General features: G+C 72.2%; 52 protein-coding genes and 1 tRNA gene (2 of these 53 cut by a window edge). 27 read left to right on the forward strand and 26 right to left on the reverse strand.

The window, feature by feature from the left end:
* Positions 1 to 571, reverse strand: partial view of a homoserine dehydrogenase gene (locus tag C4T78_RS09835; RefSeq protein WP_235863676.1) — the beginning only. The gene continues 800 nt to the left of window position 1, outside the view; 571 of the gene's 1,371 nt are visible here — the first part of the coding sequence; it begins with the start codon at positions 569 to 571; its stop codon lies off the left edge, out of view.
* 177 nt (positions 572 to 748) lie between these two features.
* On the opposite strand from C4T78_RS09835, the gene otnK reads away from it, so the two are divergent.
* Genes otnK through C4T78_RS09850 form a run of 3 tightly spaced genes read left to right on the forward strand, consistent with a single transcriptional unit; the run spans position 749 to position 3,447 of the window.
* Positions 749 to 1,978, forward strand: coding sequence for a 3-oxo-tetronate kinase (gene otnK / locus C4T78_RS09840; RefSeq protein ID WP_218161645.1), 1,230 nt, complete (start codon positions 749 to 751; stop codon positions 1,976 to 1,978).
* Complete coding sequence (locus C4T78_RS09845) at positions 1,975 to 2,637, forward strand: class II aldolase/adducin family protein (protein WP_093355404.1); 663 nt, start codon at positions 1,975 to 1,977, stop codon at positions 2,635 to 2,637. The genes otnK and C4T78_RS09845 overlap by 4 nt, the downstream gene beginning before the upstream one ends.
* A gap of 3 nt (positions 2,638 to 2,640) precedes the next feature.
* Complete coding sequence (locus C4T78_RS09850) at positions 2,641 to 3,447, forward strand: DeoR/GlpR family DNA-binding transcription regulator (RefSeq protein ID WP_093355407.1); 807 nt, start codon at positions 2,641 to 2,643, stop codon at positions 3,445 to 3,447.
* A gap of 101 nt (positions 3,448 to 3,548) precedes the next feature.
* Here the strand turns inward: C4T78_RS09850 and C4T78_RS09855 are convergent, their stop codons facing one another.
* Positions 3,549 to 4,592, reverse strand: coding sequence for a polyprenyl synthetase family protein (locus C4T78_RS09855; protein WP_093355409.1), 1,044 nt, complete (start codon positions 4,590 to 4,592; stop codon positions 3,549 to 3,551).
* 184 nt (positions 4,593 to 4,776) lie between these two features.
* A complete protein-coding gene (locus tag C4T78_RS09860; RefSeq protein WP_093355412.1) occupies positions 4,777 to 6,174 on the reverse strand; it encodes an FAD-binding oxidoreductase in 1,398 nt (465 codons plus the stop codon).
* A gap of 122 nt (positions 6,175 to 6,296) precedes the next feature.
* Between C4T78_RS09860 and C4T78_RS09865 the strand changes: the two genes are divergently transcribed.
* Positions 6,297 to 6,641, forward strand: a complete 345-nt coding sequence (locus C4T78_RS09865; RefSeq protein ID WP_093355414.1) for a winged helix-turn-helix transcriptional regulator — start codon at positions 6,297 to 6,299, stop codon at positions 6,639 to 6,641.
* A gap of 109 nt (positions 6,642 to 6,750) precedes the next feature.
* Here the strand turns inward: C4T78_RS09865 and C4T78_RS09870 are convergent, their stop codons facing one another.
* From C4T78_RS09870 to C4T78_RS09885, 4 genes are all read right to left on the reverse strand, one after another.
* Entirely contained in the window at positions 6,751 to 7,242 is a 492-nt protein-coding gene (locus C4T78_RS09870; RefSeq protein ID WP_177247684.1) for a pyridoxamine 5'-phosphate oxidase family protein, read from the reverse strand.
* An 11-nt stretch (positions 7,243 to 7,253) separates the two neighbouring features.
* Positions 7,254 to 8,588, reverse strand: coding sequence for an MFS transporter (locus C4T78_RS09875; protein ID WP_093355416.1), 1,335 nt, complete (start codon positions 8,586 to 8,588; stop codon positions 7,254 to 7,256).
* A 104-nt stretch (positions 8,589 to 8,692) separates the two neighbouring features.
* The gene (locus C4T78_RS09880) at positions 8,693 to 10,159 is read right to left on the reverse strand and encodes an MFS transporter (RefSeq protein WP_093355419.1); all 1,467 of its coding nucleotides are present in this window, start codon (positions 10,157 to 10,159) and stop codon (positions 8,693 to 8,695) included.
* A gap of 6 nt (positions 10,160 to 10,165) precedes the next feature.
* Positions 10,166 to 11,800, reverse strand: coding sequence for an amidohydrolase (locus C4T78_RS09885; RefSeq protein WP_093355421.1), 1,635 nt, complete (start codon positions 11,798 to 11,800; stop codon positions 10,166 to 10,168).
* Between the two features lie 543 nt (positions 11,801 to 12,343).
* On the opposite strand from C4T78_RS09885, the gene C4T78_RS09890 reads away from it, so the two are divergent.
* The 4 genes from C4T78_RS09890 (at position 12,344) to C4T78_RS09905 (ending at position 16,487) form a co-directional block, all read left to right on the forward strand.
* Complete coding sequence (locus tag C4T78_RS09890; protein ID WP_491572078.1) at positions 12,344 to 13,996, forward strand: sigma-54-dependent Fis family transcriptional regulator; 1,653 nt, start codon at positions 12,344 to 12,346, stop codon at positions 13,994 to 13,996.
* 78 nt (positions 13,997 to 14,074) lie between these two features.
* Complete coding sequence (locus C4T78_RS09895; RefSeq protein WP_093355424.1) at positions 14,075 to 14,260, forward strand: hypothetical protein; 186 nt, start codon at positions 14,075 to 14,077, stop codon at positions 14,258 to 14,260.
* A gap of 15 nt (positions 14,261 to 14,275) precedes the next feature.
* Complete coding sequence (locus C4T78_RS09900) at positions 14,276 to 15,385, forward strand: NDMA-dependent alcohol dehydrogenase (RefSeq protein ID WP_093355426.1); 1,110 nt, start codon at positions 14,276 to 14,278, stop codon at positions 15,383 to 15,385.
* A 226-nt stretch (positions 15,386 to 15,611) separates the two neighbouring features.
* Positions 15,612 to 16,487, forward strand: coding sequence for a substrate-binding domain-containing protein (locus C4T78_RS09905; RefSeq protein ID WP_093355429.1), 876 nt, complete (start codon positions 15,612 to 15,614; stop codon positions 16,485 to 16,487).
* A 31-nt stretch (positions 16,488 to 16,518) separates the two neighbouring features.
* On the opposite strand, the gene C4T78_RS09910 is transcribed toward C4T78_RS09905, so the two are convergent.
* Positions 16,519 to 17,100, reverse strand: a complete 582-nt coding sequence (locus tag C4T78_RS09910) for a TetR/AcrR family transcriptional regulator (protein ID WP_093355431.1) — start codon at positions 17,098 to 17,100, stop codon at positions 16,519 to 16,521.
* A gap of 113 nt (positions 17,101 to 17,213) precedes the next feature.
* Here C4T78_RS09910 and C4T78_RS09915 point away from each other — a divergent pair, with 113 nt between their 5' ends.
* A complete protein-coding gene (locus tag C4T78_RS09915; RefSeq protein WP_235863678.1) occupies positions 17,214 to 18,449 on the forward strand; it encodes a cytochrome P450 in 1,236 nt (411 codons plus the stop codon).
* Between the two features lie 3 nt (positions 18,450 to 18,452).
* A complete protein-coding gene (locus C4T78_RS09920) occupies positions 18,453 to 18,644 on the forward strand; it encodes a ferredoxin (protein WP_093355436.1) in 192 nt (63 codons plus the stop codon).
* Positions 18,645 to 18,658: 14 nt separating this feature from the next.
* On the opposite strand, the gene C4T78_RS09925 is transcribed toward C4T78_RS09920, so the two are convergent.
* The 6 genes from C4T78_RS09925 to C4T78_RS09950 form a co-directional block, all read right to left on the reverse strand.
* On the reverse strand, positions 18,659 to 19,489 hold the full coding sequence (locus tag C4T78_RS09925) for a universal stress protein (protein WP_093355828.1): 831 nt from the start codon (positions 19,487 to 19,489) through the stop codon (positions 18,659 to 18,661).
* Between the two features lie 332 nt (positions 19,490 to 19,821).
* Positions 19,822 to 20,037, reverse strand: coding sequence for an MbtH family protein (locus tag C4T78_RS09930; RefSeq protein WP_309599268.1), 216 nt, complete (start codon positions 20,035 to 20,037; stop codon positions 19,822 to 19,824).
* Positions 20,038 to 20,069: 32 nt separating this feature from the next.
* Entirely contained in the window at positions 20,070 to 21,173 is a 1,104-nt protein-coding gene (locus tag C4T78_RS09935; RefSeq protein ID WP_093355833.1) for a 3-deoxy-7-phosphoheptulonate synthase, read from the reverse strand.
* Between the two features lie 303 nt (positions 21,174 to 21,476).
* Complete coding sequence (locus C4T78_RS09940) at positions 21,477 to 21,944, reverse strand: hypothetical protein (protein WP_093355439.1); 468 nt, start codon at positions 21,942 to 21,944, stop codon at positions 21,477 to 21,479.
* On the reverse strand, positions 21,941 to 23,368 hold the full coding sequence (locus C4T78_RS09945) for an ATP-binding protein (protein ID WP_093355835.1): 1,428 nt from the start codon (positions 23,366 to 23,368) through the stop codon (positions 21,941 to 21,943). The genes C4T78_RS09940 and C4T78_RS09945 overlap by 4 nt, the downstream gene beginning before the upstream one ends.
* On the reverse strand, positions 23,368 to 24,042 hold the full coding sequence (locus C4T78_RS09950) for a response regulator (protein WP_093355837.1): 675 nt from the start codon (positions 24,040 to 24,042) through the stop codon (positions 23,368 to 23,370). The genes C4T78_RS09945 and C4T78_RS09950 overlap by 1 nt, the downstream gene beginning before the upstream one ends.
* A 107-nt stretch (positions 24,043 to 24,149) precedes the next feature.
* Between C4T78_RS09950 and C4T78_RS09955 the strand changes: the two genes are divergently transcribed.
* Positions 24,150 to 24,815, forward strand: a complete 666-nt coding sequence (locus tag C4T78_RS09955) for a DUF6518 family protein (protein ID WP_218161646.1) — start codon at positions 24,150 to 24,152, stop codon at positions 24,813 to 24,815.
* On the opposite strand, the gene C4T78_RS09960 is transcribed toward C4T78_RS09955, so the two are convergent.
* Positions 24,799 to 25,455 (reverse strand): phosphatase PAP2 family protein, encoded by a 657-nt coding sequence (locus tag C4T78_RS09960; RefSeq protein WP_177247685.1) that lies wholly within the window; start codon positions 25,453 to 25,455, stop codon positions 24,799 to 24,801. The two genes, C4T78_RS09955 and C4T78_RS09960, sit on opposite strands and share 17 nt — an antisense overlap.
* An 89-nt stretch (positions 25,456 to 25,544) precedes the next feature.
* Between C4T78_RS09960 and C4T78_RS09965 the strand changes: the two genes are divergently transcribed.
* A tRNA-Sec gene (locus C4T78_RS09965) sits at positions 25,545 to 25,640 on the forward strand.
* An 87-nt stretch (positions 25,641 to 25,727) separates the two neighbouring features.
* On the forward strand, positions 25,728 to 28,490 hold the full coding sequence (locus tag C4T78_RS36345) for a DEAD/DEAH box helicase family protein (protein WP_093355443.1): 2,763 nt from the start codon (positions 25,728 to 25,730) through the stop codon (positions 28,488 to 28,490).
* Positions 28,491 to 28,498: 8 nt separating this feature from the next.
* Here C4T78_RS36345 and C4T78_RS09975 read toward each other — a convergent pair whose 3' ends face one another.
* The gene (locus C4T78_RS09975) at positions 28,499 to 29,725 is read right to left on the reverse strand and encodes a C39 family peptidase (RefSeq protein ID WP_235863680.1); all 1,227 of its coding nucleotides are present in this window, start codon (positions 29,723 to 29,725) and stop codon (positions 28,499 to 28,501) included.
* 206 nt (positions 29,726 to 29,931) lie between these two features.
* Here C4T78_RS09975 and C4T78_RS09980 point away from each other — a divergent pair, with 206 nt between their 5' ends.
* From C4T78_RS09980 to C4T78_RS10000, 5 genes are all read left to right on the forward strand, one after another.
* Positions 29,932 to 30,861: a glycoside hydrolase family 16 protein gene (locus C4T78_RS09980; protein WP_093355448.1), complete on the forward strand. Its 930-nt coding sequence runs from the start codon at positions 29,932 to 29,934 to the stop codon at positions 30,859 to 30,861.
* Positions 30,862 to 31,241: 380 nt separating this feature from the next.
* Entirely contained in the window at positions 31,242 to 32,279 is a 1,038-nt protein-coding gene (locus C4T78_RS09985; protein ID WP_235863681.1) for a DUF1214 domain-containing protein, read from the forward strand.
* Entirely contained in the window at positions 32,276 to 33,421 is a 1,146-nt protein-coding gene (locus C4T78_RS09990) for a sulfotransferase family protein (protein WP_177247686.1), read from the forward strand. Before C4T78_RS09985 ends, C4T78_RS09990 begins: the two co-directional genes overlap by 4 nt.
* Positions 33,418 to 34,200: an SDR family oxidoreductase gene (locus C4T78_RS09995; protein WP_093355456.1), complete on the forward strand. Its 783-nt coding sequence runs from the start codon at positions 33,418 to 33,420 to the stop codon at positions 34,198 to 34,200. The genes C4T78_RS09990 and C4T78_RS09995 overlap by 4 nt, the downstream gene beginning before the upstream one ends.
* The gene (locus tag C4T78_RS10000; RefSeq protein WP_093355459.1) at positions 34,197 to 34,676 is read left to right on the forward strand and encodes an SRPBCC domain-containing protein; all 480 of its coding nucleotides are present in this window, start codon (positions 34,197 to 34,199) and stop codon (positions 34,674 to 34,676) included. The genes C4T78_RS09995 and C4T78_RS10000 overlap by 4 nt, the downstream gene beginning before the upstream one ends.
* A 40-nt stretch (positions 34,677 to 34,716) precedes the next feature.
* Here C4T78_RS10000 and C4T78_RS10005 read toward each other — a convergent pair whose 3' ends face one another.
* Positions 34,717 to 35,808, reverse strand: coding sequence for a hypothetical protein (locus tag C4T78_RS10005; RefSeq protein WP_093355461.1), 1,092 nt, complete (start codon positions 35,806 to 35,808; stop codon positions 34,717 to 34,719).
* Positions 35,809 to 35,930: 122 nt separating this feature from the next.
* Between C4T78_RS10005 and C4T78_RS10010 the strand changes: the two genes are divergently transcribed.
* From C4T78_RS10010 to C4T78_RS10025, 4 genes are all read left to right on the forward strand, one after another.
* Positions 35,931 to 36,932, forward strand: coding sequence for a methyltransferase (locus tag C4T78_RS10010; RefSeq protein WP_218161647.1), 1,002 nt, complete (start codon positions 35,931 to 35,933; stop codon positions 36,930 to 36,932).
* Between the two features lie 184 nt (positions 36,933 to 37,116).
* The gene (locus tag C4T78_RS10015) at positions 37,117 to 37,818 is read left to right on the forward strand and encodes a DUF4097 family beta strand repeat-containing protein (RefSeq protein ID WP_093355465.1); all 702 of its coding nucleotides are present in this window, start codon (positions 37,117 to 37,119) and stop codon (positions 37,816 to 37,818) included.
* Between the two features lie 180 nt (positions 37,819 to 37,998).
* Entirely contained in the window at positions 37,999 to 38,964 is a 966-nt protein-coding gene (locus C4T78_RS10020) for an LLM class flavin-dependent oxidoreductase (protein WP_093355468.1), read from the forward strand.
* Between the two features lie 38 nt (positions 38,965 to 39,002).
* Positions 39,003 to 39,437 carry a VOC family protein gene (locus tag C4T78_RS10025; protein ID WP_093355471.1) on the forward strand — a complete coding sequence of 145 codons (435 nt, stop codon included), beginning with the start codon at positions 39,003 to 39,005 and terminating at the stop codon, positions 39,435 to 39,437.
* A 103-nt stretch (positions 39,438 to 39,540) separates the two neighbouring features.
* On the opposite strand, the gene C4T78_RS10030 is transcribed toward C4T78_RS10025, so the two are convergent.
* Together C4T78_RS10030 and C4T78_RS10035 are read right to left on the reverse strand one after the other, a co-directional pair.
* A complete protein-coding gene (locus C4T78_RS10030) occupies positions 39,541 to 40,692 on the reverse strand; it encodes a lactonase family protein (RefSeq protein ID WP_093355474.1) in 1,152 nt (383 codons plus the stop codon).
* A gap of 163 nt (positions 40,693 to 40,855) precedes the next feature.
* Positions 40,856 to 41,821, reverse strand: coding sequence for an alpha/beta fold hydrolase (locus tag C4T78_RS10035; RefSeq protein WP_093355476.1), 966 nt, complete (start codon positions 41,819 to 41,821; stop codon positions 40,856 to 40,858).
* Positions 41,822 to 41,910: 89 nt separating this feature from the next.
* Between C4T78_RS10035 and C4T78_RS10040 the strand changes: the two genes are divergently transcribed.
* A complete protein-coding gene (locus C4T78_RS10040; protein WP_093355479.1) occupies positions 41,911 to 42,501 on the forward strand; it encodes a TetR/AcrR family transcriptional regulator in 591 nt (196 codons plus the stop codon).
* A gap of 76 nt (positions 42,502 to 42,577) precedes the next feature.
* Here C4T78_RS10040 and C4T78_RS10045 read toward each other — a convergent pair whose 3' ends face one another.
* A complete protein-coding gene (locus C4T78_RS10045; protein ID WP_093355482.1) occupies positions 42,578 to 43,420 on the reverse strand; it encodes a methyltransferase domain-containing protein in 843 nt (280 codons plus the stop codon).
* Between the two features lie 68 nt (positions 43,421 to 43,488).
* Here C4T78_RS10045 and pdxR point away from each other — a divergent pair, with 68 nt between their 5' ends.
* Positions 43,489 to 44,967: a MocR-like pyridoxine biosynthesis transcription factor PdxR gene (gene pdxR, locus C4T78_RS10050; RefSeq protein WP_093355485.1), complete on the forward strand. Its 1,479-nt coding sequence runs from the start codon at positions 43,489 to 43,491 to the stop codon at positions 44,965 to 44,967.
* On the opposite strand, the gene uvrA is transcribed toward pdxR, so the two are convergent.
* The 5 genes from uvrA to C4T78_RS10075 all read right to left on the reverse strand — a co-directional run bounded on the left by uvrA (position 44,968) and on the right by C4T78_RS10075 (position 51,385).
* Entirely contained in the window at positions 44,968 to 47,391 is a 2,424-nt protein-coding gene (gene uvrA, locus C4T78_RS10055) for an excinuclease ABC subunit UvrA (protein ID WP_309599269.1), read from the reverse strand.
* Between the two features lie 275 nt (positions 47,392 to 47,666).
* Positions 47,667 to 48,413, reverse strand: a complete 747-nt coding sequence (locus C4T78_RS10060; protein ID WP_093355491.1) for a D-Ala-D-Ala carboxypeptidase family metallohydrolase — start codon at positions 48,411 to 48,413, stop codon at positions 47,667 to 47,669.
* Between the two features lie 238 nt (positions 48,414 to 48,651).
* On the reverse strand, positions 48,652 to 50,103 hold the full coding sequence (locus C4T78_RS10065; RefSeq protein WP_093355493.1) for a GGDEF domain-containing protein: 1,452 nt from the start codon (positions 50,101 to 50,103) through the stop codon (positions 48,652 to 48,654).
* Positions 50,104 to 50,182: 79 nt separating this feature from the next.
* Positions 50,183 to 50,665 carry an RICIN domain-containing protein gene (locus tag C4T78_RS10070; RefSeq protein ID WP_177247687.1) on the reverse strand — a complete coding sequence of 161 codons (483 nt, stop codon included), beginning with the start codon at positions 50,663 to 50,665 and terminating at the stop codon, positions 50,183 to 50,185.
* Positions 50,666 to 50,785: 120 nt separating this feature from the next.
* Positions 50,786 to 51,385: a TetR/AcrR family transcriptional regulator C-terminal domain-containing protein gene (locus C4T78_RS10075; RefSeq protein ID WP_093355498.1), complete on the reverse strand. Its 600-nt coding sequence runs from the start codon at positions 51,383 to 51,385 to the stop codon at positions 50,786 to 50,788.
* A 130-nt stretch (positions 51,386 to 51,515) separates the two neighbouring features.
* Here C4T78_RS10075 and C4T78_RS10080 point away from each other — a divergent pair, with 130 nt between their 5' ends.
* Positions 51,516 to 52,895 carry an FAD-dependent monooxygenase gene (locus tag C4T78_RS10080; RefSeq protein WP_093355500.1) on the forward strand — a complete coding sequence of 460 codons (1,380 nt, stop codon included), beginning with the start codon at positions 51,516 to 51,518 and terminating at the stop codon, positions 52,893 to 52,895.
* 30 nt (positions 52,896 to 52,925) lie between these two features.
* Here the strand turns inward: C4T78_RS10080 and C4T78_RS10085 are convergent, their stop codons facing one another.
* Complete coding sequence (locus C4T78_RS10085) at positions 52,926 to 53,693, reverse strand: IclR family transcriptional regulator (RefSeq protein WP_218161648.1); 768 nt, start codon at positions 53,691 to 53,693, stop codon at positions 52,926 to 52,928.
* 82 nt (positions 53,694 to 53,775) lie between these two features.
* Between C4T78_RS10085 and C4T78_RS10090 the strand changes: the two genes are divergently transcribed.
* Together C4T78_RS10090 and C4T78_RS10095 are read left to right on the forward strand one after the other, a co-directional pair.
* Positions 53,776 to 54,933 (forward strand): pyridoxal-phosphate-dependent aminotransferase family protein, encoded by a 1,158-nt coding sequence (locus C4T78_RS10090; protein WP_093355503.1) that lies wholly within the window; start codon positions 53,776 to 53,778, stop codon positions 54,931 to 54,933.
* 29 nt (positions 54,934 to 54,962) lie between these two features.
* Positions 54,963 to 57,038 carry the 5' portion of an FAD-binding and (Fe-S)-binding domain-containing protein gene (locus tag C4T78_RS10095; RefSeq protein WP_093355505.1) on the forward strand. Its footprint extends 828 nt past the window's final position, so 2,076 of the gene's 2,904 nt are visible here — the first part of the coding sequence; the start codon lies at positions 54,963 to 54,965; the stop codon falls past the right edge of the window.

The raw sequence follows: 57,038 nt of genomic DNA on the forward strand, positions 1-57,038 counted from the left end.
CGTGCTCCACGGTCCCGGTGGCCGGGTCGAAGACCAGGTCGTACTCCCCCGACTTGCCGATGGCGACGATGTCCAGGCCCACCGCGGAAATCCAGTCGACCATGCGGAGCAGGTTGGCGGGCTGGTCGCCGTCGCCCGGCAGGTAGCGGAGCCCCGCCGCCTCCGCCTTCGCCGCGAGCGCGACCCCGCTAACGGTGTCGACCTCCTTGCTGACCATGACGACGTGGGTGCCGTTGGCCAGTGCTTCCTCGGCGTAGGCAGTGCCGACGCGCACCTGCCCGGTGCCTTCCACGAGGACGTCGACTTCGCTCCAGTCGAGCGCGGCGGCATCGCGGAGCAGCGCGATCCCGCCGTCGGCGACCGCTTCGCGGAACTCATCGCCGGTGGTGGCCACCGCGAAGCGGGCGTCGCCACCGAGTTCGCCGAGCGTGCGGCGGATCCCTTCCACGTCCGGGTCGACGAGCGCCGTCGGGATCAGCTCGGGCGTGCGCTGCAGCTGCGCGAGCAGCGTGCGGCCGTACCCGCCGTTGGCACCGGTCAGGGCGACCCGGACGGGTCCCTGATCCCGCACTGGATGGGAATGGATCACCGTTGCTCCAATCTTGCGATGCCTCGCCCCTGCTTGTTGCGGGTCGGCGGCGGGCGCTACTGTGACACAGCTTCTAAATTTTTACAATCATCCACCAAATTTTCACAAACGGTGTCCCGCGGCCGGTCGGTCCGGCGGCGGGCGGAACGAGGTGCGGGAGTGCTGGGAGCAATCGCGGACGACTTCACCGGCGCGACGGATCTGGCGATCATGTTGCGGCGCAACGGATTCCGGGTGGCAGTCGCGATCGAGGGCAACGACCCCGGGGAGTCGGCCCGCAGCGGGCTGGACGCCGTGGTCATCGCGCTGAAGACGCGGACCGCGCCGGTGCCGGACGCGGTGGCCGCTTCCCGCTCGGCGCTCGGCAGGCTGCGCGACTGGGGAGCCCGGCAGATCTACGTCAAGTACTGCTCGACGTTCGACTCGACCGAGCGGGGAAACATCGGCCCGGTCCTGGATCTGGTGTCCGACGAGCTCGGTGCGCGGCGAGTCGTCGTCGCCCCGGCGATGCCCGCCAACGGGCGCACGGTCTACCTCGGCCACCTGTTCGTCGGCTCCGACCTGCTGGAGCACTCCTCGATGCGGCATCACCCGCTCACGCCGATGACCCGCTCGCGGGTCGCGGAGCTGCTCCGGCCGCAAACATCCCACGCCGTCGCGGAAATCCACCACGAGACCCTGCGCCGCGGCCCGGAGGCCGTTCGCGCGGTCATCGAAGCCGCACCCGCTCGCTACGTCGTGGTCGACGCGATCGACGACGAAGATCTGCGGGTTCTCGGTGCCGCGGTCGCCGACAGCCCGGTGGTGAGCGGTGGTTCCGGCCTGGCTCGCGGCCTGCCCGGCCCCGGTAGCGACCTGGATAGCTGGCAGCCCGGCCCGGACGGGCGCCGGGTCGTGCTGTGCGGCAGCGCCTCGGCGACCACCCGCCGCCAGATCGACACGGCCGCCCGCACCGAGCCGGTGCGGCGGATCGACCCCCGGTCCGCGGTGCGCGAACCGGAGCAGGAGGCCGAAGCGATCACGGCGTGGCTGCGGACCCAGCCGGTCAGCAGCACGCCCGTCGTCTACGCCGCCCGCGAGCCGGACGACGTCGTGCCCGAGGTCGACGGCCGAGCGGTCGCGCCCGCGATCGAGCGCGTGCTGGCCCGGACGGCCCAGCAGCTCGTCGAGGCCGCGGAGGTCACCCGGGTGCTCGTCGCGGGTGGCGAGACCAGCGGCGCCGTCGTGCGGGAGCTGGGAATCGGCGTGCTGCGCATCGGGCCGGAGATCGCGCCCGGCATCTGCTGGAGTTCGGCCACGACGAACGGCGGCGAGATCGCGCTGGCGCTCAAGAGCGGCAACTTCGGCCCCGACGACCTGTTCACCTCGGCCTGGGACCGGCTCGCGTGAGCGCGCTCGAAGAGCTGCTCGCCGCCGGCGCACGCGTCGTCGAGGAGGGCCTGAGCCCCGGCAGCAGCGGAAACCTCAGCGTCCGGGACGGCGACCGGATCCTGCTCAGCGGCACCGGGGTTCCGCTGGGGCGGCTGCGCCCGGAGGACGTGGCGGTGCTCGACCTGGAGGGGCAGCACCTCGACGGCGCCGAGCCGTCGAAGGAGTCACCGCTGCACGTCGCCTTCTACCAGCGCGATCCGGCGCACCGCGCCGTGGTGCACGTCCACTCCGCCTCCGCCGTCGCGGTGTCCTGCCTGGAACCGTGGTCGGAGCACAGCGCGATCCCGCCGCTCACCCCGTACTTCGTGATGCGCGTCGGCCAGACACCGCTGCTGCCCTACCGCGCACCCGGCGATCCGGCCCTCGGGGACGACCTGCTCTCGAGCCCGTGGGCCATGCGCGCGGCACTGCTCGCCAACCACGGCCCCGTCGTCGCGGGTTCGACAGCGGACGAGGCCATCGGCCGGACCGTCGAGCTCGAGGAGGCCTGCCGGATCGCCCTGCTGACCACCGGGCACCCCCGCCGGGAACTCGATGCCGCCGCGACCTCCGAGCTGGCTCGGCGCTGGTCGAGCCCGTGGGGCCAGCGGACTACACTGACCGCCGCGAGGAGGTAACCCATGGCAAGGCCGCCGCTCATCCCCGAGCAGCGACAGCAGGAGATTCTCCGCCATCTGCGGCACGAGCAGGTGCTGAGCTACCGCCAGCTCACCGAACTCCTCGGTGTCAGCCACATGACGATCCGGCGCGACATCGCGACTCTGGAGAAGCAGGGCAGCGTCGAGATCACGCCCGGTGGGGCGAAGATCGCCACCCGCCTCCTGCACGAGCCCGACCGCACCGAGAAAGCGGTCACCGACCGCACCGGGAAGACCGCCATGGCCCGCGAAGCGGCCACGATGGTGTCCGACTCGATGACCATCTACCTCGACGCCGGTACGACGTTGCAGGCCATCCGGCCCTTCCTGGACGGACTGAGCGACCTGACCGTGGTCAGCAACGACCTGGCGACCGTGGCCGACTTCTTCGACCACCCGGGGGTCGACCTCATCTGCCTCGGTGGTCGGGTGGAAACGGCCAACCGCTCGACCGCCGGACGTCTCGCGGCGCTCACGCTGCGCGAACTGTCACTGGACATCGCCTTCCTCTCCTCGAGTTCGTGGGACGTCTCGCACGGCGTGACCACCCCGGTCGAAGCCAAGATCGACGTCAAGCGCACGGCGCTCGCCGCGGCCACGACCTCGGTCCTCGTCGCCGGCAGCGCGAAGTTCGGCCGCTACGCGCGCTACCGCGCGCTGCACCTGGACGAACTCGACAGGATCATCACCGACGACGGCCTGGACGACGACGCGGCCGCTGAGATCACGGCCACGGGCACCCAGCTCACCCGAGCCCGCCGCACGGACTTGGACGGCGGCGCCGCGTGATCCGATCCCCGCAGCCCGGGCCGCGAACGTCCTCATAGGACATTCCTGGCCCGGGCCCGGTGGCGACGCCCGTGCGCGCCGCCCTCAGAAGATCGCTTCGGTCATCTGGCCCTCCCGATCAGCGACCGGGACAGGGCGTTGAAGCAGGCCCTGGTTTCGGTCGGCATCGACAGCGCGGTCAGGCAGTCGTCGACCTCGGCGAGGTGGCGGGCGGCCTCTCGCTCGGCGAACTCGCGGCCGCCCGCCTCCGCCACCAGCTCCGCCGCCAGCCGCAGCTCGAAGTCGGTGCTCACACCGCGTTCGACCAGCACCCCCAGTCGTTCGCTCGCCGATCCGCCCGCGGACAGCGCCGCGATGACCGGCAAGGTCCGCTTGCCCTCGCGCAGATCCCCGCACACCGGCTTGCCGGTGCTCTCCGGATCGCCCCAGATGCCGAGCACGTCATCGGTGCACTGGAACGCCAGGCCCAGGTGACGTCCGAGGCGGTCGAAGCAGTCCGCGACCGCCTCGGACGCCCCGCCCAGCAGCGCACCGGCCGCGGCGGAGAAGGCCAGCAGCGCACCGGTCTTGGCCTCCGCCATCGCCTGGTACTCGGCGACGCTCACCGCCTGCTCCCCCGTCCACGGCCGCCCGGTGAACCGGATGTCGTCGACCTGCCCGACGACGACCTCCCGCATCGCGGTGGACAGGCGCATCGCCGCGGCGGCCGAGCTGGGGCGACCGCCGCTCAGCAGCACGCCGAAGGCCTCCGAGTGCAGCGCATCCCCGATCAGGATCGCTTCCGGGACGCCGTACTCCTTCCACACCGCCGGCCGCCCCCGCCGCAGCTCGTCGTTGTCGATGATGTCGTCGTGGATCAGGCTGAAGTTGTGCACGAGTTCCACGGCCGCCGCCGCGGGCACGGCCGCCGACGCCTCGGCCCCGACCGCCTCCGCCGCGAGCACCGCCATGGTCGGCCGGATGACCTTGCCCGCCGAGCCGCAGCCCCCGCTGCGCCAGCCGAAGTGGTACCTGCCCACGTCCCCCAGCGATGGCCCCAGCCGGTCCACCAGCTCCCGCAGCACGGGCTCGGTGAGCTCGCGAGCGCGCCGGATCGCGTCGATCACCAGCTCGTGATCGGTGCCCGCGGTGGCCGGAAACGTCATCGTGATCCGCCTCAATCCTGGTCTGGTCCCCCGACCAGGACGACGGTATCCACGCGCCACACCCGGCGTATCGGCCGAAATGGCAGCCTTGATCAACCGATCGGCCGAGGCTGGTGACCGCGCCCTCGTACTTTCGGCCAGAAATTCACCGACCACGACCACTCGGCCACGCCGAATCCGCGCATCACCTAGAGTCGGAGAATTCACCGGCAGCGCTGTCAGCGCAACGTCCGATGTGCTCCGCGGGCGGGATGTTCTGGTTGCTGCGCAGCAGGTTTCCCGGGTCGTAGGCCGCCTTGACCGCGCGGAGGCGATCGTGGTTCCGCGCCCCGTAGGCGCTTCGGATCCGGGCCTGACCGGCGTCGCGGGGCAGGTAGTTCACGTAAGCCCCGCCCGCCGAGTGGGGTTCGAGGGCCGCCACCAGCTCCCTGGACCAGGCCCGGTTCTCGGCGTCGGCCGCCGGGTCGTCCCACTTGGCCTCCACGAAGACGTTGTAGCGGGCGTGGCGGAAGCCCACGGCGGTGCTGGCGGGATCGGCACGGGAGATCGCGCCGTGGTAGTGCTCGACGTTGATCGCGCTCGCCGGAGAAGGAGCGGACTCGGTGTAGTCGGCGAGCACCTGCACCACTTCCTCGTCGAGGTGGCGCAGCGTGGTGGTGTTCCAGTACACGCGCTGGCGCCACCGCGCGCCCTCGTCCAGGAAGCGCTGGCTGTCGGTGTAGCTGCGGGGCGCGACCGTGTCGGCGGTCGGTGCGGCGGCGCGGCGCAGGTCGTCGATCAACGGCACTTCCGCCGGGCCTCCCACCACTCTGGGAATGACCACGATGACGGGTTCACCGTCTTCTCCGCGCTTGAAGACCAGGTCGGCCACTGTGTTGTCGGGCAGCTCCTCGGCACGGGCGCGGAACGCCGCGGCGACCCGCTGCGCCTGGTCGAGCGGCCAGACCAGCAGACCGGTGGTGACCCCGGAGACCGGGTGGACGGCGAACTCCAGGCGGACGGCGACGCCGAAGTTCCCGCCACCGCCGCGCAGCGCCCAGAACAGCTCGGGTTCGTGCTCGTCATCGGCGCGCACGACGCTGCCGTCGGCCAGCACCACCTCGGCACCCCGGAGGTTGTCGACCGCCAGCCCGTGCAGGCCGCGCAGCGCGCCGACCCCGCCGCCGAGGGTCAGCCCGGCCACGCCCGTGCTCGAGACGATCCCGCCCGTGCTGGCCAGCCCGTACCGCTGGGTCGCGGCGTCGTAGTCGCCCCAGGTCGCGCCGGGGGCGGCCCAGGCGACCCGGCGCTGCGGGTCGACGCGCACCTCCCGCAGTCCGCTGAGGTCGAGCATCAGCCCGTCGGTCACCGCCGCGAACCCGGCGCCGCTGTGGCCGCCGCCGCGCATCGACAGCGCGATGTCGTGCTCGCCCGCGAAGCGGACCGCGGCCCGAACGTCGTCGACATCGCGCGCGGTGAGGATCGCCGCGGGCACTTGCCGCGGATGGGCGTACAGGTCCCAGGCCGGGGCCGTCGCCACTTCCGGCCCGGTCCTGGTCCGCCCCGGGAAAGTGCTGCGCAAGCGCTCCGCCCACGTCGTCATGGCTCTCCGCCACCTCGTTCCGCGTCGTTTCCGTGCTGCGCCCGGCCGGGCGCAGCACCAGCCTGACACAGAGTAAGTCACTTATCAATGTATAGTGGGTGGCGCCGTGGTAAGGTCCAGACATGGCGCACCCGTACGACCAGGGCGAGCAGTTCTGCCCCGCCTACCACCACGCCGTCGAGCTGATCGGCCGCCGGTGGACCGGGGTGATCCTGCGCCAGCTGCTGCAAGGCACCTCGCGGTTCGCCGAGATCCGCGACGCGATCCCCGCGCTCACCGACCGGATGCTCGCCAGCCGGCTGCGCGAGCTGGAGTCCGAGGGGATCGTCCGGCGGACCGTCCTCGACACGATCCCGGTCAAGGTCCAGTACGACCTCACCGACAAGGGCCGCGACCTGGAACGCACGATCACCGCGCTCAGCGAGTGGGCCGACCGCTGGGACGACAGCGCCCCGGCCGCGAACTGACCGCGGAAGCAGCAGCGGCGGGCCCGCCTCTCGACGAGCCCGCCGGAAACCCGGTGGCAACGGGAAGAAGATGCGCGCGGCGCCGGAACCGCCGCCGCCGCAGCGCGTTTCAGGAAGCTGTCGTACCGCCGAGGGGCATCGGGGGCAGACCGAGCTTGCGGTGGTCCCAGGACCTCGTGCGGTCGACGTGCAGCCGCACCGCGACGCGCTTGTGCAGCATCGTCTCCACCAGTGGCTTGACCTCCTCGCCGTAGGGCCCGTGGTAGCGCTCCCACATGTCGACGCCGACCTTCCAGAGCGCGTCGGCGTCGTCGACGAGCTCCGCCCGGCCTTCCATCGAGACGCCGCGCAGCACGTCGTAGGTCTCACCGTCCTCGATGAGCACCGTGGCCCGCGGGTCGCGGCCGATGTTGACCGCCTTCTGCGCCTTCGCCTTGGTCTCGAACCACAGGTCGCCGTCGATGACGGCGAACCACATCGCGACCGCGTGCGGGTGCCCGCCGGGCCCGAGCGTGATCAGCGTCGCGGTGCGTTGAGCCGAGATGAAGGCCGAGATCTCCTCCGGCGTCATCCGGACCTCGGCCCGCTGGTTGCGTCCCACTGCAGTCCTCCTCATCCCGCGGGTTCGCCGCGGAGGTCGCGGCCGCTGGTCTCGGCGATCAGCAGCACCGCGGTGATGCTGATCCCGACCGCCAGCACGATGATCCAGCTCAGCGGCAGGTTCGACCCGCCGGTGCCCGCCACCAGCGCGGCGGCGACCATCGGCGTGAAACCGGCGCCGAGCAGGCTCGCCATCTGGTAGCCGAGGGAGACGCCGGTGTAGCGGACGCGGGTGCCGAACATCTCCGACAGCATCGGGGCCAGCGGCGCGTACATCAAGTTCTGGAAGACCTGCGCGGTCATCAGCGCGGCGGTCATCGCCGGCACCGAGCCGGTGCCGACCAGCGCGTACATCGGGAAGGCGAAGACCACCGCGCCGATCGCCCCGAGCATCAGCACCCGCCGCCTGCCGATCCGGTCGGACAGCGCCGAGAACAGCGGGATGCCGACGAGCCCGGTGAGGCTGATCAGCAGGTGCGCCCGCATGATGTCCGGCAGCTCGTAGCCCAGCCCGGAGGCGTAGGCGACGCTGTGCGAGCCGATCAGGGCGGTCAGCGCGAACGGTCCGATGCCCGCCGCGCAGGCCAGCAGCACCGCGCGCGGCTTCCGGAGCACCCGCACCAGCGGCACCGGTTCCCGCTTGCGGGCCGCGCCCGCCGCGACGGCCTCGCGGAACAGCGGGCTCTCCACGACGCTGAGCCGGACGTAGAGGCCGATGAGCAGCAGCACCGCGCTGGCCAGGAACGGAATTCGCCAGCCCCACGCCAGGAACTGCTCCTTCGGCAGCAGGGTCACCAGCGCCACGGCCCCGTTGGACAGCAGCGATCCGAGCGGGGAGCCCATCTGCATGATCCCCACCCACGCGCCGCGCCGTCGCGGATCGGCGTGCTCGATGACCATCAGCGCGGCCCCGCCGTACTCGCCGCCGACCGCGATGCCCTGCACGACGCGCAGCAGCACCAGCAGGAGCGGCGCGGTCAGCCCGAGGGTCTCGTAGGTGGGCAGCACGCCGATGAGCACGCTGGCCACGCCCATCAGCAGCATGCTGGTGACCAGCGCGGACTTCCGGCCGAGCCGGTCGCCGAAGTGCCCGAACAGCAGCCCGCCGAGCGGTCGCGCGACGTATCCGGCGGCCAGCGTGCCGAAGGCGGCGATCGTGGAGGTGGCCGGGTTCGACGCCGGGAAGTACAGCGTGCCGAAGACCAGCGCGGCCATCGTGCTGTAGAGCAGGAAGTCGTAGTACTCGATGACGGTTCCGAGCAACCCGGAGAACGCCACCTTGCGCACCTGCCGCGCGTGATCGCGCCCCGATCCGACCCCGGCTGCGACCGGTTCCTGCCTCGTCATCGACCCCACCGCTCTCCAGGCACCAGGAGCTGACCAAGCGCTTGCTCGACGCAAGCTACGCACCCGGTCGATCGCGGTCAAGACCGTCGCGGTGCGGGGGCCGGTCAGTCCTCGGTCGGCGGCGACCCGAAGCTCTGCAGGTGCGGCTGCCGCGCCATGAGCAGGTGCACTCCGACGGCGCAGAGCACGATGAATCCCCCGATGAAGAGCATGACCTCGGTGAAGCCCGCGATGATCCCCTCGCGCCCGGTGGCCCCCGACGAGCGCAGCACGCCCACGACGATCGGCACCACGACGCCCAAGCCCAGGCCCATGCCGAACTGGCCGACCGCGGGCTTCACCGCGCCGACCGAGCCGACCATCTCCTTCGGAGCCGCCGACATCACCACCGCCGACTCGGAGTTCTGCGCCCACATGATCCCGAAGCCCACGATGAACGCGCAGCCGGCGAAGTACCACGAGCCGGTCGTCGTGCGCACCAGCCCCAGCAGCAGGATGCCGAGCGCGATCACGAGCAGACCGCTGGTGAACATCGTGCGGGCGCTCAGCCCCAGGCGCTTCTGCGCCTCACCGGCCGCGAGGGTGCCGAACAGCATTCCCACCGACATGACCGTCAGCGCGATCGAGACCACGAACGCGCTGCGGCCCAGCACGCTCTCGAGCACGGTCGGCAGTTGCATCGCGATCACGCCGTTGGCGAAGTTGAACACGATCCCCACCACGCAGGCGGCGGTGAAGGCGGGCACCGCGAACAGCCGGATCGGGAAACCCGGCTGGGGACTGCGCGCCTCCCAGACGGCGAACGCGGCCAGCAGCACCACCGCCACCAGCAGTCCGCCCAGCACCACCGGGCTGCCCCAGCCGAGCTCGCCCGCCAGCGTGAAGCCGCCCATCAGGCAGATCAGCGCCGCAGCGGCGAGGACGACACCGACCACGTCGAACCGCCGCGGGTGCGCCGCCCGGCTCTCCGGCACGGCCAGCGCGCCGCAGGCGGTGAACACCACCGCCAGCACCGGGATGATCAGGCAGGTGGCGCGCCAGCCCAGCGAGGCCTGCAGGGCCCCGCTGCCGATCGTGCCGAACACGCTGATCGCCGACTGCACGCCCAACCACGCGCCGAACACCCGCGGCAGCTCCTCCGGCCGGAACAGAGCGGGCAGGATCGCCAGGCTCATGCCGAAGCTCGCCGCCGTGCTCACCCCCATCACCACCCGGCCGAGCACGTAGACACCGGCCGCCGGAGCAGCGGCGCACACCACCCCGCCGACCGCCATGCCGAGGGTGCCGAGCAGCAGCACGCGGCGACGCCCGCGCAGGTCGCCGAGGATCCCGATGCCCAGCATGGCCGCCGCGAGCAGCAGCGTGCCGACGCTGGAGGCGAACGCGCGCACGCTCGGATCCATCCCGAGCTCCCCGGCGACCTCGGGCAGCGCCAGCGAGTTCAGCGTGGGGTCGAGCACCTGGAGGGCGGACAGCAGCGACAGGCCCACCAGCGCGTACGCCCGCCGGTGGCGGTTGTCGGCGACCATCGCGGGCCACTGCTGCGGGACGGGTGTTTCCGGCACGGACATCGGCGGTCATTCCCGGAAGGTGCAGCGACCGTCGAGGTAGGTCTCGCGGACCGGGATGTCGCCGATCTCCTCCGGTGGCACGGCGTGCGGATCGGCGTCCAGCACGACCAGGTCCGCTCGCTTGCCGACCGCCAGCGATCCCACCTCGTGCTCGGCGAACAGCTGCCAAGCCGCATCGATGGTCTCGGCGCGCAACGCCTGCTCGACCGTGACCCGGTACTGCGGCCCGATGACGCGCCCGCTGCGGCTGGTGCGGGTCACCGCCGCCTGGACGTTGCGCAGCGGTTCCGGCGGTGTGACGGGCGAGTCGTTGTGGAAGGAGATCGGCACGCCCGCCTCGATCGCGGCACCCGCGCACGTCCACGACTCGGCGCGGGCCCCGAACAACCCGTCCACCAGCACGTCGCCCCAGTAGTACAGGTGGTCGACGAAGAGGCTGCAGGTGACGCCGAGCTCGGCGGCGCGCCGGTACTGCTCGGGCGTCATGGCGCCGCAGTGCTCCAGCCGCAACCGCGCGTCGGTGCGCTCCGGGTGCGCGGCGAGCGCTTCGCCGAACACGTCCAGCACCATCTCGACCGCCACGTCGCCGTGCACGTGGCAGGCGATCTGCCAGCCCAGCGGGAAGTAGGCGCCGACGATCTCGGTGAGCTGCTCGCGGGTGTAGTTGGCGCCGCCGCGGTGGCCCGGTGGCAGGCCCATCGAGCGGGTCTGCGGGGTGTCGAGGTACGGGAAGCTGGTGGCGATGTTGCCGACCCACGGGGAACCGTCGGCCCAGATCTTGATCCCGATCTGCTGGAACATCGGGTCGTCGCGGTCCTGGCCCGGGCGGACGTCGGTGCGCTTCTCGGGGACGCTCACCTCGTAGACGCGCATCCGGACCTTCGCCGCTCCGGAGCGGTAGAACTCCTGAACGCGTTCGCGGGCGTCCCGGCGGAATCCCAGGTCGGCGACGGTGGTGATGCCCGCCCGCGCCAGCCGCTCCTGCTCGTGACCCATCAGGGTGGCGAAGTTGTCCGCATCGGGCGGGCGGATCGCGCCGCCGAGCAGCATCGCGGTCGCGGGTGCCTCGAAGGCCGCGCCGGTGGGGTTGCCCGCCGCGTCGCGCTCGAACCTGGAGCCGGGTGGATCCGGGGTGTCCCTGGTGATCCCGGTGCGCTCGAGCGCCGGGGTGTTGCACCAGGCGCTGTGCCCGCTGTTGTGCATCACCGAGAGCGGTTGGCCGGGGCTGAGCTCGTCGAGGAGCGCCCGGTCGATCGGCGGCAGGCCCTCCTGCAGCAGCGGGTCCCAGCCGAACGCGCCCAGCCAGGCACCGGGCTCGGCGGCGGCCACCGCCGTGCGCAGCCTGGACAGCACCTCCTCGGCGCTCGCGCAGGTCACCGGGCGGATGTCGAGGACGTCCGGACCGTTGATGACCATTTCCAGAGTCGGGTGCCCGTGCGCCTCGACGAAGCCCGGCAGCACGGTGCGACCGTCGAGCCTGACCACCCGGGTTCCCGGCCCGCACCACCGCTGGACCTCCTCGTCCCCGCCGACCGCGCTGATCCGGCCACCGGACACAGCGAGCGCGGTCGCCCGCTGGTGGTCGCTCGTCATGGTGAGCACGTTCCCGCCGATCAGGGCGAGTTCTGCTTCGGGTGCCATCGGCCGCCTCCCGGTTGGAACGGAACACCACCGATCCTCGTTGCCGACCTGGCGGATCGCACCCCGACACCACCGGCACCGCCCGAACGACCGGCGCGGGTGCGCGGACGCCTGATCCGTCCACACCGGACCCACCACCGTCCGAAGTAGACAAAACTGCGGCACCGCGACGTCCGCTGCACGCGCGCGAAAGCGGGCACCGCCTCGGCCGCGCGCACGATCGACCCGTTACGGCCGGGTCGCCGGATTCCACCGGCCCGGTCACCCATCAGGCACAAGCCCGCGAGGGCGGTCGGCCGCGCGCTCAATCACCCGGTCGGCCCATCGGTCAGCACTCGGGAACCGCCGCCTCCGGCGGTTTCCCCTGTTCGCAGCCCATGCCGCGAAGGCGCGCGCACCTGCCCCCGCCGCGCTCCGCCGGCGCTGCGGCCGCGCAAACGGACGCAGGGGCTTGATCCACGCGTCGGCGGTCGCACATAATCCGTCGTTAACTTCCGTTAACCGGGTGGGCCGGACCGCGGGTGGTCCACCTCCGCGCATCGCCTGGAGGACGCGGTGAACGCAAGCACTGCACAGGCCGGCCGTGCGACGCGCGCCGAGATCGAGTCGTCCTGGCGGCGTGCCAGCATGAGCGGCCTGCGCCCGGAAGCAGCGCTGGACCGGCTGAGCATCGGCGAGTTCGACCCCCGCAGCCGGCTCCTGGTCGCCACCGCTCCGGTGCTGGACGAGCTGACCGACCGGCTGGCCGGGACCACCTTCTGCATCGCGCTCGCCGACAGCACCGGCCGGATCGTGGACCGCCGGTTCACCGACCCGCGCACCGAACGGGCGCTCGACCGGATCAGCGCGGTCCCCGGCGCGCAGTACACCGAGGAGAACGCGGGCACCAACGCGCTGGGCACACCGCTGGAGACCATGCGCGGCGTCACCGTGCACGGGCGGGAGCACTTCGTCGAGGCGTTGAAGGTGTTCAGCTGCTACGGCCACCCGATCCGCAATCCGGTGACCCGGCGGATCGAAGGCGTCCTGGACATCACCGGTGTGGGCCCCGAGGCGAACCCGCTGTTCGCACCGCTGATGCAACGCGCCGTGGAGGACATCGAGCAACGCCTGTGGGAAGGCGCGCGGCAGGCGGAGAGAAGGCTGCTGCAGGCGTTCCAGCACGCCGCCCAGCGGCGGTGCCGGGCGCTGGTGGGCTTCGGCGACGAGCTCGTGCTGACCAACCGGGCCGCGCTCGACCTCCTCGACCCCTCGGATCACGCCGTCCTGCGCGACATCGCCTCGGCCGCGCCCGGTTCCGGTGAGCTCGCGCGCGAGCTGGTGCTGGGATCCGGCGCACCTGTCACCTTGCGCGCGCACAAGGTCGGCGGCACACCGGACGGCGTGCTCGTCGAGCTGACGCCCCGCGCGCGAACCCGGGTGCCGCGCCGCCGCACCGGGCCACGGTTGTCCACACTGGACAGCAGGCTCGCGGAGCTGCGCACGAGCGGCGAACCGGTGCTCATCGCCGGTGAACCGGGCTCGGGCCGAACCCGCGCGGCGCACCTGGTCGCCGGTGCCCGCGCGGACGTCCTCGACGCCACCGACCTCGTCGTGCTGGGCGAGCGGGAGTGGGCCGAGCGGCTCGACTCGGCGACCGCGGAGGCACTGGTCGTCGAGCGGATCGAGCTCCTGCCCGAGGCGTTGTGCGCGCGCCTGGCCCGCCGGCTCGCGGAGCGGCCGCGCGTGGTGCTCACCTCCGCGCCGCAACCCGATCTGCCCGCCGCGGTGCGCAGCGCCGCCGCGCTCTGCCCGGCCCGGGTCGACCTGCCGCCGCTGCGCAACCGGGACGACGAGTTCGCCCGGATCGCCCACGCGATGCTCGCCGAGGTCCGGCCGGCGGCGCGGATCGCGCCGAGCGCGCTCGAAGCGCTGATCGCGCAGCCGTGGCCGGGAAATCTGCGGGAGCTGCGGGGAGTTCTCCGCGCGACCGCCGAGAAGCGCACCGCCGGTGACATCACCATCCACGACCTGCCCGCCGCCTACCGCAACACCGGGCGCTCCGCCCGGCTCAGCGGCCGCGAGCGCGCCGAACGCGACGCCATCGCCGAAGCGCTGCGGATCACGGGCGGCAACAAGGTGCACGCCGCGCAGCGCCTGGGCATCAGCCGCACCACCCTGTACAGCCGGATGCGGGCCTTCGGCCTGCCGCGCTGAGGTGTTCAGAAGTTGAACAGTTGACCGCCCGCCCCGACCGGAATCCTGGGCCGGGTCACGACGACGTGAGGAGGCCAGGTGGCAGCGGTCGACGACCTCGCCCGGAACGCCCCGGCCGCCCACGAGCAGATCCCCCCGGAGCCCGGAGCCGAGGACCTGGCTCCCGCATCGCGCTGCCGTTCGGCGGTTTCGAGCCGAGCGGTCGAGGGCGTGCACTGGGAGCCGAAGCCATCGACCGCTGGATCAGTCACCGTCGCGCTGTAGATCGGAGGCCGGAAGTTGAAGACGAAGGCAGCAGTTCTGCGTGATGTCGGCAAGCCGTTCGAGATCGTCGAGCTGGACCTGGACGGGCCGCGGGAGGGCGAGGTGCTGATCAAGTACACCGCCGCCGGGCTGTGCCACTCCGACCTGCACCTCACCGACGGCGACCTGCCGCCGCGCTTCCCCATCATCGGCGGCCACGAGGGCGCCGGGATCATCGAGGAGGTCGGGCCGGGCGTCACCAAGGTCGCGCCGGGCGACCACGTGGTGTGCAGCTTCATCCCCAACTGCGGCACCTGCCGCTACTGCTCCACCGGCAGGCAGAACCTCTGCGACATGGGCGCGACGATCCTGCAGGGCTCGATGCCCGACGGGACCTTCCGGTTCCGCGACGGCGGCGAGGACATCGGCGCCATGTGCATGCTCGGCACGTTCTCCGAGCGGGCCACCATCTCGCAGCACTCGGTGGTCAAGGTCGACGACTGGCTGCCGCTGGAGACCGCGGTCGTGGTCGGCTGCGGCGTGCCCAGCGGCTGGGGCACGGCGGTCAACGCAGGCGACGTGCGCGCCGGTGACACCGTGGTCATCTACGGAATCGGCGGGCTGGGCATCAACGCCGTGCAGGGCGCGGTGCAGGCCGGTGCCAAGTACGTCGTGGTGGTCGACCCGCTGGAGTTCAAGCGGGAGAAGGCGCTGGAGTTCGGCGCCACGCACGCCTTCGCCGACGCCGACGAGGCGCAGGCGAAGATCACCGAGCTGACCTGGGGCCAGGGCGCGGACGCGGCGCTGATCCTGGTCGGCACCGTCGACGAGACCGTGGTGGCCAAGGCGACCGCCGCGATCGGCAAGGGCGGCACCGTGGTGATCACCGGCCTGGCCGACCCGGCCAAGCTCACGGTGCACGTCTCCGGCGCTGACCTGACGCTGAACGAGAAGACGATCAAGGGCACGCTGTTCGGCTCGGCCAACCCGCAGTACGACATCGTGCGGCTGCTGCGCCTCTACGACGCCGGGAAGCTCAAGCTGGACGAGCTGATCACCCGCCGCTACAGCCTGGAGCAGGTCAACGAGGGCTACCAGGACCTCCGGGACGGCAAGAACATCCGGGGCGTCATCGTGCACGACTGAGCCGTTCGGCAGGACGAGCCGGACGACGGCTCGCCCAGACGGTGCGCGGATCGGCCGGTCCGCGTGACGCACAAGGGGGGCCGGGCCCGCCGCGCGACTCCGAGCCGCGCGGCGGGCCCGCTGTGCTGGTTCAGGGACTGGTAAGGGAGTCGTCCGCCACCGAACACGATCTCGTCCGCGAGCACCGGGATACTGGTCGTCGACGCGATCTCGGGAGGACGACGAGATGACCGGTGGAACCAGGACCGCGCCCGGGCGCCGGACGCTGCGGGAGACCATCACCCTGGTCTGCGTGCTGGCCCTGGTCCCGCTGGCCCCGGCCGCCGTGCTCTCGGTGCGCGTCGTGGAGCGCCTCTGGTGCGCCGACGGGGAGCTCGTCGTGGTCGGCTCGGCGCTCTACGCTCCGATCCTGCGGCAGGCGGCCGACGACTACACCGCGGCCTGCCCGGACAGCCGCATCCTGATCGACACCGGCGAGTCGGCCGAAGGGCTGCAACGGCTGGCCGACGGCGCAGCGGCGCGCGACGGCTCGCCCGAACTGCTGGCCGTCTCGGACGGCCCGCGCGGGCACGGACTGCCGCACCTCCGCGAGAAGCTGTTCGCCTCGGCCGCTTTCAGCCTGGTGGTGAATCCGGAAGCCGGCGTGACCGACCTCTCCCGGCAGCAGATCAGCGACATCCACGCCGGGCGCATCACCTCGTGGGCGCAGGTCGGCGGCAACGACGTGCCGATCTCTCCTGTCCGCCACGACGACAGCACGGCACGGCGCATCCTCGATCACCGGATCCTCGGCAGGCCCGAATCAGCCGGTTCCCGCTGCGAGGACGCACCGGCCTGCGCGCCGCGCGCCGACGGCGAAGTGCTGCGCGGTATCGCCGCGGATCCCGGTGGTCTCGGCTGCGCCGAGGCCGAAGCGGCCGCCGAGCACCCCGGCGTCCGCCCGCTCCGGATCGACGGCGAGCTCGCACCGGAGGAATCCACCGACCTGGGCCGGTATCCGTTGCGGCAGGCCGGATTCGCCTACGTCCGCGAAGACGCCGCACTCACATCGCTGGCGACGAGCTTCCTGAACTACCTGGCGAACAACCCGAGCGACCGCTGATCGATCCCCGGGCCGGGCCCGGAATTGCCCGTCACAGGCGGAATTCCGCTCCGGCGACGGCCGCGTCGATCATGCCGAGGAGCGCCGATTCGAGGTCGCGGCGGACCTCCGGTTCCAGGTCCGGCGGAGTCCAGACCGGGCGGGCGGCGATTCCGTCGGCTGCCGCCAGGATCACCCGCTGGGCGGTGAGCGGGATGCCGTCGGCTTCCATGTCGCGCTGCCACCGCCGCTCGTCGGCCCTGGACATCTCGAGGATCTCCGGCACCGTGAGGAGCTGGGCGATGAGGCTGAAGCGCTCGATGACCTCATCGCCGTCGAACGGGGCGAGGTTCGCCCGGACGTAGGCGCGCGTGAGCCGTCCGGGGGTGCCCTCGGGATCGGCGATCTGCTCGTGCACGCAGTCGCGGAAGCCGTCGAGCTGCTCCTGGGCCAGCGCGATGAGCAGGGCCTGCTTGCTCGCGAAGTGGTACACCAGGCCGCCTTTGGAGATCCCGGCGTGGCGGGCGATGACGTCGAGCGTCGCGCCGACGCCCTGCGTGCTGATCACCTGCGCGGCGGCGTCGAGCAGCAGCCGACGAGTGTCCTCGGGAGTCCGTCCGGTTGTGCGACCCATGCGCCCATTCTTCCCGTCGCCCGCTGGAGGACGAGCACCAACCTGGAAACTGCACTGACTAGTCAGTACAGTTCATGGCGTAGCCATCACGCCCGGACGAAGGAGCGGATCGGATGCCCCACGACCACCCAGCACCGGCCCCGCAATGCCCGATGGGCGCAGCGCCGGACGTCCCGCTGTTCCTGCGCCGCGACGGCTTCGACCCGGCGCCGGAGATGGCCGCGCTGCGCGAGGAGGAGGGCGTTCGCCTCGTGCCCTCGATGTTCGGCACTCCCGTCTACGCGGTCACCCGGCACGAGGCGGTGAAGACCGTCATGGCCGACACCAGCCGGTTCAGCGTCGCACCGCGCGAGGAGGAGTTCGGCATGTCGGCGCTCACCGAGGAGGAGCGGGCGCGGGTGGTGGCGGGCAACCTGCTCGGTCTCGACGCGCCCGAGCACACCCGGCTGCGGCGGATGCTGACCTCGGAGTTCACCGTGCGCCGCATGCGCGGGCTCCAGCCGCGCATCACCGAGATCGTCGAGGAGCACCTCGACGCGATGGCGGCGGCGGGCCCGCCCGCGGACCTCGTCGCCGACTTCGCGCTGCCGATCCCCTCCCTGGTGATCTGCGAGCTGCTCGGCGTCCCCTACGCCGACCGCGCGGAGTTCCAGGAGCGCACCGGCAGGCAGCTCGACCTGTCGCTGCCGGAGGAGGAGCAGGCCGAGCTCCTCCGGGACAGCCGCGCGTACATGGCCGGTCTGGTCGCCCGCGCGCAGGCGCGGCCCGGCGAGGACATGCTCGGCATGCTGGTCCGCGAGCACGGCGACGAGCTGACCACCGACGAACTGGTCGGCATCGCCGAACTGCTGCTCGCCGCCGGTCACGAGACCACCTCCAACATGCTCGGGCTCGGCACGCTCGCGCTGCTGCGCCACCCCGACCAGCTCGCGCTGGTCCGCGACGATCCCACGGCCGTCGCCCCGGCCGTCGAGGAACTGCTGCGCTACCTCAGCATCGTGACCGCGGGCGTGACCCGCACCGCGCTGCGCGACGTCGAGATCGACGGCGTCCCGATCCCGGCGGGTTCCGCGGTGGCGGTGGTGCTGGCGACGGCCAACCGCGACCCGCGCTCGGTCGACGACGGCGAGCGGCTCGACGTCACCCGCACCGCTGCCGGGCACGTCGCCTTCGGGCACGGCCTGCACCACTGCCTCGGCGCGCCGCTGGCGCGCATGGAGATGCAGATCGCCTTTCCCGCGCTCCTGCGGCGGTTCCCGGGCCTCGCGCTCGCGGTGCCCTGCGAGGAGGTCGCGTTCCGGCCGCACCACTTCATCCACGGCCTGCGCTCGCTGCCGGTGAGGTGGTGAGGGATGCGGATCGAGGCGAACCGCGATGTCTGCGTCAGCGCGGGGATGTGCGTGCTGAACGCGCCCGAGGTGTTCGACCAGGACGATGACGGCGTCGTCGAGCCGCTCGTGGCCGAGGTGCCCGCGGAACATCTCGACGCCGTCACCCGCGCCGTGCAGGTGTGCCCGTCGGGCGCGCTGCGGATCAGCGGATGAGCCTGCCCCACCGGCTACTGCGCGTCGGCGCAGAGCACCGCCACCGGGCACCGGGCGCGGCGGAGGACGCCGGAGGCGACCGAGCCGAGCAGCAGGGCCGCGAGCGGGCCCCGGCGGTTCCGGTGGCCCACGACGAGGAGCTGGGCTTCGCCGGCCATCTCGCTCAAGGCCGCCACCGGATGGCCGCGCGGGGTGTGCCTGCGCACGAGGACTTCCGGGTACTTCTCGCGCCAGCCCGTCAGCTGGTCGCCGAGGCTGCGCTCGGCTTCACCGCGCGCCTCGGCCAGCTCCTCCGGTGGCGCCAGCACGACCGAGAACTCCGCGCCCGGTGCCTCCCACACCTGCATCACCGCGAGTTCGGCCCGGCGGGCGGCGGCCACGTCGAAGGCGAACCGGAGGACCTGCTGGCCGTGCGGGGAGCCGTCCACGCCGACCAGCACCGGCCCGGCGCTCTCCCAGTGCTCGTGCACGACCACGACCGGGCAGCGGGCGTGGGTCGCGACCTTGGTGCTGATCGAGCCCAGCAGCATCCCCGCGGCCGCGGTGCGGCCTCTCGCGCCCAGCACCACGAGCTGGGCTCGGGAGGAGCACCGGATCAGCTCGGCCGCCGGGCGACCGCGCGCGATCTTCACGCTGATCGCGGTATCGGGGTCCGCGTCGCGGAACCGGTCCGCGATGCCCTCCACCACGTCTTCGAGCACGCCGTCCCGGGACGGGTGGTCGTTGATGACGACGGCGTGCACCTCCGCTCCGCGCAGCGCGGCTTCGCCGACTGCCCACGCCAGCGCGTCGACCGACCGCTCGGAGCCGTCCACGCCGACGAGCACGGGTCCCCCGGCCAGCATGCGACCTCCTCCACGACCAGTCGAACCGGACAAATCATCCGGTTCAGGATCGCAGGACCGGGCCGACTCACGCGCGCTGTGCGGGCCTGAGCTGCGGTTCGGCCGTGCTGGGTGCAGGACCGCACCGATCACCGCGATGCCGAGGCCGCGCACCAGCAGCGCGTCCGCTTCGAGGGTCGCCAGTTCGGCGAGCGGTGCGATGAGCGCGATGCCCGCCAGCACAGCGGGCCGATCGGCGGGTTCGCCACGGCCAGTCGGCAACGCCGCCGATCAGCGGTCCCAGCACCGGCGAGAGAGGTGCTGCACCCGCCCCGCTTCGGCGTCCGCGCGCGTCATGCCGTTGCCTCCCCCGTCGCCACCCGCAGGCTCTTCGGCCGCAGGTCGGTCCAGTTCGCCCGCACGTGCTCCAGGCACGCTTCGCGGGACTCCGGCCCGAACACCCGCCGCCAACCCGCCGGGACCTCGGCGAACTCGGGCCAGAGCGAGTGCTGCTCCTCGTCGTTGACGAGCACCAGGAAGGCGCCCTCCGGATCGTCGAACGGGTTCATGCTCACCTCTTTCGACCAGTGCTCGCCGCGGCTCACCGGTTCCGCCTGCGGCGCACTGCTCCGGCGAGCACTCGCAGGCACTCCGCGGTCGTCGGCCAGTCCAGGCAGCCGTCGGTCACGCTGACGCCGTAGCGCAGCGGTTTCGCCGCGATGTCCTGGCTCCCGGCGCCCAGGAACGACTCGACCATCACGCCGCGCAGACCGCGGTTGCCCGCGGCGACCTGAGCCGCCAGGTCCTGGACCACGCCCGGCTGCCGCCGGTGGTCCTTCCCGCTGTTGCCGTGCGAGGCGTCCACCACCACGCCGGTTCCCAGTCCCGCGGCGCGCAGCTGGTCGAGCGTCGCGCCGACGGACCCGGCGTCGTAATTCGGCTGCGCACCACCGCGGAGCACGACGTGGCAAGCCGGGTTTCCCGCGCCGACCACGGCGGCGGGCGCGCCGTTGCCCGCCACGCCGGGGAAGGTGTGGGCGGCCCGCGCGGCGCGCACCGCGGCGATGGCGACCTCCACGTCCCCGGTCACGGCGTTCTTCATGCCGACCGGCATCGGCAGCGCCGAGGCGAGCTGGCGGTGCGGCTGGGAGGCCACCGTGCGCGCGCCGAGCGCGCCCCACGAGACCAGGTCGAGCACGTAGGGGGCGAGGAACGGGTCCACGAACTCGTAGGCCAGCGGGAGCCCGGAAGCCGCCGCGCGGACCAGGAATTCGCGCCCGATCGCCAAACCCGCGGCCAGATCGCTCCCGCCGTCCAGGTGCGGATCGTGCAGCAGCCCCTTCCAGCCGACCGAGGTCCGCGGCTTCTCCAGGTACGCGCGCATGACGACCAGCAGGTCCCGGTCGTGCGCGGCCGCGGCGCTCGCCAGCTCGTGGGCGTAGTGCAGCGCGGCGTCCGGGTCGTGCACCGAGCACGGCCCGACGATGACGAGCAGCCGGTCGTCCGCGCCCTCGACGATCTGCCGCACGGCGCGGCGGTGCGCCGCCACCTGGGCGCGCAGGTGCTCGTCGCGCGGGAACCGCTCGGCCAGCTCGGCAGGCGCGGGCAGCGGCCCGAGCACCCGCGCCGAGCCGTCCGGCCACGCCAGCGCGGGCGGTTCGGCCGCGACAGCGGGCAGTTCGAGGGGTAACGCGGATCCAGCCATGCCGGCGAGCTCCTCCTCCGTCGTGAGCGCTCCCGCGGTCGGCACCACGAGCCCGGCCGACCGCTTGGGTTAGCCTAACCTAAGCACGTCGAGGATCGAGCCCGAGTGATCGAACGAACAAAACGGGCCGGGCGGGGGTAGTCCAGTGTGGACGAAAGGGGCCCGCTTCGAGAACGGCAGCTCAGTGCCCGTGAGCGTTTTCGGGTGCTATGACACCCCAAAGCACTCACGGGCACTGGACGGCGGGAGGCGGAGGCCGTCGCGTGGGCCGAACCGTTCACCCAAGCGGCGCTCCCTGACTCGTCACCGCAGCGGGCACACCACCGGGCCGCTGCCAGCGCCGACGCCGATGATCATCACTTGCCCGCCGTCGGCGGCGGCCGTGCAGGCGATCTGGTCGACGGCCAGCGCGGACAGCTGCCTGGGAGGCGCTGACACGGTGACCACCGTGCGTCCGGAGACGTCAGCGGTCACCGTGAACGGCGCTGCCTCGGCCGGCACCTCGGTGGTGAGCCCGCGTTCGCGCTCCTCCTCCGTCGGGCCTCGAGCCAGCATCGCCAGCGCTTCGGCACGCGACATCGGTCCCGCCGAGCGGACGATCCGCGCGAGCCGTCCGTCCGACACCAGGTACAGGGAGGTGAAGGTCGCCGGTGCTGCCACGGCACCGCTCGGCGGGGAGGAACCGTAGATGATCCCGCTCGGCTGCACCCCGCAGCCGGCCAGCACCAGCAGCGCACCGGCGACGAGCACCGCCCGAAGCGCTCTCGTCATTGGCCGCCTCCGTTCCGGGCCCGGCGCGGCAGGCGCAGCGTGAACACCGCTCCACCAGCCGGATCGTTGGCCGCGAACAGGTCGCCCCGGTGCTCGCCGTCGCGGTGCAGGGCCGCGTTCTCCCGCGCGATCGCCAGGCCCAAGCCGCTGCCCTCCGAGCGCGCCCGGGCCACGTCGGCCTTGTAGAAGCGGGCGAACACGTGCGGCAGCACCTCCGGATCGAGCCCCGGACCGCTGTCGCGGACCTCGACGGTGGCCCAGTCCTCGTCCGCGCGCAGCCGCACCGACACCGGTGCGGCGCCGTGCCGCAGCGCATTTCCCACCAAGTTCGCCACGACGACGTCCACCCGCCGCGGGTCGACCACCGCGGTGACCTCGGGGAGATCGGCGTCCACCTGGTCGGTCCAGCCGCGCGTGCGCAACGTCGCGCGGACCAGCGCGGCGAGGTCCACCTCGTCCAGGGTCAGCGCGGCCGTGCCGGAGTCGAACCTGCTGATCTCGATCAGGTCGTTCACCAGCCGCCCCAGGTTGTGGATCTCCTGGCTGACCAGCCGGGCGGCGGCGCCGAGTTCGTCGGGCAGCCGGTCGGCGTCCTCGTCGAGCATGTCGGTCACCGGCGTCACCGCGGCCAACGGCGTGCGCAGCTCGTGCGAGACGTCGGCCACGAAGCGCTGGGCCTCGGCCTTCATCTCGCGCAGCTGCGTCACGTGCCGCTCCAGCTCCGCGGCCGTCTCGTTGAAGGTCCGCGCGACCTGGGCCAGCTCGTCGTTGCCGCGCACGGATATCCGGGTCTCCAGATCGCCGCTGCCCAGCCGCTGCGCCGCATCGCTGAGCTCGCGGACCGGGCGCAGCACTCCGCGCGCGGCGAACAGCGCCAGCACGACCGCCAGTCCCAGCGCGGCTCCGCCGATGCCCCAGGACTGGATGGCGAGCGATCCGATGTCCTCCTCCTCGGCCATCAGATCGCGCACGGTGTAGACCTGGATTCCGGACGGCTGGACCGAACCGTCGGCGTTCACGACCATGAGCGGCACGCCGGTGACCAGAATCGGCACCCCGCGCGGCCGAATCCGCTGCCAGACGATCTTGCCGCGGTCCACTTCCCGCCGCAGGTCCGCCGGGATCAGCTGCACCGGGAAATCGTCGCGCGAGCGCTCGTCGCCGCAGAAGGCGATCGCGGAGGTGTTCCGGTCGCGCACCACGTCGGCGATCTCGCCCAGCTCGACCGGGCCCGGCGCCGGGTTCCGCAGCGGGTACAGGGTTTCCAGCCGGGTCGTGGTGGCGCGCACCGAAGCGTCCTGGGACTGCTGGAGCACCAGGTTGCGCGCCTGCACGTAGCTCACCCCGGCCACCGCCGCCGCGGTCACCACGCTCAGCAGGCCGAACGCGATCAGCAACCGGGTGCGCAGCCCGAACAGCCGGATCACAACGGCCCGAACCGGTACCCGAATCCGCGCACCGTCTGCACGTACACCGGAGTCGCCGAATCGTCCTCGATCTTCGCGCGCAAGCGCTGCACGCACGCGTCCACCAGCCTGGAATCGCCGAGATAGCCGTGGTCCCACACCGATTCCAGCAGCTGCTGGCGGCTGTGCACCCGGCCCGGCGTCGCCGACAGCTCCAGCAGCAGGCGCAGCTCGGTCGGCGTCAGGCCGATCCCGGCGCCGCGCTTGGTCACCACCAAGCCCGCCCGGTCGATGGTCAGCTCGCCGTGCTGCTCGGCGGACTCCTGCTCCCGACCGGCGCGCCGCAGCACCGCGCGGATCCGCGCTTCGAGCACCCGGGCCTGCACCGGCTTCACCACGTAGTCGTCGGCGCCCGCTTCCAGGCCCGCGACCACGTCCACGTCGTCGCCGCGCGCGGTCAGCATGATGATCGGAACCAGGCTCTCGGCCTGGATGCGGCGGCACACCTCGAAACCGTCGATGCCGGGCAGCATCAGGTCCAGCACCACGACGTCCGGCCGGTCGGCGCGCAGCCGCTCCAGGCCCAGCTCGCCGGTGCCGACCGCGTCCACCCGGTGCCCCTGCCTGGTCAGCGCGAGTTCGAGGCCCTGCCGCACCGCCGGGTCGTCCTCGATCAGCAGCACTCTGGGCACGCCGTTCAGTATCACATCGGCCTCCGGGGCTCTCCCGCCGACCACGCACCTCCGCGGTCAGCACTGCTCGGACACCGTTGCGGGGACGGTGCGCAGGACACCTGACGATGCGTGGGAAGCTGCCGCACGTGCACGCAACCGAGATCCCCGGTCAAGCCGCCCAGCGGCATCTGAGCGCGCTCGCTGTCGCCGTGGCAGCGGGACTCGCCCTGGGTGCGCTGACCGCCTTCGGGCAGCAGTGGCTGCCGGAATCGCTCGCCCCGCTCGCCAATTCCGCGAGTTCCTGGGCGCTGACGGCGTTCCTGGTGGCGCTTCTCGCGACTCGCGACGGAGTGGCGGCCGCGTCCGGTTCCTTCGTGCTGGTGTGCATGCTGATCGGGTACGTCGTCGCCAACCAGCTCCGGGGATATCCGTCCTCGTCGGGTTTGCTGATCTTCTGGGGCGCGGCGGCGGTCGTGGTCGGCCCGTTGCTCGGCCTCGGCGCGCACTGGTTGCGGCATCGGCGAGGAGCGCGCGCGGCGCTGGGTGGCGGTGGAATCAGCGGAGTGCTGATCGGCGAGGGCGTCTACGGACTGCGCTACATCGCCGACACCACACCGCCGTCCTATTGGTGGGGCCAGATCGCAGTCGGGCTCCTCCTGCTCGCAGCGGTGTCCGCATGGCGCCTGCGCCCGTGGCGCACCACCGCGCTGGGCGCGCTCACCACCGCGAGCGTGGCGGTCGCGTTCGTCTTCCTGTACAGCCATGGTGGAACACTCATTTCCCTGCTGTGAAGGCGTGGTCAGCGGTTCGTCCGGGAGCGGGCGCGTGCCGCTCCGTCGCCCACGCGGCCGCGCAGCCGAAGGCCGCTGCCAGCAGCACGGCTCCCACCACATCACTGAGCCGGTGCCAGCCCGCGGTCATCGTCGCCGCACCGACGGCGGCCACCCCCGCCGCGCCGGGCACGGCGAACCACCACCGCACACGAGGCGGGAGCACGAGCAGGAAGGCGATCAGCAGCGCGGCCGCCGCGGTCACGTGGCCGCTCGGGAAGCTGTTGTGCGTCGTCGAACCGGCGATGTCGAGGTCGGGACGGGGCAGCACGAGCTTGAGCAGCCGGGAAGCGACGATCGACGCTGCGAACGCGATCGCACCGGCGAGCCCGGCCCGCCACCGGCCGCAGAGCGCGCCCACGACGAGCGCAGCGGTGAGCAGACCTGCCAGCACCAGCGGATCTCCGGTGATGGCGAGCAGCTCCACCGCCTGCGCGTAGGCGGGGCTCCCCCGGTCCGCCCGGTCCAGCAGCTGCTGGTCGAGCAGCTGGCCGGACGGGGTCCACACGAACAGCGCGCAGCTCGCTGCGAGACCGATGACGCAGGCCGCGGCCAGCAACGGCAGTGCCGCCCGGAGCGGGCGCGGTGAATCCAGTACCACCAGGTCAGCATCGTCCGGCGATGTCCGCGCCCGGTGCCCGCCATGTCATGGTTCTGTCACAACCGCGCCTTCCCCCTATCCTCGGCGCTGGAGGTGTGAGGGCGCCTGGTGGCCCCCGCGGTCTTCAAAACCGACGTGGCCGAGTACCTCGGTCAGGCGGGTTCGATTCCCGTCCACCTCCGCCAACAACCGTTGAACGGTGCCGTGGGAGGGCTGGACGACGAGCGCCGGCTGGAGAACTAGGCTGGCGCGGTGCGGATGCGGGTTTCGAGGTGACCGGTTGGTCCGGCCTGGCGCCGGCGTTCACCTGGCGGAAGTCGCAGCAGCACCTGCTCGGGCTGTGCTCGCACGTCACCGACCGGCGGTGGCACCTGTGCGCGCCGCCGGGTTCCGGCAAGACGCTCATCGGACTCGAACTGGCTCGTCGGCTCGGTGAACGCACCCTCGTGCTCTCGCCCACCACCGCCATCCGCGACCAGTGGCGCAGTTCCGTCGCGCTGTTCGGCGGTGATCCGGGCACCTTCGCCCGCACCGACCTCGACGGCCCGGCGCAGCTGCACTCGGTGACCTACCAGCTGCTGGGCAATCCCGGTGCGGCCGAACAGGAGCTGAGGGAGGCGGCCCGCCGGCTCTGGACCGCCGAGGTCGCCGCGGAAATCGGGGCGGAGGCTGCCGCCGAGCGGATCAGCACGGTCGAACGGGATGATCCGGCGCGCGCCAAGCGGGAGCTCAACCGGCACGTGCGCGCGCTGCGCCGGTCGTTGAGCACCGGCGAGCACGCCGGGCTGCGCCCGGAGCAACTGCTCGGCCCGGGGCCTGCCGCGCTCATCGACCGGATCGCCGGGATGGGCATCGGCTGCCTGGTGCTCGACGAGTGCCACCACCTGCTCGACTGGTGGGCACTGGTGGTGAACGCGCTGGTGGAGCGGCTGGAAGCGGTGGCGGTCATCGGCCTCACCGCGACGCTGCCCGATCCCGACACCGCCCGCGAGAAGCTGAACTACGCGGGCCTGCTCGGCCCGGTGGACGCCGAACTGCACCTGGCCGCGATGGTCGCGGAGGGCGGTGTCGCGCCGTGGCGCGACGGGGTGCGGGTCGCGGAGCTGGAGCCCTCGGAAGCCGCGTTCCTCGACACCTGGTCCGATTCCTTCGCCGCCGAGCTGGACGCGGTGCTCCTGGAGGACGCGTTCATCACCTGGGCCGTCGCGCACATCGAGTCCGCGGCGGCGGATTCGCGGGAACGCGTGACCGCCGCGTGGGACCACTTCTGGGATCGCGATCCGCTGCTCGCCGCTGCGGTGGCCAGGTGGTGGTCGGCCCGGGGCATGGCGTTGCCCGCCGGGTTCGACCCACCGGCGGAGGCCGACGCCGGAGCGCCGCTGTCGCTGGACGACCGGCTGCTGCTCGCCGATGCCTGGCTGCACGCACCCGACGGCGCCGTCCCGCCGCCCGCTCGCGAGGAGCTCACGCGGATCTTGCGCAGGCACGGCGTCGCCGTCACCGCCGCGGGCCTCCGCTGGACCCGGTCGACCGCGGACATCGTGTGCTCGCGCTCCTTAGCGAAGGGCCGCGCCGCCGGTGAGATCCTCGCCCGGGAAGCCGCGGTTCGCGGCGACCGGATGCGGGCGCTGGTCGCGGTGGAGCGCGATCGGGCCACGAGCCCGCCCGCCGCGCTCCGCGCTTACCTCGGCACCGACGCCGGAACCGCCGCACGAGTGCTCGCCGCGGTGTGCGAAGCCGGAGAAGTGGTGCAGCGCGGCGTCATCTGCGTGACCGGACGCGGCGCGTGGTGCGATGCGCTGGGCGCCGACCGGATCCAGCGCGCGATCAACCTGTCCACAACGGACGGTCGGTGGGTCGACTCCCGGGGCTGCGACATCCCCGCTGCCGTCGAGCTCGTCGGCCGCGGTGCGGCGTGGGAACCGGCGCACTGGCTTCGCGCCGCACGCGCAGCGCTCGAGGACGGCGCCGCGCACACGCTGGTCGCGACCCGCGGGCTGGTGGGCGAGGGCTGGAACTACCCGGGGCTCAACGTGCTGGTCGACCTCACCGAAGTCGCCAGTCCCACCGCGACGACGCAGCTGCGCGGCCGGGCGCTGCGCATCGATCCGGACGCTCCGCACGAGGTCGCATCGCTGTGGGACGTGGTGATCGCGCACCCGACGGCGCACGGCGACTGGAGCAGGTTCCGCCGCCGCCACGCCCGCTGGTGGGGCCCGGACGGGGACGGCGGCATCGTGACAGGTGCCCGCAAGGTCCACCCGCGCGCCGCTGACGCGACTCCGCCGCCAGCGCACCAGCACGCAGCCATCAACGCCGAGAGCGCGGCGCTGGTCGCCGATCGCGCCGGAACCCTGCGCGACTGGGCGAACGTGGCAGCCGACGGCGTCGCGACCAGCGAGCTGCGGTTCGCGCCGCGGCGCAGGCGACGGGCGGTGCGGATCCGGCGCCGAGGCTGGCGGCGCGCCGGTGCGGGCACGGCCGCGCTGGGCAGCGCGGCGACAGCGGCTGCTTCGGTGGCCGCGCAACTGCCGACCGCCGTCGCACTGGCCGGCGCCGTCGGCGCAGCAGCCGGGCTGCTCGCCGTCTTCGCACGCGGCAGAACCCGTTCCCAGCAGCAGACCGCCGGCCTGCTCGGCGAAGCGGTCGCCGCGGGGCTCGCAGCCTCCGGCCAGCCGGGACTGCGTCGCGCTGCGGTCACCACCACGTCCACCGATGACGGTGTGACCGCGCTGATCAGCGGCGTCGACGACGATGCCGCGCAGCTGTGGGCCGATGCCTTCGAGGAAGCGATGGGGCCGCTGGGCACTCCGAGGTGGCTGATCGCCACCGAGCACCGCGCGTGGCGGGTGCCGCGCCCGGCGAGCACGACGAAGGCGCAGGCCACCGCGTTCGCCACCGCCTTCAGCCGCTACGTGCCGGGAACCCGGCTGATCCGGGCGGGCACTCCAGAAGCCACCGAGCTCACCCTCCGCGCTGCGCGGGAACGGCCGCACCAGATCGTGCGCACCCTGCGCTGGCGCAACCCGCGCTGATCCGCGGCTCAGAAGGCGCGGCCCGGCGGGGTGATGACGTAGGCGATGCCGCCGGATCCGCTGGCCACCTCGCCGTCGGCATCGTGGCGCTTGGTGCGCAACCAGACGTTCTCGAACTGCCTGCGCGGGTAGACGTTGCGCACCGAAGGATCGTCCGAGGACGCCGGGTCGTTGACGACGACGTCGCCGTCCTCGGTGAATCCGACGACGACCAGGATGTGGCCTTCGGTGCCGTAGCCCGCGCCGTCGAGCTCGTCGGCGCGGAACGACTGCGAGGTGATCAGCGGGATCCCGCGGCGGATGTACTCCTCGGCCTCGGTCAGCGAGCGCAGGCGGGTGACGTGCGCCTTCAAGCCGTGGGTGGCGGCGTAGGCGACGTTGAACGACCAGTTGCCGGTTCCGTCGTAGGCGTGGTCGAAGGTCTGCCGGGCGGCGTGGTCCACGGTCCGGTCCGGGTGGTCCGCGCCGATCCAGGCGAGGTCCTGCTCGGACGGGTGCTCGCCCCAGTATTCCACCACCATCTCGGTGGAAGCCGGGCTGCACCAGGCCTCACCGCCGCCGCCGTACTCCGGGAAATGTCCTTTGTGGATGTTCTGCGAGTAGCGCGGCACCGCCAGCTCGACGCCGCGCGCACCCGGCTCCGAGGCCGGCACTTCGAACCGGTCGGGGATCGCCGAGGTCATCGCGCCCACCATCGACACCGAGGGCGATGCCGAGGTGCCTGCGGCGCGGTGCAAGGTGACGCGCAGCTGGTACCCGGCCAGTTCCTCGCCCGGGTTCGCGGTGAAGGTGTCCACGCTGACCGTCCCGTGCGCGTCGGACTGGCCGCCGACGCTGGTCCGGTGGATGTCGGCATCTCCCGATGCCCACCGGCCCATGACGTACCAGCCGGTGTCGGCGCCGCCGGTGGTGCGCCCCCGCATCTCCACCTGAACCCAGGTGCCCGGCGGCGTCGAGGCGTTCCACGAGGTCACCAGCTGGGTGGCGGGGAAACCGGTGCGGTGCGGCGGCGAGGTCCACCTGGCGTAGTCGTAGTCCCTGGCGCGGCCGTCCGGCGACGGGTGCTGGACGGTGCCGACCGGGACGCCGATCCGGATGCCGTCGCCGACGACGTCGATCCCCTCGGCGGTGCCCGACCGGAAGGCCTGGCCGGAACTCCACTCGTGGAAGCCGACCTGCTCCGCGGGCGGCCCGCAGCCGACCGCCGCCAGCGCCAACGCCCCCACGACAGCCATGAGCACGATCGTCCTGCGCATGCCGTTACCCCGTTCGCATCCCGAAGAACCCAGGTTCGCACGCCACGCCCGCGGCGGCGGGTCCAGCGTCCCATCGGCGCAGTCCCACTACGCCTCCCGGCGCATCCGGTGCGACCGGTGAACGGTGCCCGGCCGGACAGCCGTGTTCCACCGAAGCACCCGGACACAACACCGCGGAGGATCACGTGACAACACGGCAGACGCGGCGTCGCATCGCCGCCACCACCCTCGCCATCGGCGTGAGCATCGCCGCCATCACCATCCCGCCCGCAGCTGCGGACATCCCGCCGCCGGAGGACGGCTGGACGCTGACCTTCGGCGACGACTTCACCGGCGGCGCGGGCGCACCGCCCTCCCAGGACTGGATCGTCGACACCGGCACCTCCTACCCGGGCGGCCCGGCCAACTGGGGCACCGGCGAGATCCAGACCTACACCGACGACCCGGCCAACCTCGCCCAGGACGGCAACGGGAACCTGCGGATCACCCCGCTGCGCGACGGCGCGGGCGGCTGGACCTCGGCGCGGATCGAGACGCAACGCGCCGACTTCAAAGCCGCCGAAGGCGGTGCGGTCCGCATCGAGGCGCGCCTGCAGGTGCCCAACACCACCGGTGAGGCCGCGCTCGGGTACTGGCCGGCGTTCTGGGCGCTGGGCTCGCCGTACCGCGGGAACTACTGGAACTGGCCCGGGATCGGCGAGTTCGACGTGATGGAGAACGTCAACGGCAAGAACGAGACGCACGGCGTCCTGCACTGCGACGTCAGCCCCGGTGGCTCGTGCAACGAGACCGAGGGCATCGCGGGCAGCAGCCCGTGCCCCGGCGAGACCTGCCAGGGCGGTTTCCACACCTACCGCTTCGAGTGGGACCGCACCGGTGAGGTCGAGGAGCTGCGCTGGTACGTCGACGGCCAGCAGTTCCACTCGGTCAGCGAGTCGCAGATCAACCCGCAGGCGTGGGCGAACATGACCTCCCACGAGGGCTTCTTCCTGCTGCTCAACGTGGCGATGGGCGGCGCCTTCCCGGACAAGGACGCCGGTTTCGCCACGCCGACCGCCAGCACCGAGCCCGGCCACCCGATGCTGGTCGACTACGTCGCGGTCTACAACCGCTGACAAAGCCCCGCGGCCCGGGGGCACACCCCGACCGTCCCCGGGCCAGGGCTCCGCGTTCAGCGGTTCTGCCGACCGAACCGACCAAGCACTCCAGGCCGACGCGGTTCATGAGCCTCCGCGCGATGGGCGCCGCAGGGAGTCTTGACCAACGCTCTCCTTCGCGTAGCGTGAAGCTAGAACGCGTTCTACCTGGAGGCGTCATGAGCAACCCCGCATCAGCCCCGCCCCCGCCCAACCGCATCTCAGGGGACCGTGACGCGACCCAGCCACAAGAAACCCCGAGAACGCAAGCTCAACCCCAAAACGCAACCACCGCTGAAAATCCCGGAGAGGCGGAGCAGTGGCGGGAGTTCTGCCGGGCGCTGGAGAAGGCCGGTGAGGTGCTGCTTCGCGACAGCGCCCCGGACACCCCGCTGGACCGCGCGGAGGGCTTGCGCTACCTGGCCCGCCTCACCCGCGAGATGCTCTACACCTGCGTGGACAACGCCGACCCGGACTTCCCCCGGCTGCACGAGCCGGACCTGGTCAAGATCGGTGCCGACAACCCGGACAACGTGTACCTGTCGGCGAACATCCGCGGTGACCGCAGCTACCGGATCACCGGGCGGCGCGGCAGCATCGCGTACTTCAGCATCGGTTCCAAGGCCAACCGGTACGCCAAGGACGGCACCATGGCCTCCACCGGCGAGCTGACCGACGCCGACCTGGTCGTCGAACCGGACGGCACGGTCGAGATCATCGCCAGCGCGACCGAGCAGGGCCGCAACTGGCTCCCGCTCGCGCCCGACTCCACCGGCCTGGTGGTGCGGCAGACCTACCTGGACCGCGCCACCGAGACGCCGGGCCAGTGGCACATCGAGCGGATCGGCGCCCCGGCCGAGCCACCGCCGCTGACGCCGGAGTTCATGGCCGGTGCGCTGCGCCGGGCGGCGCTGGCGGCGCACGGCACCGCGGCGACCTTCGCGGGCTGGGCCGAGCTGTTCACGACCCGGCCCAACGAGCTGCCGGACTTCGGCCAGAACATGTTCCAGCGGGCCGGTGGCGACCCGGAGATCCACTACCTGCACGGCTACTGGACGCTGCGTCCGGACCAGGCCTGGCTGATCGAGGTGGCGGTGCCGGACTGCCCCTACTGGAACTTCCAGCTGAACAACTGGTGGATGGAATCGCTGGACCACCGCCGCCGGATCTCGGTCAACAAGCACACCGCGACCGTGCGCGACGGGCAGCTGACGATCGTCGTCGCGGCCCGCGATCCCGGTGTCGGCAACTGGATCGACACCTGCGACCACCGCAGCGGGACCGCCCTGCTGCGCTGGCTCGGGGCCGACGAGCACCCGGTCCCGCGATGCCGGGTGGTGGACCTGGAATCGCTGGCAGCCGGACGCATCACGCCGAGCACCGGGGAGGGCCGATGACCGCACAGCTGCACGTCGACGACCTGCTGGCCGCCGCGCGGGACAAGGCCGGGCTGTCCGAGTTCGGCGACGACTGGTTCCTCGAACCCCTCGGAGTGCTGGTGCGCTCGCTCAACGAGGAGGCGCGGCTGTCCGGGCTCGGCGCGGAGATGACCCGCCGCAGGCTCACCGCGCTGCTGGTGGACCGGTTGCGGCTGCGCGCTCTGCAACGCGAGCACCCGGAGGTCCTCGACGTCGAGCCGGTGGTGGCCGGGGTGATCTGCGGCCTGCCGCGCACCGGTTCGACGCTGCTGCACCGGCTGCTGGCCACCTCGCCGAAGCTGACCGCCACGCTGTCCTGGGAGACCTCCTACCCGATCCCGTTCCCCGGCGAAGGACCGGACGCGCCCGAGCGCAAGCACCGCGCGCAGCAGCGCATGCGGGCGTTCATGGAGCTCTCACCGGACTTCGGCGACATCCACACCGTGCAGTGGGACGGCCCGGAGGAGGAGGTGATCCTCGTCGACCGGTCGTTCACCTCGATGAGCTTCGACTCGTTCTACTGGGTGCCCGGTTACGGCGACTGGTTGCGCGCCGCCGACCAGCGCAACGCCTACGCGGAACTGCGCCAGTGGCTGCAGGTGCTGCAGTGGCAGGACCCGGCGCGGGCGGGCAAGCGGTGGGTGCTGAAGTCGCCGCACCACCTGACCGCCGTGGACACCGTGCTGGACACCTTCGACGGCTGCCGGATCCTCATGACGCACCGCTCGCCGCTGCGCGCGGTGCCGTCCTACGCCTCGATGGTGCGCACGATGTCCGCGCAGTACAGCGACGCGACCGATCCCGTCGCGATCGGCCGGTACTGGAGCGAGCGGTTCGCCACCTGCCTGCGGGAGTTCGGCGCGGTGCGGGCGAAGCGGCCGGACCGGTTCGTCGACGTCCGGTTCGACACCATGCTGACCGAGCCGGTCGCCGGCGCCCGCCGCGTGCTGGAGGCGCTGGGCCTGCCCGCCGACGAGGCCGACGACGCCGCGTTCGAGTCCTACGTGGAGCGCGATCGCCGGGAGCGGCACGCGGCCCACTCCTACACCGCGGCGGACTTCGGGCTCTCGCCCGAGCAGCTGAGCCGGGATTTCGCGTTCTACCAGGAAGGGTTCTCATGATGCTCGACGGCGAAGTGGTGGTCATCTCCGGCGTCGGCCCGGGACTGGGCGCCCGGCTGGCGGCAGGTGCCGCGGCCGAGGGCGCGAAGGTCGTGCTGGCGGCCCGGTCGACGGAAGTGGTCGACCAGGAGGTGCGGAAGATCACCGACCTCGGCGGCGAAGCGCTCGGCGTCTCCTGCGACGTCCGGAAACCCGACGAGGTCGACGCGCTGGTGGCCGCCGCCGTCGACCGGTTCGGCACGATCACCGGGCTGGTCAACTCCGCCTACGGCCACCCCGGTTTCGGCGACCTGCTCGACGCCCCGGAGAAGGCCCTCCGCCGCACCATGGACATCATCCTGTTCGGCGCCCTGAACATGACCCGCGCCGTGGTCCCGCAGATGAAGGCCGCCGGTCGCGGCTCGGTGGTCAACATCGGCACGATGACCACCCGCAAGCCGATGCGCGGCGACGGCGGCTACGCGGTGGCCAAAGCGGCGATGACCGCGGCGACCCGCTCGCTCGCGCTGGAGCTCGGCGAGCACGGCATCCGGGTCAACCAGGCGGCCATGGGCTGGCTGGACGGACCCGGTGTGCGCTTCCACCTGAAGATGACCGCCGAGCAGCGGGGAATCTCGGAGCAGGACGCCTACGACGAGATCGCCGCGCGCAACCCGCTGGGCCGGATCCCGACGGACGAGGACTGCACCGGCCCGGTGCTCTTCCTGCTGTCCCGCTACGCCTCCGAGGTCACGGGAGCGACGCTGGACGTCAACGGCGGCGAGTACATGCCGGCATGAGCAGCCCCGCGCCGATCCCGCCGGACGGCACCACGATCGAGTCGGTCACCGTCGAAATCAGCGCGCCCGCCCGGTTCGTGTGGGACGTGCTCGTCGACTTTCCCGGCTACGACCGGTGGAATCCCTTCACGGTGCACGTGGAGACCTCGCTGGAGATCGGGTCGCCGATCGCGCTCACCCTGCCGAACGCGGACGGCTCGGCGGGCACGTTCGTCAGCCGCGAGCACATCCGGGCCGTCGACCCGCCGCGCCACCTGCGCTACGACACCGGCGAGGAGATCCCCGGCATCTTCTCGGTCCGCGACCAGTGGATCGAGCCGCTCGGCGAGAACCGCTGCAGCTACCGCACCGTCAACACGTTCAGCGGCGAGCACGCGGCGGCGATGCTGGAGACGATGGGCCCGTGGCTCAAGGCCGGATTCGACTCCGTCGCCCGCGCGTTGCGGAAGCGGGCCGAAGAGCTCTGGACGGGGTGAGGCGAGGCCGAGGGCCGCTGCGGACCTCGGCGTCGACCGGTCAGCGGCTCTGCACGACGGCGAACGGCTGGGGCTCGTACGAGTCGCCCCCGCTGCCGGTGCCGACCAGGCGCCCGTCCGGGAGTTCGGCCCCGTTGCCGAGCGCGCCTTCCGGCGGCCCGTCGACCTGCTGCCACCCCGTCCCGTCGTAGCGCAGCAGCGCGTCCGGGGAGAGGTTCCACAGCGCTCCCCCGGCCTGCACGAGCTCGCCGAGCTCGCCGACCGGGGCCGGCAGTTCCTGCCGAGCCCACTCCGCGCCGTCCCAGTGCATGAGCACCGGTCGGCCGGCCTCCGGCGTGTCGTAGGGCGTCTGGGTGGCCGACAGCCAGACGTCGTCCGGCCGGAAGGCCGCGACGTCGTGCACCGTGAGGTAATCGGACTCCGCCGTGTCCAGCGGCGGCACCGGAACGTGGCTCCACCGAGCACCGTCCCAGTGCATCGACACGAGCTGCTGCGGCCGCCCGACGGTCGTGCCCGCCATCCAGAGGTCGTCCGCCGCCGCGCCGCCGATGCTGGTGAAGACCTGGTCGTCGGTCTCGGGCGGCAGCGCGACGCCCTGCCAGCCGCCGTCGACCCAGCGCGCGGCGAAGCTCCGCGACAGCGGGTCCTCGCCGTCGCGGTAGGCGCTGCCGATGGCCCACACGTCGGGCCCGACGGCTGCGACGTCGCGCGGCGAGATGCGCGGTGCGTCCGGCACCACCAGCGGCACCTCGGTCCACGCCCGCCCGTCCCAGTGCAGCGTCGCGCCTCGGCTGAACTTGCTGAACTGGCTGACGACCCAGACGTCGTCCGGACCGGTCACCGCGGAGGACGCGACCTGCCCGATGTTGGGCATCGGCACCTCCACCCAGCGCCCGTCGTCCTCCCGCCGGAAGCCCTGCGCGGTGGTGGAAACCGGCGAGCCCGGCGGGCTGTAGGTGCCGAACGCCCAGGTCGCCCCGCCCCCGCTGGACACGGTGCTCACGTAGGACGCCATGTCGGGCCGGCCCGGGAACTCCTCACCGGTCCAGCCGCCCTCCGCCATCGCGGTGCCGGCCACTGCGACGACCGCGACCACGGTGGCGACCACCGCAGCTGCGCTCCTTCTCGACATCACTGCCTCTCCGCCGACGATCCCCGTTGCCCCACAAGACGCGGACGGCACCGATCAGGTTGCCCCGCGCGATCGGCCGAAAACCGGCGGAAGTCCGGTGCCGGTTCCGCTAGCCTCGGCCGGTGGGCTCGTCGATCCTCGCCATGGCAGAACTGGCCACGCCGATGGCCATCCGGGTGGCCGCCACGCTCGGCCTGGTGGAACGCGCCGGCGGAGCGGGCGCCACCGCCGAGCAGCTCGCCGCCGGGACCGGGACCGCCGCACCGGCGCTGCGGCTGATGCTCGACCACCTGGTCTCCGCCGGAGTCTTCGAACTCGACGCGGGCCGCTACCGGCCGACCGAGCTCGGCCTGCAGATGCGCGAGGACGCCCCGGAGGGCATCAAGCCGCTGCTCGACATCAACTGCGCGGGCGGGCGCGCCGAGCTCGCCTTCGCCGATCTGCTCGGGACGATCACCACCGGCGCTCCCGCCTACGAGCACCGCTACGGCCGCGACTTCTGGGCCGACCTGGACGCCCACCCGCACCTGCGCCGCTCGTTCGACGCGCAGATGTCCTGGCGGTTCGCGACGCAGGCCGCGCAGATCGCCGCGCGCTTCGACTGGAGCCGCTTCGCCCGCGTCCTCGACGTCGGCGGCGGTGACGGGAACCTGCTCGCCGAGATCCTGCGCGCCCACCCCGCCGTCCGCGGCCAGGTGCTGGACCTGGCGCCGACGGCCGCCGCGGCTGCCGACCGGTTCGCGGCAGCCGGACTCGGCGACCGGGCCGACGCCGTTCCCGGCAGCTTCTTCGACCCGCTGCCCGCGGGCGCCGACGCCTACGTCCTGTCCGACGTCCTGCACGACTGGGACGACGACCAGGCCCGGGAGATCCTCGCCAGGTGCCGCCGGGCCGCGGCACCGGACGCGACCGTGGTGGTGATCGAACCGGTGCTCGGGCCGGGCACGAGCACGGCGATCAACCTGTTCATGCTGATGTGCTTCGGCGGCCGGGAGCGCACGGTCGACGAGCTGACCGCCCTGGCGGCCGAGACCGGCCTGGAACTGCGGAGCGCGACCGAGGTCTCCGAGGAGCGCACCGCCCTGGAGTTCCGCATCGCGCCGCAGTCCGCCGGAACTCGCTGACGCACCGGCTGCGTTCGGCCCCCGATCTCCACCGTTCCCCGCGGGCGGCGCCGTGTCAGCGGTCGTGTCAGCGCGATGGCCGTCCCGTGTCAGCGCAGCAGGCGATCGTGGTTTCAGTGACCGAGCAATAAATCACAGCCACCACGAGCGCCCCGCCAGCGGGTGCGACCGAACGGAGAGCACGATGCAGAACTTCGACACCCCCGCCCCGATCTCCGCCCAGCTGAACGTCCCCGCCGGGCGCGTCCGGTTCATCGCCGCCGACCGGGCCGACACCGTGGTCGAGGTCCGCCCCGCGAATGCCGAGAAGAGCCGCGACGTGAAGGCGGCGGAGCAGACCGCGGTCGAATACCGCGACGGCGTCCTGCGGATCGAGGCACCGGCGAAGCCCCAGATCCTCGGCCCGTCCGGGGCGATCGAGGTGACGGTCCAGCTGCCCGCCGGGTCGCGGGTCGAGGCGAAGGCCGCCGCCGCCGAGTTCCGCACCGCTGGACGGCTCGGCGACGTTTCCTTCGACGGCGCGCACGGCGCGGTCGCGCTCGACGAGGTCGCGAGCCTCCGCCTCACCGCTCACGCCGGTGACATCTCGATCGGCCGCCTGAGCGGCCCTGCCGAGATCAGCAACCAGCAGGGCGACATCCGCATCGCGGAGGCCGTGCGCGGCGCAGTCGTGCTGCGCACCGAGTCCGGCTCCATCTCCGTCGGTGCCGCCCACGGGGTCTCGGCGTGCCTGGACGCCGGCACCTCCCAGGGCCGGATCCGCAACGCGCTCATGAACGCCGAAGGCGCCGACGCCCAGCTCGACATCCGCGCGACCACCGCGCACGGCGACATCACCGCCCACAGCCTCCCGCGCCACGCCGAGCAGGCCCAGCCGGTGAACTGAGCGGCCGCGAGCACGCACTGCGCCCGGCCGGGTTCGGGCGCAACGAGCACGGCCGGGCAGGTGACCTGCCTGCCCGGCCGTGCTCGACTGCCGGGTGTCCGCGGTCGCGTCGCCCGGCTGTCGTCGGCAGGGCGGTCTGGGACGATTGCGGCGTTGCCGGATCGCCGGGAGGGGAACGCCGTGCGGTTGTCCGTTCTGGACACTTCGCCGATCGTGCAGGGATCGACGGCGCGGCAGGCCTTGCACAACACCGTCGACCTGGCCCGGTTCGCCGATTCGCTCGGCTACCACCGGTACTGGGTCCCCGAGCACCACGGCATGCGGGGCGTCGCCAGTTGTGCTCCCGCCGTGCTGGTGGCCCGGATCGCCGACGCCACCGACCGCATCCGGGTCGGCTCCGGCGGAGTCCTGCTGCCCAACCACGCACCGCTCATCGTCGCCGAGCAGTTCGGGACGCTGGAGGCGCTGCACCCGGGACGGATCGATCTCGGGCTCGGCCGCGCTCCGGGAGGTCCGCCGCGTGCCGCCGCCGCGGTCCGGGGCGCGCGGACTTCCGCGCCCTTCGCCGAGCTGCTGCACGAGCTGCTCGGCTACTTCGAACCGGCGGCGGAGGCCGTCACCGCGGTGCCCGCGGTCGGAAACCGGCCGCAGGTGTGGGTTCTCGGTTCGGGCACCGCCAGCGCCGAACTCGCGGGCGCGACCGGCCTGCCCTACGCCTTCGCCCACCACCTCAACCCCGGCGGGCTCGACGCCGTCCAGCTCTACCGGGACTCCTTCCGGCCCTCCCCGGTGGCGGCGGAACCGCAGGTGCTCGTCAGCGCATCGGTCATCGCGGCGGACACCGACGAGCACGCCGAATGGCTCGCCGGGTCGACGCGTTTGAAGGTGCTCAGCCGCACGCGGGGCAACCGGATCCTGCTGCCCAGCCCGCAGGACGCCGCGGCTCATCCCTACACCTGCGCCGACCGCGAGGAGATCGCGGCGCGGCGCCACGAGGTCGTGGTCGGCTCGCCCGCCACCGTGCGCGCGGAGCTCGAAACCGTGCTCACCACCACCGGCGCGGACGAGCTCATGGTGACCACGCCGGTGTACGACCACGCCGAGCGTCGCCGGTCCTACGAGCTGCTGAGCGCGCTGTTCGACTAGGCGGACCGACCGAACCGGACGGGCACTATGGTGGGCTGATGGCGTCGGTGAAGCAGGTCCAGATCACGTTCGACTGCGCGGAACCCGAGCGGGTCGCCCGGTTCTGGTGCGAGGTGCTGGGGTACGTGGCGCCTCCGCCGCCGGAGGGGTTCGCCACCTGGGACGAGTACAACCTCTCGCTCCCGCCCGAGGAACGGGATTCGTGGTTCGCCTGCTCGGATCCCACGGGCGCGGGCCCGCGGCTGTACTTCCAGCGGGTGCCCGAGGGCAAGGTCGTCAAGAACCGGGTGCACGTCGACGTGCGGGCGGGCATCGGGCTCGTGGGCGAGGAGCGCCTCGCCGTGCTCGAAGCCGAGTGCGCACGGCTGGTGGCGCTCGGCGCGACCCGCGTGCGGCTGCTGGCCGCCGATGAGGAGAACGAGTCGTGCATCGTGATGCAGGACGTCGAGGGCAACGAGTTCTGCCTGGACTGAAGTCCGCCGACTTCGCGCGAAATCGCCACGCCTGCCGAGGTGACCGCAGTCCCGCGCGCGCCTGGGCGGAGAGCCGGGGCGGTCGTGGTCGGCGCACCGGCCGCTAGCGGACTCCGCCGTGGAGGAGGCAGACCGGGCTCGGCGTCGGGAACGGTTCGCCCACCGGGGAGAGCGCGCCGCTCTCCGCGTCCACCCGGAACGCCGTGATCGTGTTCGAGTACTGGTTGCTCGCGTGCATCCACCGGCCGTCCGGCGTGATGGCGATGTGCCGGGGCCACCGACCACCGCAGGGCACGGTGTCCAGCAGGCGCAGCCGCTGCCCGCCCGCTTCCACGGCGAACCGGGCGATGCTGTCGTGCCCCCGGTTCGACACGTAGACGAACCGGCCGTCGGCCGAGATCAGGATCTCGGCGGGGAAGTTGACCGGCGCACCCGGCGGAACGGTGGAGATCACCTGGCCGGGCGTGATCGCCGCGCGGTCGGCGTCGTAGGCGCAGACCGTCACGGTGGAGTCGAGTTCGTCCGCCACGTAGAGGAACGGGGCGTCCGGGTGGAAGACGAGGTGCCGAGGCCCCGAGCCGGGCGCCAACCGCGTTGCACCGAGGGTTTCGAGCTTTCCGGTGCCGGTGTCCAGGCTGTGCACGTGGACGGTGTCGGTGCCGAGGTCGGGCACCAGCACGTAGCGCCCGTCCGGCGTGATGACGACCATGTGCGCGTGCGGGCCCTCCTGGCGGCCGGGCACCGGGCCGCTGCCCTCGTACTGCACCAGATCGGTCTGCGGGCCGAGCCGGCCGTCGGGCAGGATCGGGAAGACCGCGGTGCTGCCGCTGCCGTAGTTGGCCACGATCAGGTGCTCCCCGCCGGGATGGATCGCCAGGTGCGTGGGCATCACGGCGTGGGAGGGCTGGCTGCCCAGCACGGTCAGCCCGCCGTCCGGACCGACCGACAGCGCCGTCACCCTGCCCTCGTCGATGTCGTTGACCGCGTACACCCGGGTGCCGTCCGCGTTGCCGATCAGGAACGCCGGGCTGTCCACACCGGACACCGATCCGGTGCCGGTCAGCGTCCCGCTGGCGAGGTCCAGCTCGGCCAGCTCGATGGCCGGGCTGAAGTTCCCGCTGTAGACCGAGAGCGCGCGCGGAGCTGCAGCGGCGGCTTCCCGCGCCGGTAGGGCCGAGCCCGCGCCGACCGCGGCGATTCCGAGCCCTACCAGCCGGAGGAAGCCGGCCCGGCCGATCTCCCGGGCACCGTTCATCGTGATCACCGTTCCCGCGTCGCAGCAGCTGCCACCAACGATCACCTGCGCTGCGGTGGTGGGCAAGACGGCGCTCGGCGCGAACGCGTACGGCGATTCGGCGCACCGATCACCCCGTGGCGGGAAGCGATTGCTCCGCGTCGCGCAGCCGTGCGGACTGTGATCAGCCGCGCACCGCGGGTGGTCCGACCGCACTTTCGCGATCGATGAACGCGGTCAACGCGTCCACGACCGCGTCGGGCTGCTCGTCGGGGATGAAGTGTCCGGCACGTGGGATGACGACGCCTGTCGCGTTGTCCGCCCAGGGGCTGATGGAAGCGGCCATGTCGGGGATCGAGCCATGGGAGCTGGAGATGCCCAGGACCGGGACGGTCACGTGCTGTCGTCCCAGAGCGTCATGATTCTTGCGCGCCGATTCCGCAGCATCGCGGTAGTAGGCGAGGGACGCCCGGAGACCGCCTTCGACCGCGACAGCGGCAGCGTAGTGGTCGATCTCAGCGCTGCCGAACGTGTTCGGCGACAGTGCCTTGGCCTTCAAGAACCAGTCGACGTAGGCACGCTCGCGACCAGCGAGCAGCGCCTCGGGAAGATCGGGCACGAGGTGGAACGCGAAGTGCCAGGTCTTCCAGGCCTGGTCGGGATCCGTTGGGATGGCGTCCGGGAGGGTGATTCCGGGAATGCCTGCGTCGAGGAGAGCGACACCGTGCAGGCGATCTTCGTACTTCAGGGCCAGCGAGAAGGCGACCCAGGCCCCGACGTCGTGGGCGACGAGCCAGTACTTCGTCACGTTGAGCGCGGCCACCGCAGCCTGGACGCGCGAAGCGACGGTGTGCGTGTCGTAGCTGCCACGAGGGCGGTCGGAGTGGCCTTGTCCCGGCAGGTCGAGTGCGATCACGCGGAATCGCTCGGCAAGGCCCGGCATCGCTTTGCGCCAAGCCCACCAGGTCTGCGGGAATCCGGCGAGCAGGACGACGACCGGACCGGCCGGCCGCCCGCCTTCCACGGCATGAAGCCGGATGCCTTCCGCGTCGACCCAGCGGTGGGTGAATCCCGCGAGATCGTGCAGCGGCAACCCGGAGATCGAGTTCTGGTCGCAAGAGCGGTTCGCGGCGGTTGCAGCGTCGGTCATGTCTCAACCCTAGCGCATCTTGAACCGATCAGTTCAAGATATGATGAGCGCAGCACAACGGCTTGACTCCAGAACGAGGTGCGTGCTCGATGGCCGGAAAGAAGCAGTTCGACGTGGACACCGCGCTCGATGCGGCGATGGTCCAGTTCTGGCGAGCCGGGTACGCCGACACATCTCTCGACGACCTCTCCAGGGCGACCGGGTTGAACCGCAGTTCCATCTACTCCTCGCTCGGCGACAAGGATTCGCTCTACCTGCGCTGCCTGGACCGCTACGCCGCGCGCTACGGGGACAGGTACGACCGGGCCCTCTCAAGCGCATCCGAAGAGCCGCTGCGGGCGATGCGGGAGTTCTTCGAAGTCACGCTGGAGCGCATCGCCGACCCCGACCTGCCGGACGGATGCCTGATCGCCCAAACCGCGATGGCGATACCGGTGCTGAGCTCCAAGATCGCCGCGCGCGCGATCGAAGCTCTGGGCTTCCAGCGCGCGCGGCTGCGGGCCGCCTTGAACGCCGCGAAGCTGGCCGACGGCGACGCCGACGACCTGGCCGTCCACATCGCGGCGGTCAACCAGTCGCTGGCCGTGATGAGCAGGGCCGGGGCGAGTCAGGAACAGCTCCGCGCGGTAGTCGACATCAGCATGAACGCGCTCTCGCAGGCGTTGCACGCCCGGAGCTAGGTCCTGAGCTGCCGACCCGAGGCCTTGCCTACCGCCGACCAGATCCGCGGCGTCCTCGCCGCACACTGCCGACGAATCAACAACTCAGCGCACTGGAACCTCGGAACCCCGGCGGGTTCGCAGCCATCGCTTTGAAGAACGTGTAGTGGAAGGTCCCGCCCGGCTCGGTCGTCCGGTGCAGGTCGGCCATGCCCCGGCGCCAGTGGTCCGGGGTGGTGAGCCCGGCGGCCAGCGCGTCGTCCCCGATGGATTCGATCATGGCGATGAAGGTGTTGCGGGTGAAGTCCTCGACCAGCTCCGGCAGGCTCTGATCCGCGTAGACCGGTCGCGCCTGGACGGTGATGCCGCCGTATCCGGCATTTGCCAGCAGAGGCTGCAGCTTCCGGCCGATGAGTGCGTCGCCGCCGGCGGTGGACTGCAGTTGAACCTGGCAGTTGATCGCGGCGCGGGCGGCGGCGCTGTCGGGGTGGAACAGCGCCGACCCGTGGTCGCCCTCGATCGCGGTGATGGTGCCCCCGGGCCGCAGGAGGCGACGCAGTTCCACCAGTGCCCGCTGGGGATCGCGCAGGTGCTCCAGGACGAAGCAGACGAAGAGGTGGTCGAACGATGCCTCGGGAAAGGGCAGGTCGAACAGATCGGCGCGGCACCACTCCACCTGCGCATCGGGTGCGGTCGCAGCCACGCGGGCACGGGCTTGCGCCAGGGACGCGTCGTTGACGTCGACTGCGACGATTCGGGCGCCCGGACTGCTCGCCACCAGGTGCACGGTCTGCGCACCGATCCCGCAGCCGACCTCCAGCACCTTGCTACCGGCGGGGTACGAGGTGCCCTCGTGCAGCAGCGCTGCCAACGCGTTGGCCTGGTCGCCCAGCCGGCGGGCCTCCAACTCCGAGTAGCCGTGCACGTAGTCGATCGTCATCGCTCTTCCTTCGCCTTCCTCGCGGGACCGCTCCCGCCCGCACCCCACCTTCGCGCCACAATGGTCCGGTGCCCAGGTCCAATGACAGCTCGTTCGACAGGTCCAAAACGCCGGGCGCCGACTTCCTGCAGCTGCACGCCGAGGACGCACCGGCGGGCGGGCTGTCCGACTGGCTGGCCCACCGGCTCCGGCTCGCCATCGCCGACGGCCGGTTGCCGGTGGGCAGCAGGCTGCCCGCCACCCGGACGCTGGCCGCGGAACTGCGCGTCTCCCGCGGCGTCGTCACCGAGGCGTACCGGCGGCTGGGCGAAGACGGTCACGTCGACGGTCGCGGGCGCAACGGGACTGTCGTCGTCGCCGCTCCCGCGACGGCCTCCCGGCCACCGGCTCGCGGCGAAACCCCTTCGGCGACCGAGTTGTTCACCACCGCACCCGGTGCCGACGTCTTCGATTCCCTGCGGGCGGTACCGGCCCGGATCGACCTCTCCCCCGGCACGCCCGACCTGGCGGCCTTCCCCCGAGCGGCCTGGTTGCGCGCGGAACGCGCCGCGCTCGCCGAACTGGCGGCGTCCGGCTTCGGCTACGGAGATCCACGCGGCACACCGGCCCTGCGCGCGGCGGTGGCCACCTGGGTGGCTCGCGCCCGCGGAATCTCGGTGGATCCTGACGAGGTTCTCATCGTCTCCGGCACCGCCCAAGCGCTCACCCTGACCGCGCAGGTGCTCCACGACTCGGGAGTCCGCGAAGTGGCGGTCGAGGAACCCGGATCGCTCGGAGCTCGCCAGCACCTGCGCAGCCGGGGAGTGGGAACCCCGCCGATCACGGTCGACGGTGACGGTGTGCGCATCGATGACCTGCACGCCTCAGACGCTCCCGCGGTGCTGCTCACGCCCGCGCACCAGTTCCCCACCGGCGTGGTGCTGAGCGGCGAGAGGCGCCGCGAACTCATGCGGTGGGCCACCGGCGGCGGTCTGATCGTCGAAGACGACTACGACGCCGAGCACCGCTACGACCGGCCGCCGGTTCCCGCTCTCCGCTCGATGCTCTCCGAAGAGGTCATCTACGCGGGCAGCGTCTCCAAGCTCCTCGCTCCGGCGCTGCGGATCGGCTGGGTTCTCGCGCCCCGGCGCTACCGGGACGATCTCGTGGCCGCGAAGCGGTACGCGGATCTGGGCAACGCGGCGCTGCCGCAGTCGGCCCTGGCGCGGCTGATGGAATCGGGCGAGCTGGAACGCCATCTGCGCCACCTCCGCCCGCGCCACCGGCGCCGCCGGGACACCATGATCGGGGCGGTCGCAGCGCACCTTCCGGGCGCGGTCGTGCACGGCGCCGCCGCCGGGCTGCACCTGCTGATCACGTTCAACGCGGGTTTCTCCGACACCGACCTCGCCGGTGCCGCGCTCGAGGAGGGCGTCAAGGTCCAGCCGCTGTCGTGGCACCGCCAGCGCGCGCAGGAACCAGGGCTCGTCGTCGGCTACGCCGCCAGGACGGCGACCGAGATCAACGACGGGATCGCTGCCATCGGCCGGGCCGTGCGCCGCCTGTAGTCAGCCGAGCGCTTCGCGGAGGTACGGGGCGGTGCGGCCGGTTTCGGCGCGCGCCACCTCCGCAGGCGTTCCGGCGGCGACCACCGCGCCGCCCTCGTCGCCGCCACCGGGGCCGAGGTCGATCACGTGGTCGGCAGCCGCGGCGACGGACATGTCGTGCTCGATCACCACCACCGTGTTGCCCGCGTCGACCAGGGCGTGCAGCAGGCGCATCAGCACCTCCACGTCGGCCGGGTGCAGGCCGGTGGTGGGTTCGTCGAGGACGAAGAGGGTGCGGCCGCGGCGGGTTCGCTGCAGCTCCGATGCCAGCTTGATCCGCTGGGCCTCGCCGCCGGAGAGCTCGGTCGCCGGCTGGCCGAGGGTGAGGTAGGACAGCCCGACGTCGCGGAGGGTGTCCAGGCTGCGCGCCACGGCGGGCACGTCGGCGAAGAACTCGCGGGCCTCCTCGACGGTCATCGCGAGCACGTCGGCGATCGACCTGCCCCGGTAGTGGATCTCGAGGGTTTCCGGGTTGTACCGGGAGCCGCGGCAGACCGGGCAGGGCGCGTAGCTGTTGGGCAGGAACAGCAGTTTGGCGGCCACCGCGCCCTCGCCCTGGCAGGTCTCGCACCGCCCGCCGTCGACGTTGAACGAGAACCGGCCCGCCGAGTACTTCCGCGCGCGGGCCTCGTCGGTGGCGGCGAACAGCTTGCGGACGCCGTCGAACAGGCCGGTGTAGGTCGCCAGGTTCGACCGCGGGGTGCGCCCGATCGGCCGCTGGTCGACCTCCACCAGCCGCTTGACCGCCTCCAGCCCGGTGATCTCGCGAACGTGGCGCGCCGCCAGGTCTTCCGGCTCGTCCTCCTCGTCCGGGCGCCCGGCACCGAGGTGGTCCCGGACGGCCGCGGCCAGGACTCCGGTGACCAGCGTCGTCTTGCCCGATCCGGAAACGCCGGTGACAGCGGTGAAAACGCCGAGCGGGAAGTCCACATCGGTCTCGACCAGGTTGTGCAGGCTCACGCCGCGCAGCTCGATGCGCCCGGTCGGGGTGCGGTGGTGGGCGACCGGGGCCGGCGGGTCCAGCAGGTGCGCGCGGGTGACCGATTCCGCGGCGTCGGCCAGCCCGGCCAGCGGCCCGCTGTGCAGCACCCGCCCGCCGTGTTCGCCGGCGCCGGGGCCGACGTCGATCAGCCAGTCGGCGTGGCGGATCACCTCCGGCTCGTGCTCGACGACGACCAGCGAGTTCCCGGCCTCCCGGATCCGGTCGAGCACGCGCAGCAGCGCCCGGGTGTCGTCGGGGTGCAGCCCGGCCGACGGTTCGTCGAGCACGTAGACCACGCCGAAGAGCGTGGAGCGCAGCGTCGCCGCCAGGCGCAGCCGCTGCAGCTCACCGGCCGAGAGCGTCGGAGTGGTGCGGTCCATCGCGAGGTAGCCGAGGCCGAGTTCGGTCAGCGCCTCGATGCGGGCCAGCAGATCGGCGACGATCACGCGGGCGACCTCGTCGTCCTGCCCGGGGCGCAGCTCGGCCGCCAGCGCGCTGAGCGGCAGGGCGGCGAGCTCGGCGATGTTGGCGCCGGCGAAGGTCACCGCGAGCGCCTCCGGGCGCAGCTTCGAACCACCGCAGGTCGGGCACGGCAGCACCTCGGCGTGCTGCAGCGCGCGGTTGCGCAGCGCCGCGCTCTGGGTGGTCGCCAGCGTGTGCAGGACGTAGCGGCGCGCGCTCTGGTAGGTGCCCTGGTACGGGCGCTGGATGCGGCCCGCCTCGCGCTGGGGGTGCACGGTGACCACGGGCTGCTCGTCGGTGAACAGGATCCACTCGCGATCGGCCTGCGGCAGCTCGCGCCACGGCCGGTCCACGTCGTAGCCGAGCGTGGCCAGGATGTCGCGGTAGTTCTTGCCCTGCCAGGCGCCCGGCCAGGCGGCGATCGCCTTCTCCCGGATGGACAGGCCGGGATCGGGCACCAGCGAGTTCTCGCTGACCTCGTGGATCCGCCCGAGGCCGTGGCAGGCCGGGCAGGCGCCCGCCGGGGTGTTCGGCGAGAAGGAGTCCGAGTCGAGCCGCTCGGCGCCCTCCGGGTAGGTGCCTGCGCGGGAGAGCAGCAGCCGCAGCGAGTTCGACAGCGCGGTCACGGTGCCCACCGTGGAACGGGTCTGCGCCACGCCGCGGGTCTGCTGGAACGCCACGGCGGGCGGCAACCCCGTGATCTCGCGGGCATCCGGTGCGCCCGCCTGGTCGATCAGCCGCCGCGCGTAGGGCGCGACCGATTCGAGGTACCGGGCCTGGGCCTCGGCGTAGACGGTGCCGAACGCCAACGACGACTTGCCCGAGCCCGAGACACCGGTGACGGCGACCAGCGCGTCGCGCGGGAAGTCGACGTCGACGTCGCGCAGGTTGTGCACCCGCACCCCGCGCAACCGCACCATTGAGCTCTCGTGGTCAGGCACTACCGGGTCCTCACAAGTCGAACGGCATCGCGGCGCGACACACGCTACTGGAGCCGGACCCGATCTCCGCGGCAAGGGAACCCGCGACCAGACCGCGCACGGAGTGCTCGACCAGGCGCGTTCGGTGGTGCGCCGGGGGCTGGCCCTGCCGTTCGAGCTGTCGACAAGAGACGCTCGGCGGCGAAAGCGGCTGGCCCCCGGCGCGAACCACCGCGCTGGCGCGAGTGCGCGCACCCGGCCGAACCGCCCGTGCGCGTTCCGCGCCGATCTGCTGGTCACATACCGCAGTCGGGCGCGGACCAGGTGCTGCCACCGCCCGCGACGTGCACGTGGTCGTCGTGTCCGGGGTAGCCCGGGCCGAGGATCTCGCTGAAGCCGTGGGCGCGCGCCTGCAGGGCGAGCGCGCAGAAGCCCTGCGAGCCCGCGCCGAGGTCCGCGGCGTCGCCGTAGAGGTGCCGGCTGTTGGGCGCCCCGCCAACCGAGTCGTTGCAGGACTTGCTGCGGAAACCGCCGTTGACCACGATCGGCGCGTCGCCCATCGCGTGCCGCATGGCCTGCAGCTTCCACATGACCACCAGCGCATTGGCCTTCGCCTCGGCGGCCGAGACATTGCCCCCGGACCAGTCGGAGTTGCACCTGTTGAGCTCGGAGTAGTCGAAGTCGGCCGGCGAGCAGTCGTCGTCCTGCAGCTCGTAGATCTTGTTGAAGGTCTCCGCGCCCGCGATCCCGTCGGCGCTGAGCCCGTACGCCTGCTGGAACCGGGCGACGGCGTCCTTCGTGGCGGGCCCGTACTGGCCGTCGATCGCGAGCTTCCCGCCGCTTCCGGGGTAGCCGGCCACCCTGATCTGCAGGTTCCGCACGTCATCGCCGGAGGCCCCCGAGCTGAGCGTGCGGTTCCACGTGTAGCAGCCGTCGGCCGCCGAGACGGCCGGATCGGGGTTCGCGACCGCCACGGGCGCGACGAACGAAGCAACGGCACCGGCGACCAAAGCGGCGGTAACGCCGGCTAATCGGGTTTTCACAGCGGAACACCTCTCACTGCACGAGATCGTTTGAGGCACGAGATGCTCCCAGAAAACCCCCGCCGGACCGCCGACTTGTCCGGAATTCCCCAAACCAACCCGCACCCGAACACCGAGCGCAGTGAGGTCGGTACGGGCGCTCTGGAATGACTACCCGGTCGTGCTCCACCAGTTCCGGACCGAGCACCGGGCATCGCGGCTCCGCGATGCCGAGCCGGTGGCGGCAGCGTCCGCTGTCTCAGTTCACCCGGCCGCGCTTGTCCCGGTACATCGCCCGGTCTGCGTGGGCCAGCGCGTCGCTGGGGTGCTGACCAGGCGCGATGCGGTGGTAGCCGAGGCTCGCGGTGATCCGCACCGGCGTCTTCACCCCGCTCAGGACGACCGGTTGCGCCACCGCGTCGGCCAGGCGCTGCACGAGCGATTCGGGGTCCTTCGGCGGCGGGACGAGGAGGATGACGAACTCGTCGCCGCCGATGCGCGCCACCGTGTCGTCCTCGCGCACGCAGCGGCGCAACCGGTGCGCGGTGATGCGCAGGAGCTCGTCGCCCGCGCGGTGCCCGAGCTCGTCGTTGACCGCCTTGAAGTCGTTCAGATCGACGTAGATCAGTCCGCGCTCCTCGTACCGGGGGCTCGACAGCGCTTCGTCGAACAGGTCGGCGAGCTGCACCCGGTTGGCGACGCCGGTGAGCGGGTCGCGCAGGATCGCCCGGGCCAGCCGCTGGTGGGACCGGTGGAGCTCCAGCAGGTTGGCGATGTGGCGGAGCACGACCAGCGCGATGATCACGCTGAGCACGTAGATCACGTCGGGGTACGGGCTGCCGCCGGCCACGTTGATCACCACCATGGCCAGCACCACGGCCAGCGGGACGTAGGGCACGGCCAGCAGCGCCAGCGAGATGCTGCGGCGCCGGATCACGGGTTGCTGGGCCGGTGCGAGCGCCGCCGGGATCAGCAGGAGCATGCCGGCCAGGTAGCCGAGTTCGGCTGCGCCGGGCGTTGCCGCATCGGTGATCGTGTTGCAGGCGTAGGTGAAGTCGCCGGCTCCGATGGCGCACAGGCCGAGCACCAGCCAGACCTGCCGGGCGCGCGACATGCAGCGCAGGCCGATGGCCATCAGCAGCGCGAGCACGATTAGCACGACATCGCCGACCGTGTAGGAGATCCGCACCAGCACGGCCGGGGCGAAACCCTCGGGAGCGCCGCCCAGCGCGAGGACCTCGCGGGCGAGAGCGGTGATCGAGGCGGCCACGATGAGGCCGTCGAGCAGCAGCACGCGCGGCGGCTCGGTGGTCTCGTAGCTGCGGAGCGTGGCGTGGTCGGCACGGGCGATCACCATAAGCGCGGCGAACACGCCGACGGGGAGCACCAGGTACAGGGCGCTGGCGACGCCGGGCACGGCGACCGGCTCGCCGTTCGCGGCGCGGTGCCAGGTCCACACCGCGTGCGCCGCGGCCCAGCCGCCGAGTCCTGCGGCCATCAGCAGCCGCCAGCGCCGCTCCGGCCCGGTGCGCGACCAGCCGGTCCAGGCGTAGGTGGCGGTCGCGACGATCGCGCTGACCACGGCCGCCAGGTCGTCGGCGAACCTGGCGGCCGGGTTCGACCAGATCAGGAACACGGCCGTGGCGGCCACCGCGAGGACCGCGAGCCCCAGCACCACCAGCCACCGCGACGGCCGCGCGGGCGCGCGCACTTCGCCACTGTGGCACACCGGCCGCGCCCACGCCGTCCGGAACAAGCCGATTGCGGGTCCATGACCTGCACGAACACCGTCAGACGATGCGGAAGAGCTGGTTGTCCTGGCCGTTGCAGGAGAACTGCACGATCGGCGTCAGATCGGCCGGGGCCGCACCTCGCACGTCGAGGCACTTGCCGGAGACGGTGCGGATCTCCACCAGTCCGGAGCCGACGCCGGCGATCCTGAACGCCTGGTTGTCCTGCCCGTTGCAGGAGAACTGCACGATCGGCGCGAGATCGGCGCTCGATGCGCCGCGGACGTCCAGGCACTTGCCCGCGAAGGTCCGGATCTCCACCAGGTCGGGCCCCACCTGGACGATGTCGAACCGCTGGTTGGGCTGGTCGTTGCAGCTGTACTGGATGAGCGCCACGTCGTCGGCCGTGCTGCTGGCGCTCACGTCCGCGCACTTGCCGGCGAACGTGCGGATCTCGACCTCGCCCTGCTGCGCGGCCGCAACACCCGCGGTCGCCGCGAGGAGCATGGGAACCACCGGGAGCGCGCGGAGCCATGTCGTCAACGGAGCCATGATCGACCTTCCCTTCCAGCCGAGGCTGAACCTCGTTCGGCCCGAACGCACTGAGCTTCCGCTGGCCGCGAGCAGCGCACCCGCCGATCTTCACGCGACGGTGCGGTGCAATCACCGGATCCGGGCGCGCAGCCCGGCGAGGATCAGGTCCAGGCCGAAGTGGTGCCGCTCGACGAAGTTGGCGCCGCCGATGTGCGCGACGGTGCGCGCGAGCGCCGGGAAGGCGCCCGCGGTGACCGCGGCGGCGAGCCCGCCATCGCTGTCCGGGGCGCTCTGCTCCTCGGCGACCAGGCCGAGCGTGAAGTACACGAGCGTCCACGCCGTCCACGCCGCGTCGGCGTCGCCGCAGCCCGAGTCGAGCAGCGCCGCGACCAGCGCGTCGGACAGCCCGAGGGTGTTCTGCTTGGCCACGAACGTGCCCGCGACGACGGCGGCTCCGTCCCGGTGCCGCAGCAGCGCCGCGCGGTAGCGGCGGACCAGTTCGCGCACGCGCGGCTCCCACTCCTTGGGCAGCCGCTTCAGCGACACCTCGCCGACGATCTCGTCGGCCATCAAATCCTGCAGCCCGGCCTTCGAGCCGACGTGCCACGACACCGTGTTGAGCCGCACGCCGAGGCGATCGGCGACCGCGCGCAGGCTCACCGCCTCCGCGCCCCTGTCCTCCAGCAGTTCCAGCGCCGCCCGGGCGATCTCGCGCTGCCGCTCGCTCATCCCGCGATCCTAACCGGACGGTCGCCCGGAGCGGTCGGACGACCACCGACCTCTTGTTCAGCACGCAACCCTCTCTTGTTCACTGACCAACTCTGGCGGTAGTGTTGGTCACTGACCAAGAGGAGGACTCATGGACGAGGTCGTCATCGCCGGAGCCGGGCCGGTCGGGCTCCGGCTCGCCGCGGAACTGCGGCTGGCCGGAGTCGCCGTCACCGTGCTCGAACCGCGACCGGCACCCGATCAGCGCTCCCGGGCGCTCACCATCCACCCGCGCACCATCGAGCTGCTCGCCTCGCGCGGACTGCACGAGCAGTTCCTGGCCGAAGGCGTCCGCATTCCCAGCGGGCACTTCGGGATGCTCGACAACCGGCTCGACTTCCGTTTGCTCGACACGGATTTCCAGTACACCCTCGCCATCCCGCAGGCCCGCACCGAGGAGCTGCTCGAGCAGCACGCGCGGGCCGCGGGCGCCGCGGTCCTGCGCGGGCACCGGGTCACGGAGGTCATCGACAACGGCGACTCCGTCACGGTGGAGGCCGAGGGCCCGGACGGCCCTTACGCGCTCGAAGCCGGGTACGTGGTCGGCTGCGACGGCACCCGCAGCACCGTGCGGCGGTCGGCGGGCATCGACTTCCCCGGCACCGCCCACACCATGCTCGGCTGGCTGGCGGACGTGGTGCTCGACGCGCCACCGGCGGGCAGCGTCACCAGCGTGGCCACCGAGCGCGGCGGGTTGATGATCGTGCCGCTGCCCGGCGGACTGCACCGGGTCGTCGGGCAAACCCCGGACGATCTGCGGACCGACTGGCCCGGCGAGCCGACCCTCGACGAAGTGCGGGCCAAGGTCACCGCGATCACCGGCACCGACCACGGGATGCACTCGCCCGCCTGGCTGTCCCGGTTCGGCAACGCCAGCAGGCAGGCGGAGCGCTACCGCTTGGGCCGGGTGCTGCTGGCCGGGGATGCCGCGCACCAGCACATGCCCGCCGGTGGCGTCGGCCTCAACGTCGGGGTGCAGGACGCGATGAACCTCGGCTGGAAGCTCGCCGCCGTGGCCTCGGGCGCGGAACCCGACGACCTGCTGGACAGCTACCACGACGAGCGGCACCCGGTCGGCGTCGAGCTGCTGGAGAGCACGCAGGCGCAGAACGCGCTGTTCGCCGCGTTCTCCCCGGACGGCCAGCAGTTGCGCACGCTGCTGTCGAAGCTGATCGCCGAGCGACCGGACTTCTCCCGCGCCCTGGCCGAACGGCTCTCCGGCCTGGCGGTGCGCTACCCGCCCGCGGATCCGGCCGCGCATCCGCTGACCGGGGTGCGCGCCCCGAACCTGCGGTTCGGCGACGGCACGTGCCTGTTCGACCGGCTGCGGCCCGGCCGCCACGTGCGGCTCGACTTCACCGACCGGCGGGACGAGCTCGCCGAACCCCGTGCCGACTGGGCGCCGGTCCGCGCGGCGCTGATCCGACCGGACGGTCACGTGGCCTGGGCGACCGACCAGCAGTCGTCCTGAGCGGCCCGCGATCCGGATCGCGCCCGGCGACTACTTCGGTTCGTAGCCGAGGCGGGCGGCGAGGAGGTTCGCGGCTTCTGCGACCGCTCGGCCGAAACCCGCTTCCGCTTCCTCGGTCAGCCGACTCATCGGGATGTTGACGCTGAGGCCGGCGACCGGGCGTCCGGGTTCGGCGACCACCGCGGCCGCGACCGAGCCGACGTCGGTGCGCCACTCGCCGTGGTTGACCGCGAAACCGCGTCGGCGGATCCGGTCCAGCTCGGCGAGCATCTGGTCCGGGTCGGTGATCGTCTGCTCGGTGTAGCGCGGGAGTTCGTCGGCGGCAAGGCGTTTGAGCACCTCGGCGCCGCTGTGCGCGAGGACCGCCTTGCCGTTGGCCGAGGCGTGCAGCGGCAGCGCGTGCCCCAGCGACATACTGATGCGCAGCGGCTTGGCCGTCTCCAGCCGCTCGATCAGGACCACCTTGTCCTCCTCCGGGACGGTCAGGTGGATCGTCTCCTCGGTGCGCCGCCGCAGATCCTCCATGATCGGGCGGGCCGCGTCGCGCAGTCCGAGGTCACCGCTGGCCCGGCCGCCGATCGAGAGCGCCTTGGTGGTCAGCGCCCACCGCTTGACCTCGCCCTCCGCCGGGCGGATCCAGCCCGCTTCGCCGAGCGCGAGCAGGGCGCGCTGCGCCGTGCTCTTCGGCATGTCCAGCGCTCGGGCCAGTTCGCCGACGCCGATCGGCTGCCGCGCGGCGACCTCTTCCAGCACCCGCAGCGTGTTCAGGACGTTGCGCACTGCCTTGACTCCGTTCATCCGGCTGCCTAGCCTCGCGGCGCTCCAAATCGGCACAGCGTACCACCACACGGCACAGCAGCACTGGACAGAAGGGTGTGCGATGACCGCCGGACGGCACTTTCTGCAGATCCCCGGACCGACCAACGTTCCCGACCGGATCCTGCGCGCCATCGCGCAACCCACCATCGACCACCGAGGGCCGGACTTCGCCGAACTCGCGCTCGACGTCCTGCGCCGGGTCAAGCCGGTGTTCGGCACCAGCGGCCCCGTCGTGATCTACCCGTCCTCGGGCACCGGGGCCTGGGAAGCGGCGCTGGTCAACACCCTCTCCCCCGGCGATCACGTGCTCGCCTTCGAGACCGGCCACTTCGCCACGCTGTGGCGCGACATGGCCGAGGGCCTCGGGCTGGTCGTGGACTTCGTGCCCGGCGACTGGCGGCACGGCGTCGACCCGGCGGTGGTCGCCGAGCGGCTGGCCGCCGACACCCACCACCGCATCGCCGCCGTGATGGTGGTGCACAACGAGACCTCCACCGGCGTCACCAGCCGGGTGCCGGAGATCCGGGCGGCCATCGACCGGGCGGAGCATCCCGCGCTGCTGCTGGTGGACACCATCTCCTCGCTGGGCTCCATCGACTACCGGCACGACGAGTGGGGCGTGGACGTCACGGTCAGCTGCTCGCAGAAGGGCCTGATGCTGCCGCCGGGCCTGGGTTTCAACGCGATCAGCGAGAAGGCGCTCACCGCCGCCGAAGGAGCGCGGCTGCCGAAGTCGTACTGGAACTGGGCGCCGTTCCTCGAAGCCAACGAGCGCGGGTACTACCCCTACACGCCGCCCACCAACCTGCTCTACGGCCTGCGAGAAGCGTTGGTGCTGCTCGAATCCGAGGGGCTGCCCGCCGTCTTCGCCCGGCACGACCGGCACGCGGCGGCGACCAGGGCTGCCGTGCGGGGCTGGGGCTTGGAGGTGCTGTGCGCCGACGAGCGCGAGCACTCCAGCGCGCTGACCGCCGTGCTGCTGGGCGAGGAGCACGACGCGAACGAGGTCCGCCGGATCATCCTGGATCGCTTCGACATGTCGCTGGGGGCCGGGCTGGGCAAGGTCAGCGAGCGGGTGTTCCGCATCGGCCACCTCGGCGACTTCAACGACCTCACGCTGGCCGGAACCCTCTCCGGCGTCCAAATGGGACTCCAACTCGCCGGGATTCCCATCGATCCCGACGGGATCCGAGCCGCGCTAGAGGTGCTGCGCGCCTGACCGCTGAAACCGGACGGAAGGGTTCCGAGATGACCGCCTCCACCACCCAGCAGACCCTCGGCGCACGACTGGAGCGCGAGCTCCGCGAGGCGCTCGACGGCGAGGTCGCCTTCGACGACTACACCCGCCACCTCTTCTCCCGCGACGCCAGCATGTACTCGATCACGCCGCTGGGCGTCGCCTTCCCGCGCCACGAAGGCGATGTCGCCGCGGCGGTGCGGATCGCCGCCGGGCTGGGCGTGCCGATCGTGCCGCGCGGCGCAGGCACCAGCCTGGTCGGCCAGACCGTCGGGCCCGGGCTGGTGCTCGACACCTCCCGCCACCTCAACCGCATCCTGGAGATCGACCCGGTCGCGCGCACCGCGCTGGTCGAGGTCGGCGTGGTGCAGGACCAGCTCAACCAGGCCGCCGCCGAGCACGGGCTGATGTTCGGCCCGGACACCTCCACCAGCAACCGGGCCACCATCGGCGGCATGATCGGGAACAACTCCGCGGGCAGTGGTTCGCTGACCTACGGCATGACGATCGATCACGTGCGGGCCCTGGACGTGGTGCTCGCCGACGGCTCGCGCACCCGGTTCGAGCCCGTCGGCGAAGCCGAGCGGCAGCGCCGGGCGGCGGCCGACACCCTCGAAGGGCGGATCTACCGGGAGCTGCCGGAGCTGGCCGGGGCCAACGCGGCGGTCATCGAGGAGCGGATGCCCGCGTTCTGGCGCCGCGCCTGCGGGTACCGGCTGGACCGGCTGGGCGAACCGTTCGACCTCGCGAAGTTCGTGGTGGGCGCGGAAGGCACGCTGGTCGTCGCCACCCGCGCGCTGGTGGACCTGGTGCCCAAACCCGCGCGGACGGTCTACGCCGTGGGCCACTTCACCGACGCGGCGAGCGCCATCTCGGCCACCACCGACGCGCTGGCCTGCGATCCGCACCAGGTCGAGCTGATGGACCGCACCATCCTGGAGCTGTCCCGGCAGAAGATCGAGTTCGCCGAGCTGGGCAACGTGCTCGTCGGCGACCCGGGCGCGCTGCTGTTCGTGTCCTTCACCGGCGACGACGAGGCGCAGCTGATCGCCAAGCTCGACCAGCTCGACCGGCAGTGGCAGCGCAGCGGGCACGGGTACCACACGCTGCGCGCGGTCACCCCGGCCGAGCAGGCGGCGCTGCTGAAGGTCCGCAAGTCCAGCCTCGGCCTGCTGATGGCCGCCGGGGAGGGCACCCGCCGCCCGCTGGCCTTCGTCGAGGACACCGCCGTGGATCCGGTCCACCTGGCCGAGTACACCGAGCGGTTCAAGCAGATCCTCGACGAGCACGGGATGGAGGCCGGGTTCTACGGGCACTGCTCGGTGGGCTGCCTGCACATCCGCCCGTTCGTCGACCTCACCGACCCGGCCGAGGTCGACAGGATGCGCACCGTCGCGGAGGCGGTCAAGGACCTCGTCGCCGAGTACGGCGGGGTGAACTCCAGCGAGCACGGCGACGGGCTGGCCCGCAGCGAGTTCAACCGGGAGATCTTCGGCGACCAGCTCTACGAGGCGATGCGGGAGGTCAAGCGGCTCTTCGATCCGGGCAACGTGCTCAACCCGGGCAAGATCGTGGACGCGCCGCCGATGACCGAGAACCTCCGCGACCGCGATGCCCTCCCGCCCGCTCCGCCGCTGCGGACCTCGCTGGACTTCGAGGTGGTCGGCGGGATGCGCGGCGCGGCGGACCGCTGCATGAACATCGGCGCCTGCCGGAAGTCGACCGCGGGCGTGATGTGCCCGTCCTACATCGCGACCAAGAGCGAGGAGCACTCCACCCGAGGCCGGGCCAACGCACTGGTGAAGGCGCTGTCCGAACCGGATCCGCACGCGGCGCTCGGCGACGCGCGCCTGCACGAGATCCTCGACCTCTGCCTGATGTGCAAGGCCTGCAAGAGCGAATGCCCGATGAGCGTGGACATGGCGTCGCTGAAGGCCGAAGCGCTGGCGCACCACCACGAGATCCACGGAACCCCGCTGCGCTCGCGCGCGTTCGCCGCGATCCGCGCGCTCAACCGGCTCGGCTCGGCCACCGCGCCGCTGTCGAACCTGCCGGGCCGGATCGGCTTCCTGCGCCGCGCGCTGGAG

It is taken from the genome of Saccharopolyspora kobensis, assembly GCF_900108315.1.
In the GTDB taxonomy this organism is placed as follows: Bacteria; Actinomycetota; Actinomycetes; order Mycobacteriales; family Pseudonocardiaceae; genus Saccharopolyspora; species Saccharopolyspora kobensis.

Bases quoted from the DNA above. Each gene is read 5' to 3' on its own strand.
- C4T78_RS10085 (WP_218161648.1), bottom strand. From the start codon at position 53,693: ATGAACGGAGTCAAGGCAGTGCGCAACGTCCTGAACACGCTGCGGGTG.
- C4T78_RS10075 (WP_093355498.1), bottom strand. From the start codon at position 51,385: ATGAGCGAGCGGCAGCGCGAGATCGCCCGGGCGGCGCTGGAACTGCTG.
- C4T78_RS09940 (WP_093355439.1), bottom strand. From the start codon at position 21,944: ATGACGAGAGCGCTTCGGGCGGTGCTCGTCGCCGGTGCGCTGCTGGTG.
- C4T78_RS09905 (WP_093355429.1), top strand. From the start codon at position 15,612: ATGACCGGTGGAACCAGGACCGCGCCCGGGCGCCGGACGCTGCGGGAG.
- C4T78_RS09880 (WP_093355419.1), bottom strand. From the start codon at position 10,159: ATGTCCGTGCCGGAAACACCCGTCCCGCAGCAGTGGCCCGCGATGGTC.
- C4T78_RS09875 (WP_093355416.1), bottom strand. From the start codon at position 8,588: ATGACGAGGCAGGAACCGGTCGCAGCCGGGGTCGGATCGGGGCGCGAT.
- C4T78_RS09930 (WP_309599268.1), bottom strand. From the start codon at position 20,037: ATGAACCCGTTCGACGATCCGGAGGGCGCCTTCCTGGTGCTCGTCAAC.
- C4T78_RS10090 (WP_093355503.1), top strand. From the start codon at position 53,776: ATGACCGCCGGACGGCACTTTCTGCAGATCCCCGGACCGACCAACGTT.
- C4T78_RS09975 (WP_235863680.1), bottom strand. From the start codon at position 29,725: ATGGCTGTCGTGGGGGCGTTGGCGCTGGCGGCGGTCGGCTGCGGGCCG.
- C4T78_RS09955 (WP_218161646.1), top strand. From the start codon at position 24,150: ATGCGTGGGAAGCTGCCGCACGTGCACGCAACCGAGATCCCCGGTCAA.
- C4T78_RS09995 (WP_093355456.1), top strand. From the start codon at position 33,418: ATGATGCTCGACGGCGAAGTGGTGGTCATCTCCGGCGTCGGCCCGGGA.
- C4T78_RS09915 (WP_235863678.1), top strand. From the start codon at position 17,214: ATGCCCCACGACCACCCAGCACCGGCCCCGCAATGCCCGATGGGCGCA.
- C4T78_RS10035 (WP_093355476.1), bottom strand. From the start codon at position 41,821: ATGACCGACGCTGCAACCGCCGCGAACCGCTCTTGCGACCAGAACTCG.
- C4T78_RS09885 (WP_093355421.1), bottom strand. From the start codon at position 11,800: ATGGCACCCGAAGCAGAACTCGCCCTGATCGGCGGGAACGTGCTCACC.
- C4T78_RS09925 (WP_093355828.1), bottom strand. From the start codon at position 19,489: ATGCTGGCCGGGGGACCCGTGCTCGTCGGCGTGGACGGCTCCGAGCGG.
- C4T78_RS10080 (WP_093355500.1), top strand. From the start codon at position 51,516: ATGGACGAGGTCGTCATCGCCGGAGCCGGGCCGGTCGGGCTCCGGCTC.
- C4T78_RS10025 (WP_093355471.1), top strand. From the start codon at position 39,003: ATGGCGTCGGTGAAGCAGGTCCAGATCACGTTCGACTGCGCGGAACCC.
- C4T78_RS09990 (WP_177247686.1), top strand. From the start codon at position 32,276: ATGACCGCACAGCTGCACGTCGACGACCTGCTGGCCGCCGCGCGGGAC.
- C4T78_RS10000 (WP_093355459.1), top strand. From the start codon at position 34,197: ATGAGCAGCCCCGCGCCGATCCCGCCGGACGGCACCACGATCGAGTCG.
- C4T78_RS09860 (WP_093355412.1), bottom strand. From the start codon at position 6,174: ATGACGACGTGGGCGGAGCGCTTGCGCAGCACTTTCCCGGGGCGGACC.
- C4T78_RS09855 (WP_093355409.1), bottom strand. From the start codon at position 4,592: ATGACGTTTCCGGCCACCGCGGGCACCGATCACGAGCTGGTGATCGAC.
- C4T78_RS10045 (WP_093355482.1), bottom strand. From the start codon at position 43,420: ATGACGATCGACTACGTGCACGGCTACTCGGAGTTGGAGGCCCGCCGG.
- C4T78_RS10005 (WP_093355461.1), bottom strand. From the start codon at position 35,808: ATGTCGAGAAGGAGCGCAGCTGCGGTGGTCGCCACCGTGGTCGCGGTC.
- C4T78_RS09920 (WP_093355436.1), top strand. From the start codon at position 18,453: ATGCGGATCGAGGCGAACCGCGATGTCTGCGTCAGCGCGGGGATGTGC.
- C4T78_RS10040 (WP_093355479.1), top strand. From the start codon at position 41,911: ATGGCCGGAAAGAAGCAGTTCGACGTGGACACCGCGCTCGATGCGGCG.
- C4T78_RS10015 (WP_093355465.1), top strand. From the start codon at position 37,117: ATGCAGAACTTCGACACCCCCGCCCCGATCTCCGCCCAGCTGAACGTC.
- C4T78_RS10030 (WP_093355474.1), bottom strand. From the start codon at position 40,692: ATGAACGGTGCCCGGGAGATCGGCCGGGCCGGCTTCCTCCGGCTGGTA.
- C4T78_RS09935 (WP_093355833.1), bottom strand. From the start codon at position 21,173: ATGGCTGGATCCGCGTTACCCCTCGAACTGCCCGCTGTCGCGGCCGAA.
- C4T78_RS09910 (WP_093355431.1), bottom strand. From the start codon at position 17,100: ATGGGTCGCACAACCGGACGGACTCCCGAGGACACTCGTCGGCTGCTG.
- C4T78_RS09865 (WP_093355414.1), top strand. From the start codon at position 6,297: ATGGCGCACCCGTACGACCAGGGCGAGCAGTTCTGCCCCGCCTACCAC.
- C4T78_RS09850 (WP_093355407.1), top strand. From the start codon at position 2,641: ATGGCAAGGCCGCCGCTCATCCCCGAGCAGCGACAGCAGGAGATTCTC.